The 56,320-nt window shown below is 67.0% G+C and carries 51 protein-coding genes, 1 tRNA gene and 1 pseudogene (2 of these 53 cut by a window edge); 24 read left to right on the top strand and 29 right to left on the bottom strand.

All coding sequences use genetic code 11. The annotated features are described in order from the left end of the window. The 3 genes and pseudogenes from AC5P6X_RS04280 to AC5P6X_RS04270 form a co-directional block, all read right to left on the bottom strand. Window positions 1-955 carry the 5' portion of a methyl-accepting chemotaxis protein gene (locus AC5P6X_RS04280; RefSeq protein WP_043034588.1) on the bottom strand. It extends 1,577 nt beyond the left edge of the window, so 955 of the gene's 2,532 nt are visible here — the first part of the coding sequence; its start codon is at window positions 953-955; its stop codon lies beyond the left edge, outside the window. Window positions 956-1,164: 209 nt separating this feature from the next. After that, complete coding sequence (locus AC5P6X_RS04275) at window positions 1,165-2,058, bottom strand: NAD-dependent epimerase/dehydratase family protein (RefSeq protein WP_005414561.1); 894 nt, start codon at window positions 2,056-2,058, stop codon at window positions 1,165-1,167. Window positions 2,059-2,156: 98 nt separating this feature from the next. After that, a pseudogene (locus AC5P6X_RS04270) lies at window positions 2,157-2,437 on the bottom strand (S41 family peptidase); the annotation flags it as partial. Between the two features lie 121 nt (window positions 2,438-2,558). Between AC5P6X_RS04270 and AC5P6X_RS04265 the strand changes: the two are divergent. Further along, a complete protein-coding gene (locus AC5P6X_RS04265; protein WP_024957919.1) occupies window positions 2,559-2,864 on the top strand; it encodes a KGG domain-containing protein in 306 nt (101 codons plus the stop codon). Between the two features lie 10 nt (window positions 2,865-2,874). Here AC5P6X_RS04265 and AC5P6X_RS04260 read toward each other — a convergent pair whose 3' ends face one another. Then, window positions 2,875-4,347 (bottom strand): MFS transporter, encoded by a 1,473-nt coding sequence (locus AC5P6X_RS04260; RefSeq protein ID WP_099604873.1) that lies wholly within the window; start codon window positions 4,345-4,347, stop codon window positions 2,875-2,877. 126 nt (window positions 4,348-4,473) lie between these two features. Between AC5P6X_RS04260 and AC5P6X_RS04255 the strand changes: the two genes are divergently transcribed. Continuing rightward, window positions 4,474-5,103, top strand: coding sequence for a TetR/AcrR family transcriptional regulator (locus AC5P6X_RS04255; RefSeq protein ID WP_108269984.1), 630 nt, complete (start codon window positions 4,474-4,476; stop codon window positions 5,101-5,103). A gap of 15 nt (window positions 5,104-5,118) precedes the next feature. Here AC5P6X_RS04255 and AC5P6X_RS04250 read toward each other — a convergent pair whose 3' ends face one another. Continuing rightward, window positions 5,119-5,469, bottom strand: coding sequence for a VOC family protein (locus tag AC5P6X_RS04250; RefSeq protein ID WP_005411161.1), 351 nt, complete (start codon window positions 5,467-5,469; stop codon window positions 5,119-5,121). A 156-nt stretch (window positions 5,470-5,625) separates the two neighbouring features. Continuing rightward, window positions 5,626-5,826 carry a hypothetical protein gene (locus AC5P6X_RS04245; RefSeq protein ID WP_005411162.1) on the bottom strand — a complete coding sequence of 67 codons (201 nt, stop codon included), beginning with the start codon at window positions 5,824-5,826 and terminating at the stop codon, window positions 5,626-5,628. 188 nt (window positions 5,827-6,014) lie between these two features. Between AC5P6X_RS04245 and AC5P6X_RS04240 the strand changes: the two genes are divergently transcribed. Continuing rightward, on the top strand, window positions 6,015-9,371 hold the full coding sequence (locus AC5P6X_RS04240; RefSeq protein WP_187756982.1) for an autotransporter domain-containing protein: 3,357 nt from the start codon (window positions 6,015-6,017) through the stop codon (window positions 9,369-9,371). 115 nt (window positions 9,372-9,486) lie between these two features. Here AC5P6X_RS04240 and AC5P6X_RS04235 read toward each other — a convergent pair whose 3' ends face one another. From AC5P6X_RS04235 to AC5P6X_RS04220, 4 genes are all read right to left on the bottom strand, one after another. Then, the gene (locus tag AC5P6X_RS04235; RefSeq protein WP_049450378.1) at window positions 9,487-9,849 is read right to left on the bottom strand and encodes a hypothetical protein; all 363 of its coding nucleotides are present in this window, start codon (window positions 9,847-9,849) and stop codon (window positions 9,487-9,489) included. 17 nt (window positions 9,850-9,866) lie between these two features. Then, window positions 9,867-10,247 carry a hypothetical protein gene (locus AC5P6X_RS04230; protein ID WP_049450376.1) on the bottom strand — a complete coding sequence of 127 codons (381 nt, stop codon included), beginning with the start codon at window positions 10,245-10,247 and terminating at the stop codon, window positions 9,867-9,869. Between the two features lie 66 nt (window positions 10,248-10,313). Further along, on the bottom strand, window positions 10,314-12,962 hold the full coding sequence (locus tag AC5P6X_RS04225; protein ID WP_239522818.1) for an RHS repeat domain-containing protein: 2,649 nt from the start codon (window positions 12,960-12,962) through the stop codon (window positions 10,314-10,316). 197 nt (window positions 12,963-13,159) lie between these two features. Next, the gene (locus tag AC5P6X_RS04220; RefSeq protein ID WP_005411167.1) at window positions 13,160-13,612 is read right to left on the bottom strand and encodes a PA2169 family four-helix-bundle protein; all 453 of its coding nucleotides are present in this window, start codon (window positions 13,610-13,612) and stop codon (window positions 13,160-13,162) included. Between the two features lie 554 nt (window positions 13,613-14,166). Here AC5P6X_RS04220 and AC5P6X_RS04215 point away from each other — a divergent pair. Both AC5P6X_RS04215 and AC5P6X_RS04210 read left to right on the top strand, forming a co-directional pair. After that, on the top strand, window positions 14,167-17,001 hold the full coding sequence (locus AC5P6X_RS04215; protein WP_108269988.1) for a TonB-dependent receptor: 2,835 nt from the start codon (window positions 14,167-14,169) through the stop codon (window positions 16,999-17,001). 260 nt (window positions 17,002-17,261) lie between these two features. After that, entirely contained in the window at window positions 17,262-18,290 is a 1,029-nt protein-coding gene (locus AC5P6X_RS04210) for a hypothetical protein (RefSeq protein WP_062605573.1), read from the top strand. 27 nt (window positions 18,291-18,317) lie between these two features. Here AC5P6X_RS04210 and AC5P6X_RS04205 read toward each other — a convergent pair whose 3' ends face one another. Further along, window positions 18,318-19,268, bottom strand: coding sequence for a DMT family transporter (locus tag AC5P6X_RS04205; RefSeq protein WP_329757046.1), 951 nt, complete (start codon window positions 19,266-19,268; stop codon window positions 18,318-18,320). A gap of 7 nt (window positions 19,269-19,275) precedes the next feature. Between AC5P6X_RS04205 and AC5P6X_RS04200 the strand changes: the two genes are divergently transcribed. Then, entirely contained in the window at window positions 19,276-20,079 is an 804-nt protein-coding gene (locus AC5P6X_RS04200; RefSeq protein WP_049404131.1) for an AraC family transcriptional regulator, read from the top strand. Between the two features lie 85 nt (window positions 20,080-20,164). Next, the gene (locus tag AC5P6X_RS04195) at window positions 20,165-20,806 is read left to right on the top strand and encodes a glutathione S-transferase family protein (protein WP_495215337.1); all 642 of its coding nucleotides are present in this window, start codon (window positions 20,165-20,167) and stop codon (window positions 20,804-20,806) included. Window positions 20,807-20,829: 23 nt separating this feature from the next. On the opposite strand, the gene AC5P6X_RS04190 is transcribed toward AC5P6X_RS04195, so the two are convergent. Continuing rightward, window positions 20,830-21,237 carry a hypothetical protein gene (locus AC5P6X_RS04190; RefSeq protein ID WP_005411174.1) on the bottom strand — a complete coding sequence of 136 codons (408 nt, stop codon included), beginning with the start codon at window positions 21,235-21,237 and terminating at the stop codon, window positions 20,830-20,832. A 49-nt stretch (window positions 21,238-21,286) separates the two neighbouring features. Continuing rightward, complete coding sequence (locus AC5P6X_RS04185; RefSeq protein WP_005414575.1) at window positions 21,287-21,706, bottom strand: H-NS histone family protein; 420 nt, start codon at window positions 21,704-21,706, stop codon at window positions 21,287-21,289. A gap of 118 nt (window positions 21,707-21,824) precedes the next feature. On the opposite strand from AC5P6X_RS04185, the gene AC5P6X_RS04180 reads away from it, so the two are divergent. Then, window positions 21,825-22,217, top strand: a complete 393-nt coding sequence (locus AC5P6X_RS04180) for a DoxX family protein (protein WP_099604882.1) — start codon at window positions 21,825-21,827, stop codon at window positions 22,215-22,217. Window positions 22,218-22,235: 18 nt separating this feature from the next. Here AC5P6X_RS04180 and AC5P6X_RS04175 read toward each other — a convergent pair whose 3' ends face one another. The 6 genes from AC5P6X_RS04175 to dtd form a co-directional block, all read right to left on the bottom strand. Next, on the bottom strand, window positions 22,236-24,011 hold the full coding sequence (locus tag AC5P6X_RS04175) for a serine hydrolase domain-containing protein (protein WP_241900826.1): 1,776 nt from the start codon (window positions 24,009-24,011) through the stop codon (window positions 22,236-22,238). 61 nt (window positions 24,012-24,072) lie between these two features. Continuing rightward, complete coding sequence (locus tag AC5P6X_RS04170) at window positions 24,073-24,714, bottom strand: hypothetical protein (protein WP_099604883.1); 642 nt, start codon at window positions 24,712-24,714, stop codon at window positions 24,073-24,075. Between the two features lie 90 nt (window positions 24,715-24,804). Beyond that, window positions 24,805-24,880: transfer RNA gene (locus tag AC5P6X_RS04165), tRNA-Ile, on the bottom strand. 40 nt (window positions 24,881-24,920) lie between these two features. Beyond that, the gene (locus AC5P6X_RS04160; RefSeq protein WP_227860003.1) at window positions 24,921-25,250 is read right to left on the bottom strand and encodes a hypothetical protein; all 330 of its coding nucleotides are present in this window, start codon (window positions 25,248-25,250) and stop codon (window positions 24,921-24,923) included. Window positions 25,251-25,837: 587 nt separating this feature from the next. Continuing rightward, window positions 25,838-27,691: an RNA polymerase sigma factor RpoD gene (gene rpoD, locus AC5P6X_RS04155; RefSeq protein WP_005411179.1), complete on the bottom strand. Its 1,854-nt coding sequence runs from the start codon at window positions 27,689-27,691 to the stop codon at window positions 25,838-25,840. Window positions 27,692-27,780: 89 nt separating this feature from the next. Then, a complete protein-coding gene (gene dtd / locus AC5P6X_RS04150) occupies window positions 27,781-28,221 on the bottom strand; it encodes a D-aminoacyl-tRNA deacylase (protein WP_005411180.1) in 441 nt (146 codons plus the stop codon). Window positions 28,222-28,282: 61 nt separating this feature from the next. Between dtd and AC5P6X_RS04145 the strand changes: the two genes are divergently transcribed. The 4 genes from AC5P6X_RS04145 to AC5P6X_RS04130 all read left to right on the top strand — a co-directional run bounded on the left by AC5P6X_RS04145 (window position 28,283) and on the right by AC5P6X_RS04130 (window position 32,516). Next, window positions 28,283-29,203 carry a lauroyl acyltransferase gene (locus tag AC5P6X_RS04145; RefSeq protein WP_005411181.1) on the top strand — a complete coding sequence of 307 codons (921 nt, stop codon included), beginning with the start codon at window positions 28,283-28,285 and terminating at the stop codon, window positions 29,201-29,203. A gap of 65 nt (window positions 29,204-29,268) precedes the next feature. Continuing rightward, window positions 29,269-30,405 carry a GTP cyclohydrolase II RibA gene (gene ribA, locus AC5P6X_RS04140; RefSeq protein ID WP_033834003.1) on the top strand — a complete coding sequence of 379 codons (1,137 nt, stop codon included), beginning with the start codon at window positions 29,269-29,271 and terminating at the stop codon, window positions 30,403-30,405. Window positions 30,406-30,480: 75 nt separating this feature from the next. After that, on the top strand, window positions 30,481-30,981 hold the full coding sequence (locus AC5P6X_RS04135; RefSeq protein WP_005414594.1) for a PH domain-containing protein: 501 nt from the start codon (window positions 30,481-30,483) through the stop codon (window positions 30,979-30,981). Continuing rightward, a complete protein-coding gene (locus tag AC5P6X_RS04130; protein WP_329757045.1) occupies window positions 30,978-32,516 on the top strand; it encodes a PH domain-containing protein in 1,539 nt (512 codons plus the stop codon). The genes AC5P6X_RS04135 and AC5P6X_RS04130 overlap by 4 nt, the downstream gene beginning before the upstream one ends. Before the next feature lie 114 nt (window positions 32,517-32,630). Here the strand turns inward: AC5P6X_RS04130 and AC5P6X_RS04125 are convergent, their stop codons facing one another. Then, window positions 32,631-33,689, bottom strand: coding sequence for a CDP-glycerol glycerophosphotransferase family protein (locus AC5P6X_RS04125; protein WP_099604885.1), 1,059 nt, complete (start codon window positions 33,687-33,689; stop codon window positions 32,631-32,633). Between AC5P6X_RS04125 and AC5P6X_RS04120 the strand changes: the two genes are divergently transcribed. Next, window positions 33,688-34,506 carry a glycosyltransferase family 2 protein gene (locus tag AC5P6X_RS04120; protein WP_005414597.1) on the top strand — a complete coding sequence of 273 codons (819 nt, stop codon included), beginning with the start codon at window positions 33,688-33,690 and terminating at the stop codon, window positions 34,504-34,506. The two genes, AC5P6X_RS04125 and AC5P6X_RS04120, sit on opposite strands and share 2 nt — an antisense overlap. 42 nt (window positions 34,507-34,548) lie before the next feature. Continuing rightward, window positions 34,549-35,670, top strand: a complete 1,122-nt coding sequence (locus AC5P6X_RS04115) for a glycosyltransferase family 4 protein (RefSeq protein WP_329757044.1) — start codon at window positions 34,549-34,551, stop codon at window positions 35,668-35,670. Between the two features lie 18 nt (window positions 35,671-35,688). Here AC5P6X_RS04115 and AC5P6X_RS04110 read toward each other — a convergent pair whose 3' ends face one another. The 4 genes from AC5P6X_RS04110 to def form a co-directional block, all read right to left on the bottom strand. Beyond that, on the bottom strand, window positions 35,689-37,410 hold the full coding sequence (locus AC5P6X_RS04110) for an ArnT family glycosyltransferase (RefSeq protein WP_329757043.1): 1,722 nt from the start codon (window positions 37,408-37,410) through the stop codon (window positions 35,689-35,691). Between the two features lie 24 nt (window positions 37,411-37,434). Further along, window positions 37,435-38,766 carry a 16S rRNA (cytosine(967)-C(5))-methyltransferase RsmB gene (gene rsmB, locus AC5P6X_RS04105; RefSeq protein WP_059035547.1) on the bottom strand — a complete coding sequence of 444 codons (1,332 nt, stop codon included), beginning with the start codon at window positions 38,764-38,766 and terminating at the stop codon, window positions 37,435-37,437. A gap of 3 nt (window positions 38,767-38,769) precedes the next feature. Beyond that, window positions 38,770-39,693, bottom strand: a complete 924-nt coding sequence (fmt, locus tag AC5P6X_RS04100) for a methionyl-tRNA formyltransferase (RefSeq protein ID WP_149501343.1) — start codon at window positions 39,691-39,693, stop codon at window positions 38,770-38,772. Between the two features lie 120 nt (window positions 39,694-39,813). Further along, entirely contained in the window at window positions 39,814-40,326 is a 513-nt protein-coding gene (def, locus tag AC5P6X_RS04095; protein ID WP_005411192.1) for a peptide deformylase, read from the bottom strand. Window positions 40,327-40,452: 126 nt separating this feature from the next. Here def and AC5P6X_RS04090 point away from each other — a divergent pair, with 126 nt between their 5' ends. The 9 genes from AC5P6X_RS04090 to AC5P6X_RS04050 all read left to right on the top strand — a co-directional run bounded on the left by AC5P6X_RS04090 (window position 40,453) and on the right by AC5P6X_RS04050 (window position 50,047). Next, entirely contained in the window at window positions 40,453-41,586 is a 1,134-nt protein-coding gene (locus AC5P6X_RS04090; protein ID WP_005414604.1) for a LysM peptidoglycan-binding domain-containing protein, read from the top strand. Window positions 41,587-41,752: 166 nt separating this feature from the next. Then, complete coding sequence (gene dprA / locus AC5P6X_RS04085) at window positions 41,753-42,880, top strand: DNA-processing protein DprA (protein ID WP_088435848.1); 1,128 nt, start codon at window positions 41,753-41,755, stop codon at window positions 42,878-42,880. Between the two features lie 43 nt (window positions 42,881-42,923). Beyond that, on the top strand, window positions 42,924-43,397 hold the full coding sequence (locus tag AC5P6X_RS04080) for a DUF494 family protein (RefSeq protein ID WP_005411195.1): 474 nt from the start codon (window positions 42,924-42,926) through the stop codon (window positions 43,395-43,397). A 39-nt stretch (window positions 43,398-43,436) separates the two neighbouring features. After that, on the top strand, window positions 43,437-44,195 hold the full coding sequence (locus AC5P6X_RS04075; RefSeq protein ID WP_088435849.1) for a pilin: 759 nt from the start codon (window positions 43,437-43,439) through the stop codon (window positions 44,193-44,195). Between the two features lie 49 nt (window positions 44,196-44,244). After that, the gene (locus AC5P6X_RS04070; protein WP_005411197.1) at window positions 44,245-45,177 is read left to right on the top strand and encodes an RDD family protein; all 933 of its coding nucleotides are present in this window, start codon (window positions 44,245-44,247) and stop codon (window positions 45,175-45,177) included. Between the two features lie 193 nt (window positions 45,178-45,370). Continuing rightward, window positions 45,371-47,857 carry a DNA topoisomerase I gene (locus tag AC5P6X_RS04065; RefSeq protein WP_329757042.1) on the top strand — a complete coding sequence of 829 codons (2,487 nt, stop codon included), beginning with the start codon at window positions 45,371-45,373 and terminating at the stop codon, window positions 47,855-47,857. A 97-nt stretch (window positions 47,858-47,954) separates the two neighbouring features. Further along, the gene (gene tsaC / locus AC5P6X_RS04060) at window positions 47,955-48,545 is read left to right on the top strand and encodes an L-threonylcarbamoyladenylate synthase type 1 TsaC (RefSeq protein ID WP_005411199.1); all 591 of its coding nucleotides are present in this window, start codon (window positions 47,955-47,957) and stop codon (window positions 48,543-48,545) included. A gap of 43 nt (window positions 48,546-48,588) precedes the next feature. After that, entirely contained in the window at window positions 48,589-49,278 is a 690-nt protein-coding gene (locus AC5P6X_RS04055) for a DUF4124 domain-containing protein (RefSeq protein WP_049450303.1), read from the top strand. A 22-nt stretch (window positions 49,279-49,300) separates the two neighbouring features. Continuing rightward, window positions 49,301-50,047, top strand: a complete 747-nt coding sequence (locus tag AC5P6X_RS04050; RefSeq protein WP_049450302.1) for a hypothetical protein — start codon at window positions 49,301-49,303, stop codon at window positions 50,045-50,047. 94 nt (window positions 50,048-50,141) lie between these two features. On the opposite strand, the gene AC5P6X_RS04045 is transcribed toward AC5P6X_RS04050, so the two are convergent. Further along, on the bottom strand, window positions 50,142-50,918 hold the full coding sequence (locus AC5P6X_RS04045) for an SDR family oxidoreductase (RefSeq protein WP_005411202.1): 777 nt from the start codon (window positions 50,916-50,918) through the stop codon (window positions 50,142-50,144). Between the two features lie 111 nt (window positions 50,919-51,029). Between AC5P6X_RS04045 and AC5P6X_RS04040 the strand changes: the two genes are divergently transcribed. Further along, a complete protein-coding gene (locus tag AC5P6X_RS04040; protein ID WP_005414610.1) occupies window positions 51,030-51,242 on the top strand; it encodes a hypothetical protein in 213 nt (70 codons plus the stop codon). 99 nt (window positions 51,243-51,341) lie between these two features. On the opposite strand, the gene sppA is transcribed toward AC5P6X_RS04040, so the two are convergent. The 4 genes from sppA to AC5P6X_RS04020 form a co-directional block, all read right to left on the bottom strand. Next, window positions 51,342-53,264 (bottom strand): signal peptide peptidase SppA, encoded by a 1,923-nt coding sequence (gene sppA, locus AC5P6X_RS04035; protein WP_005411204.1) that lies wholly within the window; start codon window positions 53,262-53,264, stop codon window positions 51,342-51,344. A 115-nt stretch (window positions 53,265-53,379) separates the two neighbouring features. Next, window positions 53,380-54,744, bottom strand: coding sequence for an MATE family efflux transporter (locus AC5P6X_RS04030; RefSeq protein WP_049450298.1), 1,365 nt, complete (start codon window positions 54,742-54,744; stop codon window positions 53,380-53,382). A 235-nt stretch (window positions 54,745-54,979) separates the two neighbouring features. Next, window positions 54,980-55,564 carry a DUF3106 domain-containing protein gene (locus tag AC5P6X_RS04025; RefSeq protein ID WP_049450297.1) on the bottom strand — a complete coding sequence of 195 codons (585 nt, stop codon included), beginning with the start codon at window positions 55,562-55,564 and terminating at the stop codon, window positions 54,980-54,982. Beyond that, window positions 55,557-56,320 carry the 3' portion of a hypothetical protein gene (locus AC5P6X_RS04020; protein ID WP_049450295.1) on the bottom strand. 241 nt of this gene lie beyond the right edge of the window, so the window shows 764 of its 1,005 coding nt (coding positions 242-1,005); its start codon lies beyond the right edge, outside the window; its stop codon occupies window positions 55,557-55,559. Before AC5P6X_RS04020 ends, AC5P6X_RS04025 begins: the two co-directional genes overlap by 8 nt.

The following is a 56,320-nucleotide window of genomic DNA, read 5'->3' as shown; positions in this document are numbered from 1 at the left end:
CCACGATCACCGCGTGCGGCATCACCACGCCCAGCGCGAAGCGCTGCGGGGCATTGCCCACGCGTAGCGGCACGTAGACGCGCACGTTGCCGGCTGCATCGGGCGTGAAGGCTTCGAACCGGCGGTCGGCGGCGATGTCGGCCAGCATGCTGCGGGTCAATGCGTCGGTGCGCGGCTTGCCGATCTCGGCGGCATTCGCCGAGGCCAGCACCACGCCGTTGGGCGAAAGCAGCTCGACGCGGCCTGCGCCCATCGGCGTCAGCGTCGCCAGGTGCTTCTGCAGCGCCGCCAGCGAGAAGTCGACGGTGAACACGCCGAGGAAGGTACCGTTTTCGACGATCGGCGAGCTCAACGTGCTCATCAGCACCTGCTGGCCGGCGATGTCGTAGGCATAGGGCTCGCTGACCTTGGGCAGCTTGTCGCGGCTGGGTACCACGTACCAGTCGGCCGAGCCGTCGGCGGCTTCGGTGTAGTCGGTCATGGTCGACTGCTGCGGCTTGCCGTCATGCCAGGCCCAGTAGCTCATGTAGCGGCCGCTGGCATCGTGCATCGCGGTATTGGCGAACTCGGCATCCTTGCCATCGAAGGCATCGGCCTCCCACATGGTGCTCTTGCCCAGCCACTCCGGGTGGGTGCGCAGCTGCTCGCCCAGCACGGCAGCCAGGCTGGCGCGATCGGGCACGTCGCCCCGCGCACGCTGGGCGAGCACGGCTTCGACCATGGCATCGTTGCTGGCGAACGCCGTGCCCAGGTCGGCGGCGACCTGGCGCGCTTCGGCGTTGGCCTCGCTGGTCATGGTCTGGCGCGAGGCATCGATCAGGCTGGCACTGGCCTGGCGATAGATCAGGAACGCCGTCAGGCCGAAGCACAGCAGCGCGATGACGGCGGTGCCCAGCATCAGCTTGTGGGCGATGCTGCCCGGGCGGCGGGCAGCGGCGGAACGGGAAGAAGGCATGGAGGGGTCCGCAAGGCAGTTCAGGACGACCGGCACCGGGAGGGCACCGCGCAGGCGCGCGATCCGTCGCGCAGGCCACCGGCCGCCGGGACCCGCCCGGCGCAGGAAGCGCACCGGGTTAGCGGCCGCCTGCCAACGAGGTTGAGGCGACCGGCCTACACATTCCTGAATCCACTCAGGGACGGGGGAGGGATCCGTCCCCGCGTCCCCTATTCGGCCACCCGATCCTTGATCCACTCCGCGCGTGGCAACACCTCGATGCTGCCTGCGGCGTACTGCTGCAGCACGGCGTCCGGCCCGAAACGCGGCTGCCACCCCAGCTCCCTGCGGATGCGGGCGCTGTCGTAGACACGGTCGACGCTCAGCGGCAACGGCCAGCCGCGGCGCTCGAACTCTGCCAGCAGCTGCGGTACGCGCCGGGCCAGTACATTGCGCGGCTGGGTGGCCAGTTCCAGGCAATCCTCGCGACGGAACGGGGTTGCGGCGCAGGCGATGTAGCGGGCGAAGGCCGGCCCCTCATCCAGCAGCAGCGCGGCATGGGCACTGGCCACGTCACGGGCGTCGATCCCACGATGCAACCGGAACATCGCCATCCGTTCCGGCGGTTCCGGGAAGCAGCGCCCCATCCGCAGCACGCGCACCCCGAAGTCCGGTGCGGCGGCAGCTTCAGCCAGGGCCTCGGCCTGCAGCTTGCTGCGGTGGTAGATCGTTCGCGGCAGCGGCTCGGTATCCTCATCGATCCAGCGGCATCCCCCTGCCACCACCGCGTGGCCGTACAGCGCGGTGGTACTGGTCAACACGAACCGCCGTGCGCCTGCCTCGCGCGCCGCCTGCAGCAGGTGCGCGGTCGCGTCCACGTTGATCTGCTGGAACACCGCGTCCGGTACCAGGCCGACGTGTGGCGCATGCAGGGCCGCGGTATGGATGACCGCGTCGACGCCCTGCACCGCGCGCACGACGGCTTGATGATCGGTGACATCGGCAATGATGCGCGTGGTGGCAAACGGACTGCGGTCCAGACCCACCACTTCATGGGCAGCCGCCAGCGCGCCGAAGATCGCGCGCCCGATCCGCCCGGAACTGCCGGTCAACAGAATCTTCATTGAGTCCATTCACTCGAAGCGCCCGGGAACTACCGGGATGCTTCGATTCTAGGCATGCAGCGGAACATCTGCGATAGGACGACCACGCAACTGTGCGTTCATATTGACGACTTCGGCGGAGCCAGCAGTTGACGCGCGATGGAGAGTGGATCGTCGCCGCCTGCCGCGTGGGGCGCGACACCGGTCCGTTCGCAGTTTCCACCGGTGCGCAGTCTGATCGGTTGCCGGTCCGGAACGTTTATCTGATAGCCATCGGGCAGCAGCACAGGATCATCGAACATATGTGCGGCACCGCCACTGCGGCCGCCGGCCTTGCCGCGCATCCGAGGGCCGGCAGTGAATACGCGACGAATGCGGCCGCCGGGCCGGCTGCGTGATCATCCCCGTGCGCAGGGCGCGTGAAAACCGGGGCGAAGATGGCGACCTGGACTTAGCGTGCGATGGCCAAGCATGGACGCCGTCGCCCACGAAGGCGGCGTCCACACTGCAGGAGATTTCACATGACTGAGCAGAACCCGCGCAGCTCCAACCGGGGCTTCGCCTCGATGGACCAGGACAAACAGCGCGCGATCGCCGCCAAGGGCGGGCGCGCGGCACATGCCTCCGGCAATGCGCACGAATTCAGTCCGGCCGAAGCACGTGTCGCAGGCCGCAAGGGCGGCGAAGCGATCAGCCGCGACCGCCAGCACATGGCCACGATCGGACGCGAAGGTGGACACGCACGCCACGCCAACGCGCGCCAGCAGCAACAACAGCCTCAGGCGATCGAACGCACGGCAGAGGACCCGCAACGCCAGCAGGGCTGATTGCTGCGCGTCAAGCCGATGCACGCTGCCGATGCAGCCCAAGCGCCGCAAGCAGGGCCAGCGCACCCGCCACCGCCATCGCCCAACCGAACCCGCTGGCCATCGCACTGCGGTACCAGGTCAGCACCTGCGGCGTGGCGTGCATCGAGCCCGGGTGCAGGATCAGTTCACGCGCCTGCGCAACAAGCCGCTGCTGCCCTGCGGCCTGTGCGCAGGCGGCGAACTGCTGTACGGCACGCTGGCCCATCAGGCTGCCCATCAGCGCGATGCCCAGGCTCATGCCTGCCTGGCGCAGCGCGTTCATCGTGGCTGACGCGATACCTGCGCGTTCGGCCGGTGCGTTGGCCATGATCGCCATGCCGGTCGCCGGCACCGCCAGCCCCATTCCAATGCCAAGCAGCATCAGCACGGCAGTGGCATGAGCGCGCGAAGTAGCCGGTTCGAACGTGGCCATTGCGCACAGCGCCACACCGGCCAGGACGTAGCCCAGCACCAGCGCGGCATGCAGCCCGAGGCGGGCAACCAGGCGCCCGAACAACAGCGAGACACCACCCATCAACAGGAACTGGGGAGCCAGCTGCGAGCCTGCCAGCGCGGCGCTGTGCCCCTGTGCCTGCTGGAAGAACAGCGACAGGAAGAACAGGCTCGCATAGGCGGTGAAGCCCAGCACGAACGAGGCCAGGTTGAGCATGCGGAAGCGACCGTCGGCAAACAGGTCCAGCGGCAGCAGTGGCCGTGCCACCCGCCGCTCGACGATGCCGAACAGGATCAGCCCCGCAGTTGCGGCGCCCAGCGCCAGAAGCGTCACCGGGGCCAGCAGGCCCTGCTCGCCGATCGCGATCAGGCCATAGCACAGTGCGCCCAGCGCGCCGATACTGAGCAGCTGCCCGGCCGGATCCAGCGCGGCGTGCTGCGGGTGCCGTCGCTCGGCGATGCCCCAGGCGCCAAGCACAAACGCCAGCAGCCCCAAAGGCAGGTTGATCAGGAAGATGCTGGGCCAGCCGGCCCGCTGCACCAGCGCACCGCCGAGCAACGGGCCGAGCACCAGGGCCAGCGCGCTGAAAGCGGACCAGCCACCGATCACGCGTGCACGCTGGCCCGGATCGGGAAATGCGTGACTCAGGATCGGCATCGCACTGGGAATCAACAGCGCACCTGCCACGCCCTGCACCGCGCGCCCGGCGACCAGGGTCGAAAGGTCCTTGGCGCAGGCGCACAGCAGCGAGCCCATGGTGAAGGTGGCGACGCTCAGCAACCACATTCGCCGATGACCATAGCGATCCCCCAACGGACCGGCCGACAGCATCAGCGCCGACAGTGCGATCGCATAGGCGTTGATCACCCATTGCAGGCCCGCCATGTCGGTCTGCAGCGCCTGCTGCAGGGTTGGCAGGGCCACGTTGACGATGCTGATGTCCAGCGAAGCGAGGAATGTACCGAGGTAGGCCGCCAGCACCAGGGCGGGCCGTTGGAGGCGTCTCATGCGTGGATCCGGGAGGAGGATGTGCGCGCATGCTATCGACTGACTGACCGTCGGTCAATGACCAGCGGTCAGTCAATGCGAAGGGGCAGCTAGAATGGCGTCCGTCACACCCGGATACCGCCCACCATGCAGACCCCAGCTGTCGCCAGGCCTCGCACCAAGCCCGCCGAAACCCGCCAGGAGGAACTGATGGACGCCGCGCAGGCGTTGTTCCTTTCGCAGGGTGTGGACGCCACCACCATCAGCGACATCGTCGCCGCGGCCGACGTGGCCAAGGGCACTTTCTATACCTATTTCGCCTCCCGCACCGAGATCCTGCAGGCGCTGGCGCAGCGCTACACGCGGCAGTTCATGGACGAAGTCGAGCAGGCAGTGCAGCAACACCCTGCCGGTGATGGCGCAACGCGCCTGCGCGCCTGGATCCGCGCCAACATCGAGATCTACGCGCGCACCCACGCGTTGCATGACGTGGTGTACGCCAACCATCACCACCACCAGCGGGGCAATGCCGAGCGCAATGCGATCCAGCAGCAGCTGCTGGGCATCCTCGAAGCGGGCAACGCAGCCGGACTGTGGCAGCTGCCTGCTCCACAGGTCACCGCCTCGTTGATCTATGCCGGCGTGCACGGGGCCACCGACGACCTGATCGCCACACCCGCACAGGATGCCGATGCCTTCATCGCCGCTGTGGAAGCGGATTGCCTGCGCATGGTCGGCGTTCCGGCAGCGCCGACGCGCAGCGGCAGACGCCGCTGAAGGAACGCTTCCCGCTCAGGTGTGGGCGAGAATGTTCAACAGCCGCCCGAACGGGTCGCGGACGAAGAAACGACGCACTCCCCAAGGCTCGTCGGCAGGGCCATACTCCAGCGGGATGCCGGCCGCGTGCATGCGCTCCAGCACCTGCTGCAGGTCGTCCACTTCGATCGACAGATCGGGCACCGCGGTGCCGGAACCCCCTTCGCTGGCAAAGCTCACCTGCGCCAGCGCACTGCCCTGCCCGCCATGGGTGACGATCCAGCCATGATCCATCACCACCGGCATGCCCAGCAGCCCGCCATAGAACGCTGCGGCACGCGCCGGGTCGGGCGTGGCGATGTTGGCGACAATGCGTTTGACGGCCATGTGCAGCGGCTCCGGTGCGATTTCCCATCCTCGCCGCTGCATGCATGGCCCGCAAGCGGGCTCAGGCCAGATGCCCGCATCGCCATCTGAGGCGATCGCTGGAACAGAAGAGCCCCGTCGATGACGGGGCTCCGCGTACGGCTCAAACGGCGCGACTCACACGCCCATGCACAGATCGACCACGCAGGTGTTGTACGCCTGCTGGCATTCACCGGCATCGGTGCCACTGGCCAGGCACATCTGATAAGCCCGCCAGCACGGCTGGTCGCAGGGCTCGACCGGCCCTGCCACTGCCACCGAACCGGTACACGCCAACGCGAATACCGCCACTGCGATCACCTTCCTGACAACACGCATCGCCATCACTCCTTGATAAGCCTGGTGAGCCCAGGCCGGCCCACGTTAGCGAGGACACGGGGAGACGAAGTGAAGCCCACTGTCACGCACACTTAACCTGTTCACAATTTTCCTTTCACATGCATGGGGGATGTCGCCACGGATTGGCGTTAACGGCCTTGTTGCCCGTCCACCAAGGAAGTTGCCCGATGAATCACCCGCTGCACGGCCGTTCGTCCCACTCCCGCTCCCCGCTGCACAGCCGCCTCGCGCTGGCCGTGTCCAGCTCTCTGTTGCTTGCCGCTGCCGCGCCCGCCATGGCCGGCGAGGCGCTCGACGCATGGCAGCAACAGCGCCAGCTGCAGGCGGCGTGGGCACAGCCCGCCGTCAGCGCGCCTGCAGCATCGACGGCCGCCACGCCCGCGGCAACCGGCACCGCCCTGCTCGACAATCCGGGCGATGCCGCCAGCTGGCGCAACGATGAATTCAACGCCGACTGGGGCCTGGGTGCGATGGGGGCCGACCACGCGTACGCCCGCGGCCTGACCGGCAAGGGCGTGCGCCTGGCGCTGTTCGACACCGGCTCGGCACTGGCTCACCCCGAATTCGCCGGCCGCAACACCTCCAGCATCACCATCGGCCCGAACTGTGCGTCACCGGGAACCGTCGGCGGTACCGGCGCGTGCAGCCAGACACAGGGTGATCAACCGGGTATCAACTACTACACGCTCGGCGCGGGCGTGCCTGCTTCCCTGCAGGCCAACATCATTGCCGCGGGCCGTGAATGGGGTTTCCGCTATGCCGATCACGGCACGCATGTCCTCGGAACCATTGGCGCCAACCGCAATGGCACGGGGATGCACGGCGTCGCCTTCGGTGCAGATCTGACGACCGCCCGTGTATTTGGTGACACTTACTACGAATGGAGGCGCCAGGCGAGCGGAGGCTACCTGCCTGAGGCCGTGGAACGGACGGATCCCGATGGTGCCGCAAGGCTGGACATGTACGCGCAGCTGCAGGCACAAGGCGTGCGTGCCATCAATCACAGCTGGGGCATCTCCACCCGGAACATGACCGTGGCCGCACTGGATGCCCAGTACGCACGCATCGGTGCCGGCTACGACGTATACGGAAGCATCTACAAGGACAGTGCAAACGCCCCCGCTTCGCAGTTGATCCAGGTCTGGTCGGCCGGCAATGGCAGCGGCGCCGTCGCCGGTATCACCGCGGCCCTGCCGCGCTGGAAGCCGGAGATCGAGCCCTACTGGCTGGCCGTCGCCAACGTTCGCCAGCCCAATACAGCCAATGGTGAAACCGACTACCTGATCAACGCAGGCTCGAGCATCTGTGGCGCTGCTGCCAACTGGTGCATTTCCGCACCCGGCACGGCAATCCTCAGCACCATCGTTTCCGGTGACATCCAGGGGCGGCTGGAGAAGACCGCAGACTACGTCCGTCTTCTCATCGACAGCCAGAATCCCACGTACGACTACGGCCTGAAGACCGGCACGTCCATGGCCGCCCCCCATATCACCGGCGCACTCGGCCTGTTGATGGAGCGCTTCCCCTACCTGGACAACGCCCAGGTGCGCGACGTCCTGCTGACCACCGCGCGCGACCTCGGTGCGGCAGGCGTCGACCCGATCTACGGCTGGGGCATGGTTGACCTGCGCAGGGCCATCGAGGGCTATGGCTCGCTGCGCGTGGATACCAACGTGGTGATGAACCAGAGGGCCGGCGGCCTGAAGGTGTGGGAGGGCGATGCCTGGGACGACTGGACCAATGACATCGGCGGCCCCGGCACGCTGACCAAATCCGGCATCGGTTGGCTGCGCCTGAGCGGCGACAACAGCTTCAACGGCGCGGTGCTGCGCGAAGGCACGCTGGAGTTGAACGGCAGCAACACCCTCACCTCGGCGGTCGATGTGCAAGGCGGCCGGTTCCTGCTCAACGGCAGCCTGGTCTCCACCGCACTCACCACCATCGGTGGCGTCAGCACGGTCAGCGCCAGCGGCGTTCTGAAGGACGGGAACCTGACCGTCAATGGCGGCGTGGTGTCCTTCAATGGCATGCAGACCGGCGGCACCACCACGGTCGGCAGCAACGGCCTGCTGAAGGGTATCGGCACGTTGGGCAGCACCCGAGTGGACGGCACCATCGCGCCCGGCAATTCGATCGGCACGCTGACCATCAACGGCGACTACGTGCAGGGCGCGACCGGCGTCTACGCCGCCGAACTCGCGCCTGGCGGGCGCAGCGACCAGTTGCACGTGACCGGTACCGCCACCCTCGGCGGCACGCTGGTCGCGTTGCCGGAACCAGGCATCTACTATCTCGGCGAGCAGTTCAACTTCATCCGCGCCGAAGGTGGCATCAACGGCCAGTTCGCGAAAACCGACTTCAGCGCGTTCTCGCCGTTCCTGCAGTTCAGCCTCGCCTACGGGGCCAATGGCACCCGCATCGACGTGGCACGCGGTGCCTCGCTGGCCAGCGCCGCCACCACCCCGAACCAGCGCGCGGTGGCCGCCGCGGCGGACCTGCTGGCAATCAACCAGGGCCTGCCCAAGCCGCTGACCCAGCTGTTCCCGCAGCAGGTCGGCGGCGTGCTCGACGGCCTCAGCGGCGAACTGCACGCAGCCACGCCGCTCACACTGGTGGAAGGCAGCCGCTACGTTCGCGATGCCGCGCTGTCCCGCCGTGCAGGTGCAGTCGCGCCAGGCGCCGATGCGGGCGACGCCACCGGCGCCTGGGTGCAGGCTCTGGGCGGCAACAGCAGGCTGGACGGCAACAGCAATACCGCCCGCACCGAAGCCAACAGCAACGGCCTGCTGGCCGGTATCGACCACGAGTTCTCTGGCTGGCAGGTCGGCGTGCTGGCTGGCACCGGCCGCACCGACGTCAAGCAGCAGGCGCTTCGTGCCAAGTCGAAGATCGACAACACCCACTTCGGTGCATATGCCAGTCACAACTGGGGCGGCCTCGGCCTGCGTGGCGGCGTCGCCTGGAGCAAGCACAAGGTGAAGAGCACCCGCGATGTCGACTTCGCAGGGTTCAGCGACAGCCTGAGCGCCCGCTACAACGCGCATACCCGCCAGGCCTTCATCGAAGCCGGCTACCGCTTTGGTGGCCCGGAGGCCGGGCTGGAACCCTACCTGCAGGTCGCGCGCGTGGAGGTGGACCTCAAGCCGATCAACGAGCGCGGTGGTGCAGCCGCCCTGCACGGCAAGGTGGATGACACCGGCACCACGATCGCCACCGCTGGCCTGCGCTTCGACAAGGGCCTGAAGGCATCGTTCCAGCAGGACAGCTGGCTGCACCTGCGTGGGGGCGTGGGCTACCGCCGTGCCTCGGGTGACCGCCGCCAGCTGGCCGACCTCGCATTCGCCAACAGCACCACCACCTTCGCGGTCGAAGGCGCCCCGATTGCCGACAGCGCCGTTGTGGCCGAGCTGGGGCTGTCGGCCTGGCTGACCCCGCGCCAGCAGCTGGAGCTGGGTTACAGCGGCCAGTACGGCAGTGAAAGCCGCGACCACAGCGCCAACATGCGCTGGTCGGTTCGCTTCTAGACGCGTGTTCTCCTGACGGTTTGGGGCGGCCTCAGGGCCGCCCCTTTCTTATCCACGCCCCAGGGCCATGCGCGATACCCCAGGATCATCGCGTCCTGGATCCATCCGTGGAGCGTTACGCGTGAATGAAGATCGACTGGAGCCGGGTCGCCCAGCCATTGCACCCGGTGGAGTTGAACGCCTCGAGCCGGACATTCTTCCCCGATGTCAGCGCTGCCAACGCCGCCGCGTACGCTTCCTTGGCACCCGGCCGGGACATGTCGATTGCAAAGGTATCGGTATTGCAGAAGGCCGTACTCGAAACATGCACGTACACAATTCCCGCCGGGCCGTCCATGTACGGCCGCAGCGACAGAATCGTCATCTGATCGCTGGTTGGCTCCGCCTTCAGTGGTGCAGACAGGCACAAGGCCAACGTCAAGGCCAACCCCGCTCCCAATCTCCTGCGGAAGCGCGGCGTCGCGTCATTCATCATCATGTAGTTCCCCTGTGGATTCAGACATCAGGCAGCGTCACGGCCCTCAACTGCATTACCCCGGAGGTGCAGCCGTCGACACGCAACCCGACACGCAGCTTGTTCTGCCAGGCGATGAGCAGCATCGAAACCATCTCCCTCTGCATCGGATGATCATTGAGGAGAATGAAGCGATTGCCACCCCCACAATCCGAGCCCGCTGGAAGCACACCTTGCGTCACCAGGTAGAACCCTTCCCCGCCCCAGCCCGTTGCGACGGATACGATCCGATGGCCTTCCAGATTGTAAGGCTCAGCATTTGCCGTTGAGGCCAGGCCAGTTCCCAGCACTGCCACCAGCGCCAGCAGGACCTTGCCGCCGATGGCGCCACACGGGCGCGATACAGCACGTACTCCAGCCATGTTCTTCCTTCCCCTGTCATGAACAACCGGTTGACGGCGCGCTGCGGCCGGTGCAGCCCGCTACGCTCAGCCCAGCAGCAGCTGGTACAGCAGGGGCACGATGTCACCCTGCGGACGCTGGACATGCGAGACATCGGACACCGGCGTGCAGCTCCCCGTGGCGCCACAGGCAAGCACGCGATACGCATAGCTGGTGGCAGGGCGTGCGGCAGACGTCCAGTTCGCGGCGTTGCCTTCGTAGACCGTGGTCCAGGTCACCCCGTCCACGCTTTCCTCGACGACGTAGCGGACGGCAGAGGCCACAGGCGACCACCCAACGAAGTCCTTCGCGGCCGGCGAACGCCGCATCGGCACCACTGCCTTGGCGACCAGGCTTCCGCCCAGGGTGATGTAATCGGTCCGTTTGTCCTCGCGCTCGCTCGCCTGGTAGCGGAGGACGCCGGCGTGGTCGTACATCGAGGTGATCCGTCCGAACGATGAATCTGTCTGTGTGCGGCGACCGTCAGCGTCGTAACGGTAGCTCTCGGAACCTGCCGCCGCACGCAGCCGGTTGCCGAAGTCGAAGGCGAACGGCTGTCCGTTCTTCGCCCGCAGATTGCCCTGCGCATCGTAGGCCAGGCCGACCACGGTTGACCCTCCGCAACCGTTGACCTTGACGTTGGTCAAGCGCCATGCGTTGTCATAGCAGTAGTGATGGTCACGGTCGAGAATCGTCACCCGCGTGAGGTTGTCCAACGCGTCATAGCTGTAGCTCGCCGAGCCGAACATGGGCGAGGAAGCCGAAACGAGCCGATCCAGCGCGTCATAGCCCAGATTGCGGTTGCCACGCTGGTTGCGGCCCGTGGCACCGTCAGTGATTGCCATCACATTGCCGACCGCATCGTAGTCGTAGCCGTCGCTGAGGATCCGGGTTGCGCCAAGGGTGTCCTGGCTTTCATCCGGCAACTGGCGCGCGTTCTGCACCATCGAGTGGACAATGCCGTTGCCATAGGTGAACTGACGAATCGCCCCGTTGGGGTAATAGACCACGCCAGCGGCGTAGGAGCCCGCCTGCCCGGCCTGTCCCAGTGCGTTGGGCGCATACGCGACCACGTTGCCGGAGGGATAGCGATGCGCGGACAGGTTGCCCAGTGCGTCGTAGGCATACCCCATCGCCAGCGCTTCGCCATCGGTGGGGCTCTGCACCTCACCGATGAGCAGCCCGCGACGGTTATACGCATAGCTGTTGTGCGTCTCCACCCCGGCGTTCAACGTGGTGACCTGCTTGACCAGGCCATCGGGCCAGTAGCTCCAGCGCTGGTTGCCATTGCCGTCGGGGAACTGCAGTGATGCGAGCCGGTTGCGTGCGTCATAGGAACGCACCACTCGGCGCCCGCTTGCCGCGGCAATGTCCTGGTTGCAGTTGCCTGCATCGGACAGGTCCAACCCCTGCGCGCTTCCGACCGGGTTCGATGCGGCGTCGTAGTCAAATACGGTGGCGCCGGTTTCCGGTTCGATCGTCTTGCACAACCGCTGCGCCACATCGTAGACATAGCGCCGGGTCGACGTCACCGAGCCATTGCTGGCCCTGCGGGTGATCGACGTCGGCTTGCCGAAGACGTCCCGCGGGATATCCAGCACGGCTCCCTCTGCCAGTTCGATACGTACCGGCCAGTCAAGCTTCGCGGCATCTGCACCGGTGTAGATCACGACGGTCGGGATACCCCTGGCATTGGTCGTGCGCACGCGCCGCCCCGGCAGGTACTCGGTTGTGCTGACCAGCGCGCCAATCTCGGAATCCTGGCTGACCTGGACCACCCGCCCAAGTGCGTCGTACGTCGTACGGACGCCAGTTCCGGCGTCCTGGACCGTACCGACCCCCGCGACAGGATAGGACTGGAAGGTGACCCGCCCCTCCGTGTCATAGGCGGTCACCGAGGCCCGCTGCGTGCCGGCTTCATTGCCCGCGTCGTACTCGCGCACCAGCAATGGGCGCCACAGCGCATCGTAGTAGGTGACCTTGCGCGCATTGCCGGTGCTGACCGTCTGCCGCCAATGACCGGCAGGGATGCCGTACTCGGCGCCGCCCACCTGGGCAAACTGTGTCGTGGTGGACGCCCAGTCCACCGTATCGCCGTCGGGGTAGTCGACCAGCGACATGCGCCCCATCGCGTCGTAGTCGTAACGCGTGGTGTTGCCCCGGCCATCGGTGATCCAGCGTATCCAGCCATTGTCATCCACGCCGGCAGACTGGGTCGAACCATCCGCATACTGGATGTTCCCGGGGATGCCGCGCTTCCAGCCGGACAGGCTCACGGTATTGCCACGCCGGTCCACCACGGCGCGAACGGTACCGTCGCTGTTGTAGTGAATGGTCTGCTGGAGCTGGCCGAAGGCATGGATCCGCTGGGGCTTCGCGGTGGCCGGGTCATAATCCACCTGGGACTCGGTCCGGCCCGTGTCCTGGTTGACCGACGTCCGGACCTGGCCAAGCACCCACTTCGACAGATCATCGTGATAGGTGATGACGTTGGTCTTGCTGTAGGACTGCGCCCCCGCACTTCCCACAACCGTGCCCAGCAACATCATCGCGGAAAGTGCATTGACTCGACGCATCGTCAGTGGGCCTGTTCGCAATGGATGGCGATGGGACAACCAGGACCAGGCAACGGAAAGACCGGCGAAGCGCACATCACAGCAAACCGCGCACACGCACAAAACCGGACGCGACTGCATCCGGTTGGCGATTGACGTTGATGCTGGACGAAGCCCCCTTCGTCATGCCGCGCCTGTTCCCTGGACTCGGCCAAGTATAACCATGGAAACGGGGCCGGACGCCCGGTCCTTCGCAGCCCTGCCGGGCTGCGAAGGTTCCCGGGCCATGACGCGCCTACGGGGCTCGACGGCCGCGATCGGCCGCCCGGCGCGGGACGTCAGGCGGCCTTCATGGCGTGCTTGCGTGCCCGCATGACGTTGTGGCACTCCTGCACATCCGGCAGCAGCTGGGTCACTTCCTGGCGCACCGCGGGCGGCAGATCGTTGTCCTGCAGCACATCCTTGAACGCGCCCAGCAGGCGGTCTTCGGATTCTTCCAGTTCGGCCACGTAGCCGTAGTTGGTATCACCAAACGCGGCGCGCACCTTGCCGTAGAACTGCTGCATCGAACCGACCATGGTGCCGTGCTCGGCCGGCTTGCCGCCGCTGGCGGCGACCGAACCACTCAGCGCCGCGACGATCCGCGCCTTGACCCCGGCGATACGGGTGAACAGTGCCGACAGTTCGGCATCCTTTACCTTCGTTGCGGCTTCCTCATAGAAGGACTTGCCGTCACGGGCGATCTCGATCAGGTCGTTGAGGCGATGTTCGATGGTGGACTGGGTGCTCATGGCGTCGCTCCTGTGTGCTCGAAAGTCAGTGGAGAATGGCAGCGCGTCGGCACTGCCTTCGACCTCACTATCATCGTCCTCGTGTGCCGGCCGGGTGAGTACGAATTGATGTACACATCACCATGCGGAACACGTGCTGACTTCTTCATTGCCGGCATCATTGAATGTTCACGGAAAAGACGCATGCGATGCCTGCCTCACCATGGCGCGATGACGATGATCAGGCTGATCAGCAGCGCAATTGCCAGAATCACCAGCAGCACATGCCATTGCTTCCAGCTGGGTTTCGGCTTGCCAGGCGTATTCATCGGCGGCCTCCTGTGTATGCCGGGAAAGGAGCTGCCAGACTGAAGCGAAACGACATTGCACAACGTCGACGCGACGTGCACTCCCCGTGCAGGACAGCGGCCAAAGGCGCGCGAAGATAACGCGTCCATAACGCAGTTCAAATGTGAGCGGGATGTTAGGTTCCTTTCGATTCCGGGTAACGGAATGCAGACCGGTCGTAGCGCCGCGCGCATTGCGACCACACAACGGATTTGGAGAGAGAAACAATGCACTACAAATACACTCTGCTTTCGGCAGGGATCGGCGCCGTGTTGGCTGCCGTTTTCTCGCCGGCTGCCAATGCACAGGACGACGCTGCGAAGTCTCCGAAGAACCTGGACCGCATCCAGGTGACGGGATCGGCGATACGCAGCGTGGATGTGGAAACCCAGCAGCCGGTGCTTGCCATCTCGCGCAAGATGATCGAGCAGCAGGGCTTCACCACCATCGCCGACGTCCTGCAGAACCTCACGTCGGCCGGCGCACCAGCGCTCTCGCGTTCGCGCACGCTGTCGTCCGGCGAAGACGTCGGCGGCAGCTACGCAAACATCCGCAACCTCGGCGCCACCCGCACCCTGGTGCTCGTGAACGGCAAGCGCCTGGGCGCCAGCACCAGCGGCCTGCAGGACCTGAGCCAGATTCCAATGAGCGCGGTCGAGCGCATCGACGTGCTCAAGGATGGCGCCTCGGTGCTTTACGGATCCGACGCCATCGCCGGCGTCATCAACATCATTACCCGCAAGAGCGTCGAGGGGCTGGAGCTTTCGGCGCAGCATGGCCAGTTCAGCCAGGGCGACGGCAAGGACAGCACGTTCTCGCTCGTTACCGGCGCGCGCGGCGAGCGAGGTGGCTACACCTTGGCCCTGGAATACCAGAAGGCCGACCCGGTGTTCGCCCGCGACCGCTGGTTCTCCAAGCATGGTGGTTCGGGGCCGGGTTATCCGCGCGCGGGCTGGAGCGACCTCAGCCAGAACGGCTCCTGGTGTGACCCGGCGCTTTACGACTGTGCCACCGGAAATTCCGTGTTCAAGACACTCAATCGTGGTGGCGACCCGAAGAACCCGAACGATTACCATCCGATCACGCCGGCCGAGTATTCCAACGGCAACGAGCAGATGCATGTGCAGACCGGCATCGAGCGCCGGTCGCTGTTCCTCAGCTCCGACTATGCACTGAGTGACCAGATCACCTTCACCACCGATATCGGCTACAACGAGCGCATCTCGGACCAGCAGATTGCCGGCTACCCCTACGAATCGACCAAGTTCGGGACGCCGCTGGCCGGCAACAGTGCGTTCAACCCGGTCCGCCATGACATCGCCTTCAACCGCCGCCTGTGGGAGCTTCCGCGCACGACCGAAAGCAAGCTGAAGTCGCTGCGCGTGGCACCGACGCTGTCGGGCTACTTCGAACTGGCCAGCAAAACGTTCGACTGGGAGGTGGGCGCGCTGTTCAACCGCAACGAGGTGACCAAGACCGGCCGTGGTGACATGAGCCTGATCGCCTCGCGCCAAGCGCTGGGACAGTCCTTTGTTGATGGCAACGGTGTAGCACGCTGTGGCAGCGCAGGTGCACCGATCGCCGGCTGCCTGGCCTGGAATCCGCTGCTGCCGTACGGCGTTGCTGGCGCCGGCTCGCTTGCCGACCCGGAACTGCAGCGCTTCCTGTTCCCCACGTTCACCGATACCGGCATCACCAAGACCCGAAGCTACTTCGCCAACATCTCCGGCCCGGTGCTGGAACTGCCGGCGGGCGAGCTCTCGGTGGCGATGGGCTACCAGTACCGCAAGGAAGAAGGACGCTACGTTCCCGACGCCTTTGCCCAGTCGCGCCAGAGCACTGCACTGGGGGCACAGACCACTGCAGGCGGTTACAGCCTCAATGAAGTCTTCGCCGAAGTGAATGTGCCGGTGCTGCGTGACCTTCCGTTCGCCAAGGAGCTGACCGTCAACGTTGCGGCACGCTATTCCGACTACAGCAACTTCGGCAGCACCACCAACACCAAGGCCAGCTTCGCCTGGCGCCCGGTCGAGGAGCTGATGGTGCGCGGCACCTTCGCCGAGGGCTTCCGTGCTCCCAGCATCTCCGACCTGTATGGCGGCCTGGGCACCAGCTTCGAAACCTACGTGGACCCCTGCGGCATCGGCGCCACCAACAGCGTCAACGGCAACGCGGCCTGCAACGCCGCCGGTGTTCCGCGTGGCTACGAGCAGCTGGCCCAGGGCCTGAAGCCCTGCACCAGCTACCCGTGCGCCACCCCGAACGAGTTCACCACGGGCTCGAACCCGAACCTGCGCCCGGAAGAGTCCAAGAGCAAGACCGTTGGTGTGGTCTGGAGCCCGCGCTGGGTCAACGGTCTGGACATCAACCTGGACTGGTACAGCTACAAGATCACCAACATGATCATCGAGGACAACGTCGATCGCATCCTCCGTGACTGCTACGTGCTGGGCAATGCCTCGCGCTGCGGCAGCGTCAAGCGTGCCGCTGATGGCCACATCACCAGCATGTTCTACGGCCTGACCAACCTCGGCGCGATGAAGACCGAGGGCTGGGACCTGGGCATCCGTTACCGCCTGCCGGAGTATGCGTTCGGTCGCTTCACCCTTGACCTGCAGAACAGCTACGTCTCCAAGTACGACGAGGAGAAGCAGAACTCGGCCGGTGACACCATCATGGACGGTCGTATTGGACGCCCGGGGGTGTTCCGCCTGCGGTCCAATCTCGGCGTCAACTGGCAGCTGGGCAACCTCTCGGCCCAGTACACGGTGCGCTACTACTCCGGGATGATGGAAGGCTGCATGCCAAACCGGCCCTGCACCGCGCCCGAACGCATCGCCAACGGCGAACCGGATGCCGTACGCAGGGTCGGCTCGAACGCGTTCCACGACATCCAGGTCAGCTACAGGCTGCCCTGGGATGGCACCGTGGCAGTGGGCTCGAACAATGTGTTCGACCATCGCGGCCCGATCATGTTCTCCAAGCCGGAGAGTTCCTTCCCCTACTACGGCGGCTTCGATATCGGCCGCACGGTGTACGTGAAGTACTCGCAGCGCTTCTGACCGTAGCGTCCGTGCACGTGGCCGGCGGAAGGGGAGTTCCGCCGGCCACGCCGCACACAACCTCCACCCAATCTCCACGCTACTTCGACCCAATCTCCAACATCCCCGGCAACACTGGCGCAACGGCAGCAGATGGAGCAGGCAAGCGAGGATCGCCCGCGTGGCATCCACCTCGCCCGACCTCTCCGGATTCACCACTGAATGCGATGGACCACCCCCTCCCCGCTGCGGGGATGGGGCTGGTCCAAGGGAAGCAAGCGATGACAACGGCAGTACACAGTGGCTTGACCGATCTGGTCATGGATGCGCAGCGCTACCTGCGCCGGATCCTGCCCGGCCTGGCCTCGGTGGTCGGCCCCGTGGCTGCGGCACGCTTCATCCCGCAGACCATGGCCTCGCGCTATCACATCGCCGAGCTGACCCTCTATGGTGAAACGCCGGCGATGCTGGCAGTTCCACGCGTCCCGGGCGAATCCAGCAGCCGCGTCATCCAGGATGTGAAAGTGCTGCGCTCAGCGGCAAAGGCCATGGTGCTGTATGTCTCGCCGTACCTCACCCCCACCCAGCGCAGGTTCCTGGTCGAGAACCATATCGACTTCGTGGTACCGCACAACCAGCTGTACGCCCCCAGCCTGGCGATCGAGTTCCGCGATGCGCCCGACCACGAGAAGAAGGCGATTTCGCTGCTGCCTTCGGCGCAGGCCGTGCTCATCCACGTACTCCTTTCCGGCCAGGCACGCTGGTGGTCACCGCGTGAGGTCAGCCGTGCTGCCGGATACACCTCGATGACCGCGTCGAGGCTCTCCGCTGAACTGGTCGGTCGCGGACTGGCCGAACGCTCCACCGGCGGACGCGAACGCTTCCTGAGACTCGCCGGCAGCCGCGGCGAGGTCTGGGCGAGAGCGCAGCCGTTCCTGCGCTCCCCCGTGCTGAAGGAAGTGGAGGTCTGCTGGGAACAGGTCGCCGACGTTCTGGCCCGACATGCTCAATCCGCCCCCCAGGCAGGGACGGAAGCAATGCTTGCGGTGCCGTCGAAAGACCACGGCATCACACGCGCCCTGTACATCGATGCCTGGCGGAAGCTGGGGGCACTGCCTGCAGCCGGCCCCGACTGCACGCGCAGCGGAACGTTGCAGATATGGTCGTATCCGCCTGCCTTCACCGGTAGCGGTGACCGCGTGGACCCGCTGTCGCTGTACCTGAGCCTGCAGGGCAAGCGCGGCTACGACGCCGACGCGCTGGAACAGGAGGTGGAGCAGGCGCTGTGCGGGACGACACGCCGCGGCTGAGGTCCGCGCGGGTCCGGCCCGACCGCGTCAGGACGCTTCGCCCCCACTCGCCATCGTCGCGCGCTTCGCTGCGTACTCGGCGAAGACCACACCGGATACCGCCAGCACGCCCCCTGCCAGTACCCAGCCACTGAGCGATTCGCCCAGCAGCAGCACGGCCAGTGCGGCGGTCACGATCGGCACCAGGTTGAAGAAGCCGGAGACACGCGCTGCGCCCAACCGTGACAATCCGGTCATCCAGGTCAGTGGGGCCAGGATCGACGCGCATACTGCCGCAAACCCGATGCAGCCGACCGCAGTGAGATTGTTCACCCCGGTACCGACCAGCAGCTGCGCCGGCAACAGGATCAGCGACGCGGCGGTGGCTTGCAGGAACAACGATTCCAGCACCGTCAGCGGGATCTTCCAGCGCTGCATCAGCACGTTGTAGGCGGCAAAGGCCAACGCACCGATCAGCATGATCGCATCACCGCGGTTCACGCCCTGAGCGGCCAGTCGTGCCAGGTCGCCCTGCGAGACCACCGCCGCCACCCCGACAGTGGAAATCACCGCACCGGCAATGGAGGTACCGCGCACCGTATGGCCCATGAACACGCGTGACAACGCCAATGCGAGCAGTGGAATCAATGCCTGGATCACGCCCATGTTGGTGGCCGAGGTGAAGTGCGCCGCATAGTACGCAAGGCACTGGTACATCACCCCGCCCAGGCACCCCAGCAGCAGGAAGCGGCCAAGGTTGGCACGCACGGTCTGCAGGTTGTTGCGCAGCCGCGGCAGCGCGAAGGGCAACAGGACAATGGCCGCCACCAGCCAGCGGAAGAAACCAATATCGATGGGACCGACCGCGCCCGAGGCCAGCTTGGTCACGATGGTATTCGCGCCCCACAGCAGGCAGGCAAGGATTGGGAAGAGGTAGTTCAAGAGCGTGGGTGTACGTGGGGGAATGGCCAGCGTACGCTTGGCGTATATCGAGGACATCCTGAAAATGCGTCACTCCGACCCCGGGTTGCGGCAACCGATGGAGCCCATCCCCACCTTCCGCCAGCTGCCCGGTCCGGTCTACTTCCGGCAGGGTGCGATGGAGCCCACCGACTGGGGCACGCACAGCCATCCATGGGGCCAGTTCAACTTCGTCGCACAAGGGGTGATGGAGATGAAGATCGACGGCGAGTGGATGGTGTCCCCACCCCATTACGCGATCTGGATCCCACCGGGAATGCCCCACTATTCGCGCAACCGGTCGCGGCTGGCCTATCGCTCGGCCTACCTGTCGCCGGCGTTGTCACGCCGCCTGCCCGAGCGCTGCAGTGCGCTGGAAGTCAGCCCATTGCTGCGCGAGCTGCTGCACGAGCTGGCGCGACAGGGCGTGACCGATCCGCGGACGCCGGCCCAGCGGCGCATGGCCGCCGTGGTGATCGACCAGATCCTCAATGCCGCAGTGCTGCCCAGCTTCCTGCCGATCGCCAGCAGCGATGCCCTGAAACAGGTGATGGCGTACATCGAGAAGCACCTGTCCGCAGCCGAGTCGGTCGCCGATATCGCGCAGCGGCATCATATGAGCGTACGCAAGCTGGAGCGCATGGCACGCAGCGAGCTGGGCATGTCACTCGGTGACTGGCGCGGTCGGGTGAAGTTCGTGCGTGCCACCGAAGCGTTGTGCACACGCCGGCCGATCAGCCGGATTGCCGAGGAGCTTGGCTACTCCGGCGTCAGCGCCTTCGCAGAGATGTTCAAGCGGCACGCACAGTGCACGCCGGACCAGTACCGGAAACTGCATCGGGCGGGGTGAAGAGCGCATCGAGGGATGTCGATTTCCGCCCTCGTCGTTCGTCGGAACAGAAGAGCCAGGCCTTCCCGCCTGCAGGAGCGCCGCGATGTCCCCCATCCTCACCGCCTTTGCCACCTCCCCCGACCGCGGCCAGGGCCTGGCCCGTGACATGCGCGTGCGCTGGGCGCTGGAGGAACTGGGCGTGCCCTATGACGTGCAGCTGCTGACCTTCGCCGAAATGAAGCAACCTGCCCACCTGGCGCGGAATCCCTTCGGACAGATTCCCACCTGGCAGGAGGGCGACCAGGTCCTGTTCAAATCCGGCGCGATCGTCCTGCACCTGGCCGAACAGCATGCCGGCCTGCTGCCCGTCGGTCCGGATGCACGCATGCGCGCAGTCATGTGGGTGTTCGCCGCGTTGAATACGGTGGAGCCACCCATCGTCGAGCGCTCGATGGCCTGGGTGCTGGAGCGCGAACAGCCCTGGTATGCACGGCGGTTGGTGATGCTGGACGAGCGCGTGCGAATGCGTCTCTCGCAACTGTCCGCGTGGTTGGGCGCGGCGGCGTGGCTGGACGGCGGGTTCAGCGTGGGCGACCTGATGATGGTCTCGGTACTGCTGCGCCTGAAGAGCAGCGGCCTGCTCGACGAGTACCCGCTGCTGGTGGCCTATGTGGCACGGGCGACGCAGCGTCCCGCCTATCAGCGCGCGTTTGCTGCGCAGTTGGCGGTATTCCAGAACGGGTAGTTCCACGCCATGGGTGGAAACACTCAGCGCAAGCTGCGCCGGCAGGCGGCCTGCACCAGCATCAGCTGCGCTACCAGGATCAGCATCGCGCCGCCTGACAGCAGCCACGGGTCGATGTACCACTGCGCGTTGAAACTGAAATCACCGGCGGAAATGCGCTTCCAGCCATTGAAGTGCTGCATCGCTGCAACCACGAACGCGAAGCCGCCCGCTGTGTACGACAACCAGGGCACGATGAGGCTCCCCGGCCGCGCGAACAATGTCAGCACGCCCAGCACACCGATGACAGTGCGTTGTACGCGGCAGTATGGGCAGACATAAGCCATCCCGCTCCATTCCACCGCCCAGGCCAACAGGCTGACCAGCACGGCCACGCCTGCGGCTGTGTACAGGACTTTCGGCGTGATCGTCATGCCACCCTCGTGTGCCATCCGGTGCTCCTTGGTTGAAAGACCCGGGCAGGGTAGCAGTGCTGCAGCCTCATCCCTTCTTGATGACAGTCCGCTTGCCGATGGTGCTGGTCTTGCCAGCGGTCGGCCTGGCCAAACCAGGAATCAGGAAATCGGTGGCCTTGTGGCCCATCGACACCTTGGACGCCAGCCAGCGCGGCATGCGCCCGCGACCGGTCCAGGTCAGGCGCTTGTATTCCGGGTCGCGATACTTGGGCGCGACTTTGCCGGATTTACGGCGGGTGGGTTTGCGGGCGGGCGCAGGTGTTTCCGAAGCTTCGCCACCGAAGAGTTCTTCGAGGGTGTAGCCGGCTTCGGCCGCGGCAGCCTTCAACATCCGCCGCACCGCGCTGGCCGGACGGCGGCTGGAAATGAGCTGTTTCCGCTGTTCAGCGGCAACCACCAAGGCGCCCAGCTCCCGAAGGCTGAGCGATTCAATATCGATCGTCATGATGGAAAGGTGTCCTGCGGCCGGCCAGCTGTCAAGCCGCCTTGCCCGGTACGTAGACACGGGCTTCACTGCCGGTGGGCTCCGATCGCCTTCGGCAGCCATCTCCGAGGACTTCGACGTGAGCAACTCATCGCATTCGCTCGCCTACCTGCTTGCGCGCATCCTGCTGATGGCGCTGTTCCTGGTGTCCGGCATCGGCAAGCTCGGCGACCTCAACGGTACCCAGGGCTACATGGAAGCGATGGGGGTACCCGGCATCCTGCTGTGGCCTACCGTCGCCTTTGAGATCGGCAGCGGCCTGTGCATCCTGCTGGGCTTCCAGACCCGGCTGGTATCGATCGTGCTGGCAGGCTTCAGCCTGGTCACCGCCTTCATCTTCCACCACAACGTTGCCGACCCGACCCAGCAGATCATGTTCCTGAAGAACCTGGGGCTGGCCGGTGGCTTCCTGCTGCTGGCCTGCACCGGGGCGGGGCGCTACAGCATCGATGGGCGTGGGCGGCGCGGATGAGCACGCGGCATGCCGCCATCATCCCCGGCCCACGGGCTGGACGCGCTGCAGACGCAGGTTGCGCCATGTCGGCTGGGAGCTGCGGAAATCCACCGCTTCGCCATCGCTGGTGAACAGCAGGCCTGGCTCCACTTCAGTGACCAGGCGGATGCCATCGATGTACAGCCAGCCCTGTCGCTGCTCCAGCACAACGGACATCGACGGTTTTCCCCATTGGTCGATGCGATAGCGCCCCAGCCAGGGTTGCCAATGGGGCGCGTGCGGCCCGGTGGACCCATCGATGGGATCGTTCTGGTCCAGGCTATCCTCGCCGTTCGTACATTCCAGGTGCGCCGGCAGCCTCTCCGTCGCCGCATGGTAACGGTACGTCGCAACCTCTCCATCGGTGTCCGCGGTGAACAGTTGGTCGCCGTCGATGGCCGCAAACCGTCTGCCCACAGCTTGCGCCCCACGATGCAGTTGCAGTTCACCGCTTCCGGCAACCACGATCTTCGCCTTGCCGCTGCGCCCTATCCAGTCTCCCGCCATCCGCTGCATCTGGTCCTGGTTCAACCTGATCGGCGCCAGGGACGATAGCGGCACACGCGGCTGGCGGGGCCCGAAACGCGCCGACAGCAATTGGTCGAGCAGACGCTCGCCGATGCCGTACCCCGCGGACGTCGCGCGGTTGAACATCGCGGCGAATCCAGCGTTGGCCTGCCTGCAGTAGGTGAACACGCACCCGAATCCGAAGCCTCCGCCGCGATGGTGCAGCAGCCGCACCGGTGTACTACCGTAGAGGCGTTCGCTGCGCATTACACCGAGCCCGTAGTCACCGCCCAGGCCGAAACCATGCATCTGGTCCCAGAGACGGGGCTCGAGCAGTTGCTGCGCACCGGATCGGCCGCCACCGAGCAGGAAGCCAAGATACTTCGCCATGTCGGCGGCACTGGTCCAGACGCCTCCCGACACCACCAGCGGTGTCACTGGCGGCACCTGCGCATAGCCCTCCTGGGTTCCCAGTGCCCGACCCTTGCTTGCCAGGTAGACCGACGCATCGGCCGTACTGTCGTGCATTCCCAGCGGCTCGAAGATCCGGCGTTGCAGCCATGCCGGATAGCCAATGCCCGCAACCTGCTCAAGGACATGACCGGCAAGGTCGAAGCCCAGGTTGGAATAGCGATAGCGCGTACCCACCGGAAAGCGCAGCCATGTCTGCGAGATGCTGCGGACGTGCGCATCAAAGCCCGGTGACGCCGGTTCGTAATTGTTGCCCAGCGGCGCCTCGTGCGTGAATCCCGCGCGGTTGGCAAGCAGCAGGCGCAGGGTGATGCGCTCCTGCGGGGAATGCTCGAAGCGACTGCGCACGGTGAACGACGGCAGATAGCGGGTAATGGGCGCATCCAGATCAAGGATGCCGTCCTGCACGGCCAACAGCACCGCCACCGCCGCGAAATTCTTCGAGGTGGACTGGATGCTGAACATCGTGCTGGCGTCCGCGGCCGCGCTACCCTGGCCTGATACGTGACCGAAGCCTTCAGTCCAGCGCACCTGCCCACCCTCGACCAGGCAGACGGCAGCGGCACCGATGCCGCTGCCTTGCATGGCCGAGCGGATCACGCCGCGCTCCGCTTCGATCAGGTTCCCGGTGGTGACGGTGGGCTGCGCCGCCGTGGCAACACCGGTAGGCATGAGCGTGGCCGCCGGAACAGCCGCGGCATTGGCCAGGAAGGTGCGACGACTGAGCGTACCAGGCATCAGATCACTCCACTTCGGGATGCCGCCATCTTCCCGCCAGCAGAAATGGCGGGGCATGTGTCATTCGGCACAGAGTGCGGTGATCGACGGTGCTGCGCCTTCGCCTGCCGAGCAGGCGTCAGCCCGGAGGGTCCGGCAAGCGGACTCCCTGCGCCGAAACAAAGGCGCGGGACTCGCTCCAATAGGCCTGTGGCGGTTCCCGCAACTCTGGTCGCGCCCAGTAATCGTCGCCATGCAATTCGCTCATCACATGACGCCAGCCATCACGCGGATCATGAACCTGAAATCGACCGCGATGATGGCGCGGATGATACGCGTAGTGGCCGAGCGCCTCCTGGCGCGCTTCATCCGGCGAACGACCTGTCTGATGGACCAGCGTCCATGCACGCATGTGGCGCGCATGCGCGAGCGCGCCAAGGTACTCGTCCTCATCCAGCGGTGGCACCCGCTCACCGCGGGCCAGGCACAGTGCGTCCGATTCGGCTTCATAGTCCAGCGATGGCTGCGCCAGTTCCGGGCGCCGGTGCCAATAACCTTCCCCCGCCACCTGCAGCATCGCCCAATGCCAGGGCTCGTCGTGGAAGATCAGCGCGTATTCGTAATCGCGGCCGGGGCTCTGGTCGGGATAGCGTTGGCGTGCCTGTTCAAGTGCCAGCGCCTCGGGCACCTGTCCATAGTGGACCAGGCACCAGGCAAACAGGTGCCGGCTGTCTTCGATTTCGTTGGTGAAGTCTTCCACCGGCGTATCGGTGCTGGCCATGGTCGATCCCTGTGTGCGGATCAGATGGTACCGACGCTGCAGGTCGCGCTGGGGAGCGATGAGACCTGCGACCGGTCAGGCGAGGTCGGTTGGTGGGCCCACCAGGATTCGAACCTGGAACCAAGGGATTATGAGTCCCCTGCTCTAACCGTTGAGCTATAGGCCCGGCGCAGCCTCACAGTGTAGTGGAGGCCACGCTCGATCGGCTACCCGGCAGCAGCAAGAGCCTCAGCAACACGACCCAACCGCTTCTCCGCCACTTCCGCAAACCACACCTGCCGCCGCAGGTGTGCGTGGAACAGCGCCACCGTCCTCCTGGCCTCTTCCAGCCCCTTCTGCTTGTCGCCGCCGAAGCCCGCAAGCAACCCAGCACCCGACTGCGTCAGCAACGCCAATGTTGCTCTTCGGGCGAATCCCAGTGAATCCTCGCGCTCGTCGCGCATCACATCTTCCCAATCCAGTAGCGGCGCAAACGCGCAGTCATGCGCGTCCGATTCACGCCTACCGTGCCCGGCAGCAATCTCCTTCAGCTCCATAGTCACTCTCCTACGATTCGTCGAACCTCTTCCGCCTCCTGTTGAGAGAGGCGACCGGGTGCTTCAACACGGTCGTAGGGCCGCCCGCAGCTTTCCCCTTGCAGGGTCTTGTATGGCTGCGCGCCACCCGGCCAGAAACCCTTGGGCTCACCGGAATGGCGAGAGTTGCGGCTTGACCTTGGATTGCCTGCTGTAGCGGCAGACAGTCCGCCTACGACGGTGTGTTGAGCACCTGCGGAGGACTGTGTGGAAGAGAAGGTAGTGGCTTCAATTGGCGATTGCGACACCGTCTGCGCGCAGCACTCGAAGCTGGGTACTTGGATCGTTGAGCCACTTGGACTTCGGCCGGGTGACGGTCTCCTGCGACGATGAATCGCAGCGAAGGGTTCAACAATTCTCAGGCCAGTTGCGTCACAAGGTGCGGCAAGCAACCGACACCTGTTGAGAAGATCTGCCGGATACGTCATCGCGAACAGCAGCCGAGCGTGGCTCGGCTCTGCCGAAGAGTAGGCAGAGCGTACACATTCCAAAAAGAAAAACCCCGCACCAGGCGGGGTTTCTCTCAACGCTTCAACAGCCGCTGGAAATCAATCGATATCCAGGAAGCTGCGCAGCTGCTCCGAGCGGCTCGGGTGACGCAGCTTGCGCAGGGCCTTCGCTTCGATCTGGCGGATGCGCTCGCGGGTAACGTCGAACTGCTTGCCGACCTCTTCCAGCGTGTGGTCGGTGTTCATGTCGATGCCGAAGCGCATGCGCAGCACCTTGGCTTCCCTCGGGGTGAGGCCGGCCAGCACGTCGCGCACGGTTTCAGACAGATTGATGTTGGTGGTGTTCTCGATCGGGGACTCCACGTTGGTGTCCTCGATGAAGTCGCCCAGATGGGAATCCTCGTCGTCGCCGATCGGGGTTTCCATCGAGATCGGCTCCTTGGCGATCTTCATCACCTTGCGGATCTTGTCTTCCGGCATGTCCATTTCCTTGGCCAGCTCCTCCGGCGTAGCCTCGCGGCCGTACTGCTGGAGCATCTGGCGGGAAATGCGGTTCAACTTGTTGATCGTCTCGATCATGTGCACCGGAATACGGATGGTGCGCGCCTGGTCGGCGATCGAGCGGGTGATCGCCTGGCGGATCCACCAGGTGGCATAGGTCGAGAACTTGTAACCGCGGCGGTATTCGAACTTGTCCACGGCCTTCATCAGGCCGATGTTGCCTTCCTGGATCAGGTCGAGGAACTGCAGGCCACGGTTGGTGTACTTCTTGGCGATCGAGATCACCAGGCGCAGGTTGGCCTCGACCATTTCCTTCTTGGCCTTGCGCGCCTTGGCTTCACCGTAGGCCATGGCACGGCTGATTTCCTTCAGCTCTTCCAGGTCCAGCTGGGTCAGCGTCTCGATGTCGATCGTCGCCTGCTGTTCGGCAATGATCTGGTCCTTCACTTCGCGCAGCGCCGAGGACCACTTCTGCTTGCGCTTCAGTGCGTCTTCCACCCACTCCAGGTTGGTCTGGTTGCCTTCCCAGGAACGGATGAAGTCCTTGCGCGGCATGCGGGCGGTAACGGTCGCCAGGTTCAGCACGCGGCGCTCATGGGCCTTGATCGACGCCATGGTGTCGCGCAGCTGCTTGGTCAGCACATCGGTCAGCGGCAGCGGCAGCTTCAGGGTGACGAACACCGCCGACATTTCTTCGCGCAGGCGCGGCAGGTTCTTCTTGTCGCCCTTGGTCGCGGCCTTCTTGAAGGCGTTGAAGGCATCGCTCAGCGCCTGCATGCGCGCGGCGACTTCCTCCGGATCCGGACCGGTCGGTGCGGCTTCTTCATCGCCACCGTCGACATCGTCGTCCTCGTCCTCGTCGCCTTCGGCGTCCGCATCGGCGCTGTCATCGGCAGCGACCGCCGGCGGCGCCGGCTCTTCGTCGACCAGGTCGTTGAAGCCGACGATCACTTCGGCCAGGCGCTTCTTGCCTTCCTTGTGGGCTTCGTAGTCGTTCAGCAGCGACTCGACCGAAACCGGGAACTGGCCCAGGGCCGCCTGGACCTGCGAAAGGCCTTCCTCGATGCGCTTGGCGATAGCGATTTCGCCTTCGCGGGTCAGCAGCTCGACGGTGCCCATTTCGCGCATGTACATGCGCACCGGGTCGGTGGTACGGCCACCTTCGGTGTCGAGCGCGCTCAGCGCGGCGGCAGCTTCTTCAGCCGCGGTGTCATCGACTTCGCGGTTGCCGGTGTTGCCATCGTTGAGAAGCAGGGTTTCCACATCCGGCGCAACTTCATGGACATCGATGCCCATGCCGTTGATCATGCCGATGATGTCTTCGATCTGTTCCGGGTCGACCATGTCGTCCGGCAGATGGTCATTGACTTCGGCGTAGGTCAGGTAGCCCTGTTCCAGGCCCTTGCTGATCAGTTGCTTGATTTCGGATTGGGCAGGACGTTCGTTGGCCATGTAGTGCTCGCGCCACCGGCAGGGAGAAATAGGGAACGTAGCATTATACCAGCCCGGGGCCCTGCCTGCCGGGCGGTGGTCCCGCAGGCTCAGGGCCGGAGAAGGAAGGTCACGGGACCGTCATTGACCAGGCTGACGACCATATGGGCACCAAATCGGCCCGTTTCCACCCCTGGCGCGTGATTTTCACGACAGATCTCGACAAAACGGTTGAACCCGCGTTCAGCCTCTTCCGGCGGCGCGGCCGTGGTGAAGCTCGGCCGCATGCCCGAACGGGTGTCGGCGGCCAGGGTGAACTGGCTGACCAGCAGCAGGCCGCCGCCGGTATCGCGCAGCGAGCGGTTCATCTTCCCGGCCTCGTCGGCGAATACCCGGTAGCCCAGCAGGCGCTCGGCCATCCGCCGCAACTGGGCCTCGGTATCGCCCGGCTCCATGCCGACCAGGGCCAACAGGCCAGGGCCGATCTGCCCCACGGCCTCATCGTCGACATGGACGGCGGCCTGGCTGACACGCTGGATCAGGACGAGCATCGTGGGCTTCCAATGAACAGGGCCGGCCACGATAGCAGCGCCCTTGGCTAAACTGGCGCCGATGAATCCGCAACGCAAAGCCCGGCTGGTCTACCGCGCCACCACCCTGTTCGCCCGCCTGCCGTGGCCGCTGCTGCGGGCGTTCGCGCGCGCCCTGGCGTGGGCGTGGATCGCCCTCAATGCCCGTGAGAGCCGCGTCACCCGGCGCAACCTGGAACTGGCCTACCCGGAACTGGATGGCGCCGCGCGCGACCGCCTGCACCGTGATCTGCTGCGCTCCACCGCGCTGCAGGCCATCGAAACCCTGCGGCTGTGGAGCCAGGCGCCGGCCGACAACCTGCGCCTGCACCTGAAGCAGCGCCATGGCGAGGCCCTGTACGACGCCGCCCTGGCCAGCGGCAAGGGCGTGATCGTGGCCGCGCCGCACTTCGGCAACTGGGAGCTGCTGAACCAGTGGCTGGCCTCGCGCGGGCAGATCGCCATCGTCTACAAGCCGCCGGAGGACGAGGCCAGCGATGCCTTCCTGCAGCTGGTGCGCGGCGGCCAGAACGTACAGCAGGTGCGCGCCGAAGGCCCGGCCGTGCGCCAGCTGTTCAAGGTGCTCAAGGACGGCGGCGCCACCGGCATCCTGCCCGACCAGCAGCCCAAGGCCGGCGATGGCGTGTTCGTGCCGTTCTTCGGCGTGCAGGCGCTGACCATGACCCTGGTCAACCGGCTGGCCGAGCGCACGGGTGCCACCGTGCTCTATGGCTGGTGCGAACGCATCGGGCCGGACATGGAGTTCGCCCTGCACATCGAGCCGACCGACCCGGCCGTGGCCGATCCGGACCCGCTGGTGGCGGCCACCGCCCTCAACGCCGGCATCGAACGCATCGCCCGCCGCGACCCGGCGCAGTACCAGTGGACCTACAAGCGCTATACGCTGCGGCCACCGGGCAGTAGCGAGGAAGACCCGTACGCAACTGAGGAACACCCCCACTGACGGCGGCCTGCGACCACTGGCCGCACCACGTTGAATACGACGCCGGCGCCCCCATAGAGACTGCGATGTCCGCCTCCCCCGGTCCTGCCATGCCTGCTGCTTCTTCCCTGTTCGGCGATCCGGCCGCGATCCGCTGCGAACGCGCGGTGGCCGAACTGCGCGCCGGTCGCCCGGTGCTGCTCCACGATGGCCAGGGCCAGCGCCTGGCGGTGATCGCGCTGGACAGCGCCACGACCAGCAGCTTCGCCGCCTTCGCCGCTGCCGCCCGCGAGCGCCATTACCTGTTCCTGACCGCCACCCGCGCCCGCGTGCTCGGCGTGGAGGCACCACAGGGCGCGCGCCTGCCGCTGAGCGGCGTGGCCTTCGAGGCCCTGCCCTCGCTGGGCTACCTGCGCGAACCCGGGCCGATGCCCGAAAGCTGGAGCGCCGGCGACGCCTTCGATGCCGGCGCGGTGGAGCTTGCCCGCCTGGGTCTGCTGCTGCCAGCGATGGTCGCGGTGCGCCTGGACGTCGATGACCACACTTTCGACGGTGCGGCCGAGGTGGCCCTGTGCGACCTGGCCGAAGGCGCGGCACATGCGGCCCACGACTACGAACTGGTGGCGCGTTCGCCGGTTCCGCTGCGCGACGTCGGCATGACCACCTTTGCAGTCTTCCGCGGCGGCGTGGCGCAGCGCGACCAGGTCGCGATCATCGTCGGCGAGCCGGACCTGTCGGCAGTGGTGCCGGTACGCGTGCATTCTTCGTGCCTGACCGGCGATCTGTTCGGTTCACTCAAGTGCGACTGCGGCGACCAGCTGCGGCGTGGCCTGCGCAAGCTGAAGGACCTGGGTGGTGGCGTGCTGCTGTACCTGGACCAGGAAGGCCGCGGCACCGGCATCGCCGCCAAGATGCGCGCCTATGGCTACCAGCACGACGGCCTGGATACCATCGACGCCGATGCGCAGCTGGGCTTCGGTGCCGACGAGCGGCGCTACGGCAGCGCGGTGGCGATGCTGCGTGGCCTGGGCATTTCGCGCGTGGCGCTGCTCAGCAACAACCCGACCAAGGCACAGCGCCTGCGCAATGCCGGCATCGAAGTGCTGGACTGCATTCCGGTCACCGGCGAGATCACTGCCGAGAACGAGAACTACCTGCGCACCAAGGCCGACCGTGCCGGCCACCTGCTGGATGTCGATGCGCTGATCCAGGCTGCCCAGTAACGCAGCCGACCTGCTACCGTCTGCGCGGTGCGGCCACGGCCGCTACCGCCCGCCCTGCTGCCTGACGGAGCCCGCGTGACCGACGCCACGATTCCTGCACCACCCGCCACCGACTGGCAGTCACTGCCGCAACGCGCAGCCCGCCTGGCCGCACTGGAAGGTGCCTTTGGCGGCCTGTTCGTCCCGGGCCTGCCACTGGCGGCGGCGGCGTGGTTCTTCGATCTGCCCGGTGGCCTGTGGACCGCTGCAGCCGGGCTGCTGATGGGTGTGGCTTTTGGTGCGTGGCTGGGCCGTCGACGCCTGGTCCGCACCCGTTGGCGGCTGGACGCACAGGGCCTGGGCCTGCGCCGCGACCTCATGTGGCAGCTGGAGACGCGCATTCCCCTGTCGCGAGTGCAGCATCTCGATCTGCGCCGGGGCCCGCTGGAGCGCCGTGCCGGCCTGGCCACGCTGATCGTGCACACCGCAGGCACCCGCATGAGCGCGGTGACCGTGAGCGGCCTGGACCAGGCGGACGCCGAGCGCCTGCGCGACACCCTGTCCCACCAGCTCGACCAGGACGCCGACGCCCTGTGAGCCTGCCGCCGCCCCTGCCTGCACCGCCGCCCGCCGGTACCGAGGACCACCGCCTGCACCCGTGGTCGTGGCTGTTCGTGCTGCTGATGCAGCTGCGCCACTACTTCCTGCCACTGGTCGCGCTGCTGGTGTTCGGCCAGCGCGGCGACCGCGATCCGATGTGGGCGCAGCTGATTCCGCTGACGGCAATTGCCGCCCTGGTCCTGGTGTCGGTGATGCAGTACCTCAGCTACCGCTACCGCATCGGCAGCGATGCGATCACCGTGCGCAGTGGCCTGTTGGCGCGCAACCGCCGCGAGATCCCGTTCGCCCGCATCCACAACGTGGAAGTGCGGCAGAACCCGCTGCACCGCCTGTTCGGCGTGGCCGAACTGCGCCTGGAATCGGCCGGCGGTGTGCGCCCTGAAGCGGAGATGCGGGTACTGAAGCTGGACCAGGCACTGGCGCTGGAACGGCTGGTCCGCCAGCGCGGGCAGGCGCGGCAGGCCAACGACGACGTCGATGCACCGCCCATTGCCGACGTCGACAGCGAACGCGTACTGCTGCGACTGTCCAGCTGGGAAGTGGTGCGCATGGGCCTGCTCTCCAATCGCGGTTGGGCGCTGGCGGTGGCCGCGTTCGGCGTCCTGTTCCAGACAGTGCCGCGGCCGGTGATGGACGATGCCATCCAGCGCGGCGGCCGCGAAGCCTTCGGCTATGCCAGCCACCTGCATCCCGGCGTGACCGGCGCGTTGCTGCTGGCGGCGGCGGCCCTGCTGCTGGGCTGGCTGGCGCTGCGCGTGCTGTCAGTGGTGCTGACCCTGTTGCGTTACCACGGCTTCACCCTCGTCGAGCAGGACCGCCGCCTGACGGTGTCGGCCGGGATGCTCAGCCGCACCCGCAGCAGCGTGGCACGTCGCCGCATCCAGGCCTGGACGCTGCGCGAAGGCACCCTGCAGCGCTGGTTCGGGCTGCGCCAGCTGCGCATCGACAGTGCCGCCGGTGGCCCTTCGCGTGATGAGGACCGCGCCCTGCGCGAACTGGCGCCGCTGGCAACCCGCGAGCATTGCACGCAACTGGTGCAGCACCTGCTCCCCCAGCTGCACTGGCCACCGGCGCAATGGCAGTCCATCCCGCAACGTGGCTGGTGGCGGCTGTGCCTGGGCGCGCTGCTGCTGGTGCCGCTGCTGGCCGCCGCCGCGTACTGGCGCTGGGGCACGTGGGGCCTGGTCGTGCTGGCCTGGCTGCCGGTCGCGTTGTTGGTCGCACACCGGCAGATGGCACGCATGGGCTGGTATCTGGACGAGCACTATGTGGCCGTGCGCGGCGGCTGGTGGAAACGCTGGTGGCGCTGGGCCGAGCTGGACAAGGTGCAGGGCCTGCGCCTGCAGCGTTCACCGCTGGACAAGGTGCTGGGCACCAGCAGCCTGCAACTGGACACCGCCGGTGCGCATGGCGACGTGGCACTCACCCTGCACCATCTGCCGCAGGCACAGGCACAGCAGGCGATGGATCAACTGGCGGCCGCGCTGGCGCGGCGCAAACTGCGCTGGTGATGCGGGGTCGGATTCCGGCCTGAATCAGGTAGTGCCGGCCGCTGGCCGGCAACTGCACATCCCCCAGTTTGCCGGCCAGCGGCCGGCACGACCGCGAGCAGGGTCAGCGAGGCATCATCGCTGCGAGGGGCCCCAATAGCCCAGGTCCCTTCGGATCTGCAGATCGCGCACCCAGCTGCCGAGAGGCTTGCGGCGCAGCGCACCCATTTCACCGGACAGGAAATCCTCGGTGGCCGCGATTACCCGCTCGCTGGACAGGCCGTCGCGGTACGGATGGATGGCATCGGCGTAACGCACGATTTCCGCCTGCAGCGCGGCGTCCGGATGCAGCGCGCGCTGCAGCATCGCCGGCAGCTGTGCCGGGTCGTCGAAATCAATCATGTGCGGCTTCGGCACGCGGTTGCGGAAGGTCACCACCGGCTTGTGCTGGACGATGAACTCCGAAACGATCGACGAGGTGTCCGACACCAGCACATCGGCGGCGCGCTGCGCGGCCATCACCTGCTCCGGCTCGATGAAGCGGGCATTGGCACCGGCCAGCGCGCGGTAGCGCTCGAACAGTTCCGGCGGACACTTGGGATGCAGGGTCAGCAGCCAGTAGCGCCCACCGGCAACGATATCGGCGGCGATCTGCGCATGCAGGTGCGGTGCCGCACTCAGCCGCTCGGTGAAGGTGGAACCAAACAGGATCACCGGGCGATCGCCGGCCGGCGCGCGCAGTGCGGCGCTCTCGCCACCGTCATCGCGGAACAGCGGGTCCAGCTTCGGCCAGCCGGTCTCGGCCACCGCGAAATGGCCCTGCTGGGCCGCGATCTCGCGGAACGGCGTCGTGGTGGCCGGCCCCTGCGTGCAGTACAGGTCGAACATGCCGCGCACCCGGAAGTGGCCGCGCGCGCTGTCGCGCTTTTCCACGTTGAAGCCATGGAACAGCTGCACCTTGGCCCCCGAAAGGAAGGTCGGCACCCAGTTGGCCGCGCTGAACACCGCCCGCGGGCGCATTGCCAGGGCCTGCTTCAGGCCGACGTTGGCCACCCCCGGCAGGCTGCTGCCGGCCGCGCCGCCTTCGAACCAGGCCGCAACCTCCTGCCCGGACGCGTGCAACGCCTGCGCCAACGGGGCGAGAATAGGCAGCGCATAGCGCTCCGTCGCAAACAACAGGTACCCGGCCATCATGTCCTCCACGACCGCTCCCATCGAACGGCCTCGCATCTCGGCGTGCATTATCGCGTTCAACGAGGCCGGGCGCATCGGCGACTGCCTGGCCTCGCTGGCCTTCTGCGATGAGATCGTGGTGGTGGACTCGCAGTCCACCGATGCGACCGTGGCCATCGCCGAGGCTGCCGGTGCCCGCGTGCTGCAGCGTCGGTTCGAGGGCTTCCGCAGCCAGAAGGCGTTCTGCGTCGAGCAGGCCAGCCACGACTGGGTACTGTGCCTGGATGCCGACGAGCGCATCAGCCCCGAGCTGCGTGCGGCCATCGAACAGGCCCGTGACGGCGGCTTCGCCGGCCACGCCGGCTACCGCTTCGCCCGCCTGTCTGAGTACTTTGGCAGGTTCCTGCGCCACGGCAATGCCTACCCGGACCGGGTGATGCGCCTGTTCGACCGCCGCCAGGGCGGCTGGCGCGGCAAGCGCGAGATCCACGAGGCGGCCAGCGTCGATGGCAGCGTCGGCACCCTGCGCGGCGATCTCATCCACTATCCCTATCGATCGTTGCAGCAGCAGCTGGCCAAGACCGAGAAGTATGCGCGGATGATGGCCGAGCACGAGTTCGCGCGTGGCAAGCGCGCCACGCTGGGCAAGCTGGTGCTGGCGCCGGCCTGGCGGTTCTGGCGTGGCTTCCTGTTCCGCGGCGGCTTCCGCGACGGCTGGCACGGCCTGGTCTATGCCTATGTGCGTGCCAACTACGTACGGCAGAAGACCATCATGCTGTGGATGCTGGGCAACGGCCAGGCGGTGGCCGATCCTCCAGCCCCTGTGGAACGGCCCTGAGCCGGCTGTGTCACACTTGCTGCGCGTTGCCTGAAGATCCCCATGAAAATCCTGTACACCAACTTCCACTATGGCGACGGTGGCGGCCACACCACGTACATCGTGTCCCTGGCGCGCGCCCTGCATGGCCAGCACACGCTCCATGTCGCAGCCCCCGCCGACAGCCGCCTGCTGCGCACGGTGGCCGAGGAAGGAATCGCCACCCCGCTGCCGATGGCCTTTGGCAGCGGCCTGCCGACCTTGCCACGACAACTGGCCGAACAGCATGCGCTGCGCCGGCTGGTGCGGGATGAGGGCATCGACCTGGTCCACGTCAACGGTGCTCGTGATCACCGCTTCGTGATGCAGGGACTGCTCGGCATGCGCCGCCCGCCGATCATCCTGACCAAGCACAACAGCAAGCCCACCCGTACGCTTGGCAATGTCTTCAGGGCCCGCTGGGCCACCGACCGCGTGATTGCGGTTTCGGCACACACCGGGCGTCTGCTGGAGCAGGGCCCGTACCGGCGCTGCCCGATCGATGTGGTCCGCAACGGCGTCGACCTGGACCGCTTCGCGCCGCTGCCGGCCGACGCCGGCCAGGCAATGCGGCAGCAATGGACGCAGGATCCGGATGCGCTGCTGCTGGTCAGCAACGCCGGCACCGATGACTACAAGGGCTGGATCGACCTTGCGCAGGCCATTGCCCTGCTCCCCGACGCGATCCGGCCGCACGTACACATGGCGGTCGCGGGTCACCTGCCCAACGCGCAGCAACGCGCGCAGGTGCAGGCCCTCGGTGATGTCGCCACGCAGGTCCACTTCACCGGACTGCTGGCCGATACGCGCCCACTGATCGCCGCCGGCGACGTCGGCTTCGTGCTGTCCAACGACATCGAAACAATTTCCTTCGCCTGCCGCGAAATGATGGCCAGCGCCAGGCCGATGCTGGTCAGCGACTACGCGGGGCTGCCGGAAAACATCGAGCAGGGAGTCGACGGCTGGGTCGTGCCCACCCGCAACGTAGCCGCCATCGCCGCACAGGTGCAGGCGATGTATGAACAACGCCAGGCGCTGCCGGCGATGGGCATGGCCGCCCGCCGCCATGCAGAGCGTGAGTTCGGCCTGCAGACCTTCGCCGGGGCGACCTCGGCCACCTATCACGCCGCCTTGGCCAGCACCTGAGCCACATTGCCCGAACGCTTAATCGGTAAGGCCGGGCCCCTGCAGGCGGCGCTCGTGCTCGAGTTCCGCCGCCGACGGCCGGCAGGTGCCGGCGACCGCATCGGCAGGCACAAGCCACCAGCGGCGACGATTGGAAATGCCTGCCATTTCGGCCTGCGCACGGTCAATGCAGGCCTGCATCGCATCTTCGTTCACCAGCAGCCAGCGGTGCTGCGGAACCAGCCGCTGCCAGCGCACGGCCGCCTGCAGCTGTTGATGCCAACGCGCTTCGAATCCAAAGGTGGCCGCCGCGCGATCGGCCATCAGCAGGTTCTGCTCTTTCCATGCCACCAATCCCAGCTCGGCCTGCGGACCGATGCGTGCGCTGACCTCACGCATCAGGCCACGGGCCGAGCTGGAATCGTTCAACACCGGATAACCGACCAGGCTATACAGCACCCATACCCCGGCCAGGGTAGAGACCAAGGCAACGTGCCGACGTCGGCGCCCGCACGCCCACAGGCTCAACGCCGACCAGATCGCCATCGCCAGCGCCGCCCACGCCAATGCATCGGTCGCGCCGGGCGGCAATCCGCGTCCATGGGCAAGGTTCACCTCGAAGCGCGGATCACCCAGCAACGCGAGCGCCCCGATCAGGCTCAATCCCAGTGCCAGCAACGCGGCAAACCCTCCCAGCACGCGCTGCACATCGCGCCGCTTCAGCAGCCCGGGCAGCAGCGGCGCCAGCGCCAGGCAGAACATCGGCAGCGCCGGCAGGATGTAGACATCACGCTTACCCTGGGGAATCGAGAAGAACAGCACGACCAGCAACCACCACGCCAGCGGCAGCAGGTAGCGTGGATCGCGGCGGCACAGGCGCCGCCGCCACGCCGGGATCGCCCATGGCAGCGCCAGGAACGCGGGTATCCACATCGTTGGCATGACACCGAAGAAGTACCACCACGGCTGGTGATGGTCCCAGGACTGCGTGTAGCGGCGGGCCGTCTGCCGCACCAGGATGTCGTTGATGTAGCCGCGGTACTCGTCCGATCCGGTGCCCAGCGCGGCCAGCAGCATCGGCGCCAGCCACAGCGATATCGCCAGCAGGAAGGCCAGCGGTGCCAGCCAGAAGCGGCCATCGCGTGCGTGCAGGGAAACACGGGGCCACTGCAGGGCTGCAGCGATGGCCGCCGGCACGATCATCAGCAGCGCCAGCATGCCCACGCCCTTGGTGATCACCCCGATACCGGCAAAGAACCAGCCCAGCCACCACCAGCGCCAGGCCGGGCCCAGCAGCAGGTGGCGCAGCAGGCCATAGTTGGCCAGGGTGATGAACAGCACCAGCAGCGGATCGATCTGCGCCTTCTTCGCCTGGAAGGTGAACTGCAGCGCGAACAGCAGTGCCCACCCCGCGCAGAGCCCGACCTGCCGCGTCCACAGCCGGCGCCCCAGATCGACCATGCACCACAGCGTGCCCAATGCGGCCAGCAGCGAGGGCAGCAGGAAGGCCACGCGCCAGTGGCCAACCAGGCCATACAGCGAGGCCTGCCACCACATCAGCATCGGCGGCTTGTCCGAATACAGCTCGGTACCGCGATGCGGGAACAACCAGTAACCGCTGTCGACCATCTGCCTGGCCACCAGCGCGAAGCGTGGTTCGTCAGAGGGCCACGGATCGCGGAGACCGAGCCCGGCCCCCAGCACCAGCAGGGCCACCACCACGAACAACCACGTCTGGCGCGACGCGTGGGTCTTCAGCATGGGACTCGAAACGGCAGCGGGGGGTCAGGCTGCTTTTATCAGACGCGCGTAGAAGAAACCGTCAGCATCGTTGTCACCAGGCAGTCGCTGGCGTGCCACGCCTTCGCAATCCACGCCGAACGCATCGCCCAGCGGCTGCGCCACCGCGTCCGGGTGCCACTTCAGGAACGCACGCACCTGATCGATGTTCTCGGCGCGCAGGATCGAGCAGGTGGCGTACAGCAGCACGCCGCCGGGGCGCAGCATCGACCAGCAGGCTTCCAGCAGGCGCGCCTGCACGCCCACCAGTGCATCGACGTCCTCGGCGCGACGGTGGAACATCACATCCGGCTGGCGGCGGATCACGCCCGTGGCCGAACATGGCGCATCCAGCAGGATCGCGTCGAACGGCACGCCGTCCCACCACGAACCGGGATCGCTGGCATCGGCGACCAGGGTCTGCGCATGCTCGCCCACACCGGTGCGGGTGTAAGTGTCACGTGCCCGGGCCAGACGGCGCGCGTCGATATCCAGCGCCAGCAGGCGCAGGCTCGGGTCACGCTCCAGCAGATGCGCCGATTTGCCGCCGGGTGCCGCGCAGGCATCCAGCACGCGGGCGCCGGTCGCGGGTGCCAGCGCATCGGCCGCGCATTGCGCCGACAGGTCCTGCACCGACAGTGCACCATCGCCGAAGCCCGGCAGCTGGTTCACGGCAACGGGGGTCGCCAGGCGCAACGCATCGGCGCACAGTGCAGTGGCTTCAGCGGCAATGCCGGCCTCGGCCAGCGTCGCCAGGGCCTTGTCGCGACCGCCGTGCTGGCGGTTGGCACGCAGCCACAAGGGCGCGGGTTGCAGGCTGGCGCTGAAGATCGCTTCGGCCTGCGCCGGCCAGTCGCGTTCGATCGCATCAGCCAACCATTCCGGGAAGGCGTCGCGCGCAGGCTGCTCGGGGAACCCCTCGCGCTGGGCGCGGCGCAGGATCGCGTTGACCAGGCCTGCCTGGCGCTCACGGCCCAGCGCGCGCGCCGCATCGACCGTAGCCGAAAGCGCTGCGTGCGCAGGCAGTTCGAGCACGTCCAGCTGGGCGAAACCGACCATCAGCAGCGTGCGCAGGTCGGCATCGCGCGCCGACAGCGGCTTCTGCATCCAGGCCTGCAAGGCCGCATCATAGGTGCTGCGACGGCGCAGCACAGCGAAACACAGGGCTTCCAGCAGCGCGCGGTCGCGGCTGTCGGCCAGCTTCGGCAGCGCCCAGGCCAGTTCGGCCTTCAGCGAACGGCCACGGGTGAACACCTGTGCCAGCACGCGTGCGGCCAGCATGCGCGTGGCCGCGCCCGGTGCCGCCTTGGCGACGGAGAAATCGTTCTGCTTGGACACCGCTTATGCCCCCACGCGCAGGTCGCGGCGAGCGTTGAGGTAATCGGCAGCGGTGATCGCCTTGCCGCCTTCACGCTGCAGCACGCGCAGGCGCAGCGCGCCCTGGCCACAGGCAATGTCGATGCCGTCGCGGCCGGCGGCCAGCACGGTGCCCGGCACCTGACCGTGGTCTGCCTCCAGCGCCACCGCGCCATGGATGCGCACGCGTTCGCCAGCCAGCGTTGCCTCGGCGATCGGCCACGGATTGAACGCGCGCACGGCACGCGCCAGCGCGTCGGCGTCCTGCGCCCAGTCCAGCCTGGCTTCGGCCTTGTCCAGCTTGTGCGCGTACGTCACGCCCTGTTCCGGCTGCGGTCGCGCGATCGGCTTGATGCCCGCGCGCAGCAGGCCCAGGCCATCGGACAACACCTGGGCACCAAGCTCGGCCAGCTTGTCGTGCAGCTGGCCACCGGTATCGATAGCGGCGATCGGCAGCTCCTGGTGCAGCAGCACCGGGCCGGTATCCAGGCCAGCCTCCATCTGCATCAGGCACACCCCGGTCTTCGCGTCACCAGCCTGGATCGCACGCTGGATCGGCGCAGCGCCGCGCCAGCGCGGCAGCAGCGAGGCATGCACGTTCCAGCAACCATGGGTCGGGATGGCCAGTACTGCCTTGGGCAGGATCAGGCCATAGGCCACCACCACCATCAGGTCCGGCTGCAGGTCGCGCAACTGCTGCTGGGCGACCGCGTCCTTCAGCGACTCCGGCTGGTAGACCGGAATGCCACGGGCCACGGCTTCGAGCTTGACCGGCGAAGGCGCCAGGCCACGGCCTCGGCCGGCCGGGCGATCAGGTTGGGTATAGACGGCCACGACCTCATGGTGGCGCGCAGCCGCGCGCAGCGACGACACCGCGAATTCCGGCGTACCGGCAAAGACAATCCTCATGGCTACCCCACTTGCAGGATGGATTCGTGCAGGAAAGAAAACGGCGCCGTCGGCCGGCGCCGTAGAGCCCGCGCGAGCCGCGCAGGCACGGGCCACCCGAAGGGTGGCCCGGATTGGCGATCACGCCACGTGCTTGCGCTGCTTGGCCAGCTTCTTGCGCACCATCTCGCGCTTGAGCGGCGACAGATAGTCGATGAACAGCTTGCCGTCCAGGTGATCCATCTCGTGCTGGATGCAGGTGGCCAGCACGTCACCAGCCTCCATCTGCTGTTCCTGGCCGTTGCGGTCCAGGTACTTCACGGTGATGGTGTCGGCACGGGTCACGTCGGCGAAGATGCCCGGAACCGACAGGCAGCCCTCCTGGTACACCCGGCCCCCGTCCTTGGCGACGATTTCCGGATTGATGAACACATGCGGTTCATTCTTTTCTTCGCTGACGTCGATGACCATGAAGCGCTTGTGCACGTCCACCTGGGTGGCGGCCAGGCCGATGCCCGGGGCGTCGTACATGGTCAGGAACATGTTGTCGATCAGTTCCTGGAAGGCCGGCGTGGTGACTTCGGCAGCTTCGATCAACGCGGCCTTGGTACGCAGGCGCGGATCGGGGAACTCGAGAATGGGGAGAAGGGCCATGGCTGTTTCCGGATAGGGGGCCGGCACGCCGGCATACGTCGCAGATTCTAGCTCCAACGCTTGCCTTGCGCCCCGGTTTCTGGACTATAGTGCGCGGACCTGTTGGGGAATCAGGGCTTCACACCTATGTTGCTTCGTTTTCGTACGGTCGTCGCCGCGGCGATGCTGACCGTGGCTGCCTATGCTACCGCCGTGGAAGTGAATGGCGGGCACCCGGACACCTATGTGGTCCGAAAAGGGGATACGTTGTGGGATATCGCCGCACGTTTCCTGCAGAAGCCGTGGCTGTGGCCGGAGATCTGGCAGGCCAATCCGCAGATCGCCAATCCGCACCTGATCTATCCCGGTGACGTCCTGAGCCTGGCCTACCTGGACCGGGTGACCGTGGCGGCCCGGCCCGGCCCACGCCAGGAGGCCCCGATCGACGCCATTCCGCTGGCCCAGGTCGAGCCGTTCCTGAAGCAGCTGAGCGTGGTCGACAGCATCGAGCAGCTGCCCTACGTGGCCGGCCTGGAAGAGGAACGCCTGCGTGCCACCAGCGGCCACGCCGTCTATGTGCGCCTGGCTGACGCCCAGGTAGGCCAGCGCTGGGCGGTTGTCCGCCCGACCGTGCGCTACGCCCAGCCCAAGCCGACCGAGGACCTGACCGCCAACGGCGACGTCACCCCGGGCAGCGGCAACCTGTGGCGCGCCTACAGCGCCCCCAACCACCGCCGCGGCGTGCTCGGCTATGAGCTGGCCCAGGTCGCCACCGGCACCATCACCCATGTCGCCGGAGGCAAGGTCGAGGCGTCCACCCTGGTGCTGGACAAGAACGAAGGCGGCCGCGAGGTGCGTGCCGGCGACCGCCTGGTGCCGATCGAGGCCAGGCCGTACGACCTGCAGTTCGTGCCCCATGTCCCCGCCGCAGGCGTCGAGGGCGTCGACGTACGCGTGCTGGCCGTCACCGATATGTTCACCGCCGGCGGCCCCCGCGACGTGATCGCGATCTCGGCTGGTCGCACGCAGGGCGTGGACAATGGAACCGTGTTCTCGCTGTGGCGCCCGGGCCGCCATGTGGCGCACCGCATGAAGTACCCGAACTCGTCGCGCACGGACGATTCGCTCAGCACCGGCGCCGGCCGGGTCTCGCTGCCGGACGAGTACGCGGCGCATGCCATGGTGTTCCGCACCTTCGACAATGTCAGCTACGCGCTGGTGATGCAGGGCGTGAAGCCGGTGCGCGTGGGGTACAACGCCCTGCACCCGGACGCGCGGTAGAGTCGACTGTTGGTCGACTGCTCTTCACCGCCCCCCGAAAGCGCCCGCGCTGCGCGCGGTAGTCGAGTGACAGTCGACTCTACAGGGGCGGTCTCCGGCAAAGTCTGACAGCCACATGCGAAGGCGCCCTAGGGCGCCTTTGTTGCATGCGCTCGATAGTGGGGGAATGACCAAGCAAGCTGATGAGGCGCTGCTGCGCCTGGTGATGGCAGGCGGCGCGCTGGCGCCACGGCGGACCCTGCTGCGGGCCGCGGGCAGCGCGGAGGCCGCGATCGCGCAGGGCGCCGCGACCTGGCGCGCGCACGGTTGCACGCCAGAGCAGTGCGCTGCACTGGAACACCCCGACGCCCGCGCCTGGACCGTGGCGCGGCACTGGCTGGAAGACGACGACCACCATCTGCTGTCCTTTGCCGATGCGGCCTTTCCGCCGCCCCTGCTGGACGTCCCGAACCCGCCACTGGCGCTGTTCGTGGCGGGCGATCCGAGCCTGGCCTGGCGCCCCTCGGTGGCGCTGGTCGGCAGCCGCTCGCCAACCCCGGGAGGACGCGCGCTGGCCGCGCGCTTTGCCGGCTGCTTCGTCGAGGCCGGACTGGCCGTAACCAGTGGCCTGGCGGCCGGCATCGACGCGGCCGCCCATCTGGCCACATTGGAGGCAGGCGGCTGCACCGTGGCGGTGATCGGGACCGGCCCTGATCGGGCCTATCCGGACAGCCACCAACGGTTGCAGGGGCGGATCGCCGCCGAGGGCGCGGTGCTCAGCGAGTACCTGCCCGGCACACCGGCACGCCCGGGCCACTTCCCCGCGCGCAACCGTCTGGTGGCCGGGCTGGCGCTGGCGACGGTGGTGGTCGAGGCTGCGCAACGCTCCGGCGCCCTGATCACCGCACGGCTGGCTGCCGAGGCGGGCCGTGAAGTCTGTGCCCTGCCCGGCTCGGTACTCAACCCACGCGCAGCGGGCTGCCACCGGCTGATCCGTGAAGGGGCCGCACTGGTCGAGCGCCCCGAGGAAGTGCTGGAACTGCTGGCCCCTGCCCTTCGCCAGCAGCTGCCGGGCTTGCAATCACGGCTGGGCACCCCCACTGAACAGGCACCGCCGGCGCTCCTGCCGGCGCGTTGGGCCGACGACCCTGACTACCAGTGCTTGTGGCGGGCCCTGGACCACGACCCAAGCAGTATGGATTCACTGATCACACGCTGTGGATTGACGGCGCCCCAGGTGTCCTCCATGCTGCTGGCCATGGAACTGGCGGGAATCGTGGTGTGCGTACACGGCCGCTACTGTCGAACTCCCTAGTTTCTTCACCTCCACAGCGTCGCGCGACGCAGGCCGAGGGGCAATGAAAGAGAGCATCCTGGACGTACTGCTGTACCTGTTTGAACACTATTTCAGCGAAGACGCGGACCTGATCCGTGACCGCGATTCGCTCCAGAACGGCCTGATCCAGGCCGGTTTCAGCCCAACCGAGATCAACAAGGCGTTCGACTGGCTCGACGCCCTGGCCGCGCAGCGGCCGAGCGTGGCCCAGGCACGGGTCGACGGCCCCGTGCGCGTCTACCACGGCCCCGAGCTGGACAAGCTGGACGTGGAATGCCGCGGCTTCCTGCTGTACCTGGAACAGCACGGCATCCTCGACGCCGACCAGCGCGAACTGGTGCTGGACCGGGCGATGGCCCTGGACCAGGACGAACTGGACCTGGACGACCTGAAATGGGTCGTACTGATGGTGCTGTTCAACCAGCCTGGCTCCGAAGCGGCCTATGCCTGGATGGAGACGCAGATGTTCATGGACGAGCCAGAACCCCTGCACTGACCGTACACTTGGGGGCATAGCGCATTCAGGAGCGTCCCCGTGAGCGAGTGGTTCCATGCAGAAGGCAACCGGCAGCAAGGTCCGCTGCCGGCGGAACAATTGGTCGAGCTGTTCCGCAACAACCAGATCACCCTGGACACCCTGGTGTGGCGCGACGGACTGCCGCAATGGCAGCCGTTGCGCACCGTCGTGGACGAACTCGGCCTGATCGTGCCGGCGCTGGACGCCGCCGTACCGCCGGTCGAACCCGAACCGGAACCGGAACCCGTCGCACCGCCTCCGCCGCAGCCGCCGGTACTGCCGCCGTCCACGCCCTACGCCGCCAGTGCATCGGCCACCGTCCTGCCGGCACCGAAAAAGAAGCTGTCCGGCTGTGCGCTGACCGCCATCATCGGTGGTGCCCTGTTGCTGGTACTGGTCCCGATCGTGGCCATCCTGGCCGCCATCGCGCTGCCGGCCTACAACGACTACACCGTGCGCAGCAAAGTCGCCGGCGCCGTGGCCGCGCTGCAGCCGCTGAAGGACCAGGTGCAGCATTTCGCCGATGACGAAGGCCGCTGCCCGGGTGCCAATGACGCCGGCTTCCCGGCCCCGGGCGACTTCGCCAACGCGGGCCTGTCGGCGGTGAACATCGGCCGCTTCAACAACGGTCACTGCGGCATCGAAGCAACGCTGGCGGTACCAGGCAAGGGCATCGACGGCGACCTGCTGTGGCTGGAATATGATCGCGACAGCGGCCGCTGGGAATGCAGTGGCGAAAGCAACGACAAGTACCTGCCGCCGACGTGCCGCGGCTGAGCCACGCGCACGCCAGCAACTCCAAGGATGATTCAACAGGGAACATGCAATGACTGAGTGGTACTACGCCGAAGGACAGCAACGCCAGGGCCCGCTGCCGGTCCAGGAGATCCGCCAGCGCTTCCAGCGCGGCCAGTTGAACCTGGACACCCTGGTCTGGCGCGAGGGCATGGCCCAGTGGGCTGCACTGCGCCAGGTGGTCGACGAGCTCGGCCTGCAGACGCTGGCCGATGCCAGCACTGCCACCAGCAGCGGCGGGTTCGACCTGCGCAGCGACTATGCCGCCATCGATAGCGGCACCGCACCGTTGCCCGGCACCGGCGCGCTCAGCAGCTCGCCATACAGCGCTCCAGCCGCCGTCGGCAGCGGTGGCCACGCACAACCTGTGGTGGGCGGTGAAGTGGTCTACGCAGGCTTCTGGAAGCGCGTGGCGGCCTACATGATCGACTACTTCGTGCTGGTCATCCCCGGCAGCATCATCGGGGCCATCCTCGGTGCGATCCTGGGCGCCAGCATGGGCGCGGTGGGCAGTGGCGAATCGGCCATCGAGATCGTGGCCCAGCTGGCCAGTGCCCTGATCAACCTCTGCATCGGCATGGCGTACTACACCTGGTTCCATGCCTCGAAGGGCGGCGCCACGCTGGGCAAGATGGCGGTCGGCATCAAGGTCGTCCGCGGCAACGGCGAGCGCCTGACCAAGGCCCGCGCGTTCGGTCGTTACTGGGCCATGCTGCTGAGCAGCTTCACCCTCGGCATCGGCTTCCTGATGGCGGCCTTCACCGAACGCAAGCAGGGCCTGCACGACATGATCTGCGACACTCTGGTGGTCGACCGCTGGGCCTACACCGACCAGCCCCACCTGCAGCGCCGCGAGCTGGGCACCGTCACCGTGCTGGTACTGGTGTTGACCGCGGTACTGTCGCTGGTGGGCCTGGCGCTGCTGGTGTTCGCGGTCGGCTTCATCGCCAAGATGGCCTCCTGAACGGCCATCCTCACGGCTGGCTGCTTGACACGGGCTGGCCGGGCGTGATTCCTCTAATAAGGTGAAACCTGAACGCCCGGCACATTACCGGGCGTTCAGTTTATGGATTTGCGCGTGGCCGCTTCACTAATGCGGCCATTTGCTCCACCCTAGCGGCCCCTTCCCCACGGTTCGCCCCACAGACCCTGCTGCCATGCCCAAGCACCTGCTCATCGTCGAATCGCCGGCCAAGGCCAAGACGATCAACAAATACCTCGGCAAGGACTACACCGTCCTGGCCTCGTATGGGCATGTGCGTGACCTGATTCCGAAGGAAGGCGCGGTCGACCCGGACAACGGGTTCGCCATGCACTATGACGTGATCGACAAGAACGAGAAGCACGTCGATGCGATCGCCAAGGCCGCCAAGGGCGCCGACGACATCCTGCTGGCGACCGACCCGGATCGCGAGGGTGAAGCGATCAGCTGGCATATCGCCGAGATCCTGAAGGAACGCGGGCTGGTCAAGGACAAGCCGATGCAGCGCGTGGTGTTCACCGAGATCACCCCGCGCGCCATCAAGGAAGCCATCAGCCAGCCGCGCGCGATCGCCAGCGACCTGGTCGATGCCCAGCAGGCGCGCCGCGCGCTGGATTACCTGGTCGGTTTCAACCTGTCGCCGGTGCTGTGGCGCAAGGTCCAGCGCGGCCTGTCCGCCGGCCGCGTGCAGAGCCCGGCGCTGCGCATGATCGTCGAGCGCGAGGAAGAGATCGAAGCCTTCATCGCCCGCGAGTACTGGTCGATCGCCGCCGAGTGCGCGCACCCGTCGCAGCACTTCAACGCCAAGCTGATCAAGCTGGACGGGCAGAAGTTCGAGCAGTTCACCATCACCGATGGCGACATCGCTGAAGCGGCGCGGATGCGCATCCAGCAGGCCGCGCAGGGCTCGCTGCACGTCACCGACGTGGCCAGCAAGGAGCGCAAGCGCCGCCCGGCGCCGCCGTTCACCACCTCCACCCTGCAGCAGGAAGCCTCGCGCAAGCTCGGCTTCACCACCCGCAAGACCATGCAGGTGGCGCAGAAGCTGTATGAAGGCGTGGCGATTGGTGACGAAGGCACCGTCGGCCTGATCTCGTACATGCGTACCGACTCGGTGAACCTGTCGCAGGATGCGCTGGCCGAGATCCGCGACGTGATCGCCCGTGATTACGGCATCGCCTCGCTGCCCGACCAGCCCAACACCTACCAGACCAAGTCGAAGAACGCCCAGGAAGCGCACGAAGCGGTACGCCCGACCTCGGCCCTGCGCACCCCGGCCCAGGTCGCACGCTTCCTCACCGACGACGAGCGCCGCCTGTACGAGCTGATCTGGAAGCGTGCAGTGGCCTGCCAGATGATTCCGGCCACGCTCAACACGGTCAGCGTCGACCTGTCGGCCGGCAGCGAACACGTGTTCCGCGCCAGCGGCACCACCGTGGTCGTGCCCGGCTTCCTGGCCGTGTACGAGGAAGGCAAGGACAACAAGAGTGCCGAGGACGAGGACGAAGGCCGCAAGCTGCCGGCGATGAAGCCCGGCGACCGCGTACCGCTGGAACGCATCCAAGCCGAACAGCATTTCACCCAGCCGCCACCGCGCTACACCGAAGCGGCGCTGGTGAAGGCGCTGGAAGAGTACGGCATCGGCCGTCCCTCGACCTACGCCTCGATCATCCAGACCCTGTTGTTCCGCAAGTACGTGGAAATGGAAGGGCGCAGCTTCCGCCCGTCCGATGTGGGCCGCGCGGTTTCCAAGTTCCTGTCCAGCCACTTCACCCAGTACGTGGATTACGACTTCACCGCCAAGCTTGAAGACGAGCTCGATGCCGTCTCGCGTGGCGAAGAAGACTGGATCCCGCTGATGTCGCGCTTCTGGGAACCGTTCAAGGAACTGGTCGAAGACAAGAAGGAATCGGTCGACCGCGCAGAGGCCAGTGGCGCGCGCGAGCTCGGCACCGACCCCAAGACCGGCAAGCCGGTCAGCGTGCGGCTGGGCCGTTTCGGGCCCTATGCCGCCATCGGCAGCACCGCCGAAGATGCCGAGGAGAAGCCGAAGTTCGCTTCGCTGCGCCCCGGCCAGTCGATGCACACCATTTCCCTGGAAGACGCGCTGGAGCTGTTCCTGATGCCGCGCGCACTGGGCGAGGACAACGGCGAGCCGGTCAGCGTCGGCATCGGCCGCTTCGGCCCGTTCGCCAAGCGCGGCAGCACCTATGCCTCGCTGAAGAAGGAGGACGACCCGTACACCATCGACCTGGCGCGCGCCGTGTTCCTGATCGAAGAGAAGGAAGAGATCGCGCGCAACCGGATCATCAAGGAGTTCGAGGGCAGCGACATCCAGGTGTTGAACGGCCGCTTCGGCCCGTACATCAGCGACGGCAGGATGAACGGCAAGATCCCCAAGGATCGCGAACCGGCGTCGCTGACCCTGGCTGAAGTGCAGCAGTTGATGGAAGAAACCGGCAAGCCGGTGCGCAAGGGCTTCGGTGCCAAGAAGGCCGCCGCGAAGAAAGCCCCGGCCAAGAAGGCGGCAGTGAAGAAGGAAGCCGCGCCGAAGAAGGCCGCTGCAAAGAAAGCGCCTGCCAAGAAGGCCGCGGCCAAGAAAGCAGTAAAGAAGGCCGCCGCGAAGAAGGCCCCGGCGAAGAAGGCCGCCGCAAAGAAGTAGATCCACGCCATGCGTGGATGAGGGGCAAGGTGTGCGGACCAACGGTCCGCACCTACCGTCCGCGCCGACCACCCCTTCTGCACGCAGCAGGGGGATAATGAAGGCCCACGCCGGGCCGGTCGCCGCCATGAAAGAACTCACCCTGGACTCTGCTGTCGCCACGCTCCGTGCGGGCGGCGTGATCGCCTACCCGACCGAAGCGGTCTGGGGCCTGGGCTGTGACCCTTCGCACGAGGCGGCGGTGCACATGGTGCTGCGACTGAAACAGCGCCCGATCGAAAAAGGCATGATTCTGGTCGCGGCCGATCTGGCGCAGCTGGAAGGCTGGGTGCGCCTGCAGGCCCTGCCGGACGCACGCCAGCGCGCGGTGCTGGCCAGCTGGCCCGGCGCCAACACCTGGATCCTGCCGGCCGGACCCCGTGCCCAGCCGTGGGTCACCGGGGAGCACAGCGGCATCGCCGTGCGCATCAGCGCCCACCCGCTGGTGGCCGAACTCTGCCGTGCCTGGGGAGGCCCGCTGGTCTCCACCAGCGCCAACCTGGCCGGCGAACCACCGGCGCGCCGCCGCGAAGAACTGGATCCACGCCTGCTGCGCCTGCTTGATGGCATCCTGGATGGCGAAACCGGCGGCCTGGCCCAGCCCACCCCGATCCGCGACGCGCTCAGCGGCAACGTGCTGCGCTCCTGAGCGGCCGATTGCGCTGCCCCGGACAATCGCGCACCCTGCCGTCATGAACCTGCTGCGCACCGCTTTGGGCCTGTGCCTGCTGCTGCCATCGACGGCACCGGCGGCCGAGGATGTGCGGGTCTACCGCTGCGTCGCCAGCAACGGCGCCGTGGCCCTGCAGGACAGGCCCTGCAACAGCGGCCGCCAGGAAGTCCGCGACCTGCAGCGCCCGCGCGATCCAGCGCCGCGGGTGGTGCGCAGCGATGCGGCCCCCGCACCGCCGGACGAATCTCCGGTGATGCGTGACCGCGAGGTCCGCCACGTCTACATCCAGCCGCCGCAGCCGCTGTACGAATGCGTGCGCGACGATGGCCAGCGCTATACCAGCGACAGCAACGAGGGCAATCCGCGTTGGGTGCCGTTGTGGACCAGCGTCTGGCTGCCACACGGGCATCGGGGCCCATCGTACCCGGGTCCGCGCCCGGCCATCGGCACACCGATCGGTCCGCCCGTCGGCGAGGGTGCAGGTTACCGGCCGCCCGCCGTCGGCGTAGGCGTGCAGGTCCCGGCCGGCAGCGTGCTGGTGCGCGACAGCTGCCACGCGCTGCCGCCACAGGAGGTCTGTGCGCGCCTGCGCGACCGCCGCTGGGAACTGGACCGTCGCTACAACAGCGCTTTGCAGAGCGAGCGCACCGCCATCAGCAACGAACAGCGTGGCATCGACGCGCGCCTGTCACGCGACTGCCAGCGTTGAGCGCAGCCTGTACGCTGTGAGCATGAACAGACTGATCTGGTTGCTTCTGGCGCTGCTGCCCGGAAGCGCGTTGGCCGAAGAGGGCGTGATCTACCGCTGTACCTCCAGCAGTAGTGACGTCCCTACCCTGCAGCGCACGCCGTGCCCCACCCGCAGCAAGCAGCAGGTGCTGCGCGTGCCCGGCCCGGCCAACCCGCAGCCGGCTGCCGCTGCACCTGTGGCTGCGGAACCTGCACCCGCCCCCGTCGAAACACCCGCGCCGGTGCCGGCCGGACCGGCCGTTGCCCCTGCGGCCCCAGCGAAACCACGACGCGCGGACGAAGGACGCACCATCATGGAAGCGGGAATGGTTGAACGCGAAGGTGCCAACCAGATTCTCGACAGTGCGACCCTGCGCCGTGATGCCGATGCCCGTGCCGAAGCAGGCAACGGTCCACCGAAGCCGCCGCTTCCCCCGATCTTCCAGTGCACCGACGGACAGGGCGGTGGTTATCTGCACGAGTACGAGGCATCACCTGGTCGCTGCGAACCGATGACGGTGCAGGGCCTGGGCGGGGTCACGCCGATGAACGCGGCCGGCTGCGAAGTCGTGCGCGACCGCTGCGAGGAACTTCCCGAAGCACAGCGATGCGGCAGCTGGCAGCAGCGCTTCCGCGATGCCCGCGGCCGTGAACGCTTCGCCGCACCGGAAAACCGCGATACCGCGCGCGGTGAACGCGAGCGGCTGCAGGCGGTGTTGGAGGCCAGCAACTGCCCGGTACCGGGGTGACCGCCACCCGGTAGTGCCGGCCGCTGGCCGGCAACCACAGGATCTTCAGATGATTGCAGTTGCCGGCCAGCGGCCGGCACTACCCGCTGAAAGATCAGAACCCGTAGCGCAGGAAGCCGCCATCCACCGCGATGCACTCCCCGGTGACATAGCTGGCTGCCGGCAGGCACAGGAAGCCCACCGCGGCGGCCACTTCCTCCGGCTCGCCGATACGACGCATCGGCGTGCGGTTGATCACTTCCTCGTAGTAATCCGGGTCCGACAACGGACCGGAGGTCCGCCGCGTGCGGATGTACCACGGCGCCACTGCATTGACCCGGATGCCATCCTCGGCCCACTCGACGGCCAGGTTGCGGGTCATCTGGTGCATCGCGGCCTTGCTCATGCCGTAGACCACGCCGCTGCGCACATGGGTCAGGCCGGACACGCTGCCGACGTTGACGATCGACGACGATGCGTGGCGAGCCAGCAGCGGATGCGCGTAGCGCGACAGCTCGAACGCCGAGAACAGGTTGGTCTCGAAGATCTTCCGCCATTCGTCCTCTGAATACTCCGTGGCCGCCTTGGTGACGTTGCCGCCAGCGTTGTTGACCAGGATGTGCAGGCCATCACTGTGGTCTTCCACCCAGTCCAGGATCTGCCGGCGGTCCTCGTCGTCGGAGACATCGGCGGCCAGCGCGTGCACCTGCATCTGCGGATACACATCCAGCAGCTCGTCGCGCGCGGTCTCCAGCATGTCGATATCGCGCCCGACGATCATCAGGTCCGCGCCGAAGCCGGCCAGTTCGTGCGCGATGGCCAGGCCGATACCGGCGCTGGCACCGGTGATCAGGGCGGTCTGCCCGTCCAGGCGCCACCGTTGCTGGGTCATGTTTCCTCCGGGGCCGCGCCCGCTGCATTTCGATGCGGCAAGGATACGCGCTCACGGCGGCCCTCTGCCGAGGATGCGACACTGCACGTACGCCCACTGCGGAGAGCCGCCATGCGCATCCTGACCCTGTTCTCGTCCCTGCTGGCCGGCGTGCTGCTGGTGGCCTGCCAGCGGCCGCCGACGCCGAACCCGGAGAAGCCACCGGTGCCCAAAGCGATGTCGCGTGCGATGCAGGAACCGCTGGACCGCGCCAAGGGCGCGCAGAAAGCGGTGGAAGAAGCCGCCGCACGCGAACGCAAGGCCGAGGCCGACGCGACGCAGTGACCTGTGGGGTCAGAGCCCTTTGCGGGGCAAAGGGATCCGACCCCCACCAACGAGAACGCCCGGCCAGGGCCGGGCGTTTTCATTCGTCACCGTTGCCGATCAGAACCCGCAGAAGCAGTAGGCCAGCGCCTTCACCGGCGTGCCGTTGCCCTTCTCGCGCGCCGCGTTCTCGACAAAGCGCAGCTGCGTATCCACTTCCGGCATCGTGCGCGCCAGCACCATCCGCGCCATGCCCGAGTCGGACAGCATCCAGGCGCCGGCACGGCTGCCGGCGAAACCGCTGACAAACTGCGCGAACGGCGTTGCCGCCTTCTCGATGTAGCGCACGCGATAGGCATCGGCCTTGCCCAGCTTGGCGCGGCTGGCGGCATCGGCCACGGCATCCTTCAGGCCACCGAAGGCATCGACCAGGCCACGTTCCTTGGCCTGCGCACCGCTCCACACGCGGCCACGTGCCACTTCGTCGACGGCCTCGACCGGCTTCTTGCGGGCGTCGGCGACGCGACCGGTGAAGTCGGCGTAACCCTTGTTGATCACCGACTGGATGACCTGGCCAACGGCCGGATCCATCGGGCGGGTGACATCGAACGCACCCGCGAAACGGGTGGTGCCGACACCATCGGTGTGCACGCCGATCTTGTCCAGCGCGCGGCTGAAGTTCGGCACCATGCCGAAGATGCCGATCGAACCGGTGATGGTCGACGGATCGGCATAGATGCGATCGGCATTCATGCTGATCCAGTAGCCACCGGAGGCGGCCAGGTCGCCCATCGACACCACCACCGGCTTGCCGGCGGCCTGCAGGGCCACCACTTCGCGGCGGATCTGCTCGGAGGCGAACACTTCACCGCCCGGCGAATCCACGCGCAGCACCACCGCCTTCACGTTCTCGTCGTCACGCGCGGCACGCAGCAGCGCCGAGGTCGATTCGCCACCGATGCGGCCGGCCGGGAGATCGCCGCCGCTGATTTCGCCGGCGGCCACAACCACCGCTACCTGCGGACGGTTGTCCACCGGGTTGCGGCGCGCATCGAGCTGGCCCAGGTAGGTGCCGAAGTCGACGTTGCGGAAACCACCGTCGGCATCGTCATCGGCCACGCCGCGCTCGATCATCAGATCCTCGAACTCCTCGCGGGTCTTCAGCGCGGTCACCAGCTTCTGCTGCAGGGCGAACTTGGCCAGGTCGCCACCGGCGGCGGCGATGCCTTCCGGCAGCGTGTCGATGCCGGCGGCCAGCTGTGCCGGGTCCAGGCGACGCGCCTTGGCGATGTCCGCCAGATAGCGCTGCCACACGTCGTTCATCCAGAACAGGTCGGCTTCCTTGGAGGCCGGCGAGGCCGCATCGAGCACGTACGGCTCGGCCGCGGACTTGTACTCGCCCACCTTGAACAGGTGCACGTCCACGCCCAGCTTGTCCTGCAGGCCGGTGCGGAAGTACTGGCGGTAGCGGCCCAGGCCCTCGAGCACCACCGACCCCATCGGGTCCAGGTAGACCTCGTCGGCCTGTGCGGCCAGCAGGTACTGCGACTGGCCCATGCTCTCGCTGTAGGCCACCAGCTGCTTGCCGGAGGCACGCAGGTCCTGCAGCGCGGTGGCCACTTCACGCAGCGAAGCGAAGCCGGACGGCTGCAGCTTGTCCAGCTCCAGCACCACGCGCTCGATCTTCTTGTCTTCCTTGGCCGACTCGATCACCCGCAGCAGGTCGCGCAGCTGGATCTCTTCGGCGCCGTTGTCGCCCACCGCCTTGGCCAGTGCACGGCTGACCGGGTCGGCGCTGAACTGCTCGACCAGGCGACCTTCCGGGGCGATCACCAGGGTGGTGCGATCCTGCAGTGACTTGCTGGCACCGGCACCCATGCCCGCCGCGATGACGAACATCACCAGCAGCAGGAACAGCAGGCCGAAGAACAGCAGGTTGAGGATCAACCGGCGGGTGAAGTTCATGACGTCCCACAGCCCGATGAAGAAACTGGCGACGGGGTTGCGACGCGCCGGGGGCAGCGGGGGCACGGGTTGATTCATGGAACGCTCCGGATGGCTTCTTGCCGTGGTACCAGCATAGCCGGTGCCGCGTGATGCAGCATCGGACACAAGTCAGGGGATCGCCCGCCATGGGTCGGCATGGCGGGCGCAAAGGTCAGGACAACATCGACTGGCCGATGCGCAGGCTGCTGCGGCGCAGGCGCCAGCCCATCAGGATGGCAGCGGCGGTCAGGCCAACGATCAGGCCGATCCACATGCCCTGCGGGCCCATGCCCATGCCCAGGCCGAGCCCGGCGCCGAGCGGCATGCCCAGGCCCCAGTACGCGAACATGGCGATGAACATCGGCACGCGGGTGTCTTTCAGGCCGCGCAGCGCGCCGGCCGACAGTACCTGGATGCCATCCGGGAACTGGAAGGTGGCCGCGTACAGCAGCAGCGTCGAGGCCAGGCCGGCCACCGCCAGGTCGTTGGTGTAGACACCGACGATGGCATCGTGGCCGAACAGCAGCACCGCCGCCGACAGCGTCTGCGTGCCCATGATGATCGCGTAGCCGGCCCAGGCCGCACGCCGTACGCCGAAGCCATCGCCACGGCCAACCGCATGGCCGACGCGCACGGTGGTGGCCTCGGCCACGCCCATCGGGATCATGAAGCACAGCTGCGCCACGTTGATCGCGATCTGGTGCGCGGCCGCTTCATTCGCACCCAGACGGCCGATCAGCAGCGCGGTGACGATGAACAGGCCGCCTTCCATCAGCACGGTAATGCCGATCGGCAGGCCGGTGCGCAGCAGGTCCCAGATCGCCTTCCAGCGCGGTCCTTCGAAGTGCGAGAACAGCTGCAGGTGGGCGAAGCGCTTGGTGCGCCACAGGTAGAGGGCAAACGCCGTGGCCTGCAGCCACATCATCACCGCCGAAGCGATGCCCAGGCCTTCCGCACCCAGTTCCGGGAAACCGAGCTTGCCGTTGGCCAGCACGTAGCCCATCGGCGCCAGCACCAGCAGGCCGCCGAAGCCGAGCAGCATGGTCGGCAACGTCCAGTGCATGCCTTCGCTCAGGTAACGCATGCAGAAGTACAGGGTCAGCGCGGGCCCGCCCCAGCGCACCGCGTGCAGGAACGCGGTCGCCCCCGGCACGATGTCCGGCGCGATGCCGAACGATGGCAGCAGCGGCGGCACCACCGTGAGGAAGGTGAACATGATCAGCCCCAGCCCCAGCGCCAGCCACAGTGCCTGGCGGAACAGCGGGCCGATCTCGCGCTCGCGGCCGGCGCCGTGCAGCTGCGATACCGAGGCGGTGAGCGAGATCAGGGTGCCGATCGGGATCAGCATCGGCAGCCACAACAGCGCCGTGCCGATGGTCACCGCGGCCAGGGTCGCGGTGGCGTGGTGGCCGGCAATGACGTTGTCGACGAAGGAGATCAGACCGGTGGACACATGCCCGAGCACAAGCGGCAGGGCGAGCAGACCGGTGGCGCCGACTTCCTTGCTGAAGCGCGGCGTGGAGGTTGCAGTAGACATAAGGTGCTTGACGCGAACTACGGTTGCGCGCGAAGGGCACAGGCACCGGGTTGCGGCCGGTCATCTTACGCGCGCAGCGCGCGCATTCCCATGACATGGCGTGAATGCTGGGTTCCGGCAGGCCGCGGCATCACGCGTTGTGATCGCGTTACGAACAGAAAAGGGGACGGAGGGGATTAAGTCGTTTCAAGCACGACCGTGCCGAACACGGCTTAATCCCCTCCGTCCCCTTTGCTTACTGACCCGCCTGGCGCTTGAGCCAGGCATCGCGCTCGGCGGCCGGCACGGCGAGGAACGCGCCTCGCACCGTGTCACGCTCCTGCGGTGGCGTGCGCTGCGCGACCAGGGTCAGCTGGGCCAGCTGCGCTGGGCTGAGCTGGCGCAGCACGGCCAGCGCGGCCTCGCGCTGTTCCGGTGGCACGAAGCCGAACAGGCCGTGCAGCTTGGGGAACTCCAGTCCCAGCTGCGGGCCCAGCCGCCAGCCCTCGCGGAAGGCCTGGTCCTGCGCCTGGAACTGCTCGCGCAGGCGCTGCTGCTGGTCCGCCGGCAGCGCATTGAACCGCGCCGCAGCCTGCCGGATGCGCTCCCGCTCGCTCTCCGGCAGGGCGCGCCAGGCCGCGTAGTCGGCACGGCGCTGACGCTGCTGCTGGGCGTCGAGCTGGGTGAACGCAGCGGGCGTCGTGTTTGTGGTGGCCGGAGCGGGAGCCGCCGGTGAACTGCCCGGCACTGGCGGCGGCAGCGGCACGCTCAAGGTCTGCGGCGCGGCGGACAGCGCCAACGGCAGGGCCAGCAGCAGGCTGGCGAACAGGGTCTTATTCATCGGCGGCAGCGGTTTCCAGCGTGGCGCTGGCCGGCTCGGGCCGGCTCGGCCTGGATTGCGATTCGTCCACCGGCAACGGGCCGCCGGCGGCGGTCCAGGCATACAGATCGGCATCGGCCACCAGCGGATAGTCGCGGTCGGCCAGCATCATGGCGTCGTCGGAGGCTTGGGCCGGGGTCGCATCCGGCGTGGCATTGACCTTGCTCGGCGGAAGCGCTTCCACCGTGACCGGGCCAGCTTCGCCCACTACCCCTTCCGGCAGTGGAGCGTCGCTACCGGATGAATGTCCTTGCCAGTAGCGCCAGCCCAGTGCCGCGGCCAACAGCACCGCCACCGTCACCAGCAGGATCACCGGGCCGCGCCAGCGCGGCCTGGCATTGGGACGCCGCCGCTTGCCCTGGGCGGCCGCACGATCATCGCGCTGCGGTGCGCGCCAGCTGGTCGCGGGAGCTTCATTGCTGGCGGCCGACGCAGCCGGCTGTTGCAGCTGCTGCAGGCGCTTGGCCGGCAGGTCGCGGATGCGCAGCTGCACCTGTTCGGCCAGCTGGCGCCATGCCGACGCATCGGGCTGGCCGTGCGCATCACGGGGGCAGGCATCAGCCAGCAGGTGCTGGTAGCCCGCTTCGTCCTGGTCGAGCACGCGCATGGCGATACCCTCGTCCAGACTGCCGCCCACCCGCAGCAGGAATGCCAGGCGCGGCAGCGGCCCCATCTCGCCCAGCGCGGCCAACGGCGGCAGCCACTGGCCGCCCACCG

This window comes from Stenotrophomonas sp. YJH_SMC_40, from assembly GCF_059368615.1.
Note: the sequence above shows the minus strand (reverse complement) of the source record. Positions and strands in the feature narration are given on the sequence as shown.

What these genes read in the sequence shown, in the direction of transcription:
- AC5P6X_RS04275 (WP_005414561.1), bottom strand. Translation starts at nt 2,058, where the DNA reads ATGAAGATTCTGTTGACCGGCAGTTCCGGGCGGATCGGGCGCGCGATC.
- AC5P6X_RS04265 (WP_024957919.1), top strand. Translation starts at nt 2,559, where the DNA reads ATGACTGAGCAGAACCCGCGCAGCTCCAACCGGGGCTTCGCCTCGATG.
- AC5P6X_RS04260 (WP_099604873.1), bottom strand. Translation starts at nt 4,347, where the DNA reads ATGAGACGCCTCCAACGGCCCGCCCTGGTGCTGGCGGCCTACCTCGGT.
- AC5P6X_RS04255 (WP_108269984.1), top strand. Translation starts at nt 4,474, where the DNA reads ATGCAGACCCCAGCTGTCGCCAGGCCTCGCACCAAGCCCGCCGAAACC.
- AC5P6X_RS04250 (WP_005411161.1), bottom strand. Translation starts at nt 5,469, where the DNA reads ATGGCCGTCAAACGCATTGTCGCCAACATCGCCACGCCCGACCCGGCG.
- AC5P6X_RS04245 (WP_005411162.1), bottom strand. Translation starts at nt 5,826, where the DNA reads ATGCGTGTTGTCAGGAAGGTGATCGCAGTGGCGGTATTCGCGTTGGCG.
- AC5P6X_RS04240 (WP_187756982.1), top strand. Translation starts at nt 6,015, where the DNA reads ATGAATCACCCGCTGCACGGCCGTTCGTCCCACTCCCGCTCCCCGCTG.
- AC5P6X_RS04235 (WP_049450378.1), bottom strand. Translation starts at nt 9,849, where the DNA reads ATGATGATGAATGACGCGACGCCGCGCTTCCGCAGGAGATTGGGAGCG.
- AC5P6X_RS04230 (WP_049450376.1), bottom strand. Translation starts at nt 10,247, where the DNA reads ATGGCTGGAGTACGTGCTGTATCGCGCCCGTGTGGCGCCATCGGCGGC.
- AC5P6X_RS04225 (WP_239522818.1), bottom strand. Translation starts at nt 12,962, where the DNA reads ATGCAGTCGCGTCCGGTTTTGTGCGTGTGCGCGGTTTGCTGTGATGTG.
- AC5P6X_RS04220 (WP_005411167.1), bottom strand. Translation starts at nt 13,612, where the DNA reads ATGAGCACCCAGTCCACCATCGAACATCGCCTCAACGACCTGATCGAG.
- AC5P6X_RS04215 (WP_108269988.1), top strand. Translation starts at nt 14,167, where the DNA reads ATGCACTACAAATACACTCTGCTTTCGGCAGGGATCGGCGCCGTGTTG.
- AC5P6X_RS04210 (WP_062605573.1), top strand. Translation starts at nt 17,262, where the DNA reads ATGACAACGGCAGTACACAGTGGCTTGACCGATCTGGTCATGGATGCG.
- AC5P6X_RS04205 (WP_329757046.1), bottom strand. Translation starts at nt 19,268, where the DNA reads ATGTCCTCGATATACGCCAAGCGTACGCTGGCCATTCCCCCACGTACA.
- AC5P6X_RS04200 (WP_049404131.1), top strand. Translation starts at nt 19,276, where the DNA reads ATGCGTCACTCCGACCCCGGGTTGCGGCAACCGATGGAGCCCATCCCC.
- AC5P6X_RS04195 (WP_495215337.1), top strand. Translation starts at nt 20,165, where the DNA reads ATGTCCCCCATCCTCACCGCCTTTGCCACCTCCCCCGACCGCGGCCAG.
- AC5P6X_RS04190 (WP_005411174.1), bottom strand. Translation starts at nt 21,237, where the DNA reads ATGGCACACGAGGGTGGCATGACGATCACGCCGAAAGTCCTGTACACA.
- AC5P6X_RS04185 (WP_005414575.1), bottom strand. Translation starts at nt 21,706, where the DNA reads ATGACGATCGATATTGAATCGCTCAGCCTTCGGGAGCTGGGCGCCTTG.
- AC5P6X_RS04175 (WP_241900826.1), bottom strand. Translation starts at nt 24,011, where the DNA reads ATGCCCCGCCATTTCTGCTGGCGGGAAGATGGCGGCATCCCGAAGTGG.
- AC5P6X_RS04170 (WP_099604883.1), bottom strand. Translation starts at nt 24,714, where the DNA reads ATGGCCAGCACCGATACGCCGGTGGAAGACTTCACCAACGAAATCGAA.
- AC5P6X_RS04160 (WP_227860003.1), bottom strand. Translation starts at nt 25,250, where the DNA reads ATGGAGCTGAAGGAGATTGCTGCCGGGCACGGTAGGCGTGAATCGGAC.
- rpoD (WP_005411179.1), bottom strand. Translation starts at nt 27,691, where the DNA reads ATGGCCAACGAACGTCCTGCCCAATCCGAAATCAAGCAACTGATCAGC.
- dtd (WP_005411180.1), bottom strand. Translation starts at nt 28,221, where the DNA reads ATGCTCGTCCTGATCCAGCGTGTCAGCCAGGCCGCCGTCCATGTCGAC.
- AC5P6X_RS04145 (WP_005411181.1), top strand. Translation starts at nt 28,283, where the DNA reads ATGAATCCGCAACGCAAAGCCCGGCTGGTCTACCGCGCCACCACCCTG.
- ribA (WP_033834003.1), top strand. Translation starts at nt 29,269, where the DNA reads ATGTCCGCCTCCCCCGGTCCTGCCATGCCTGCTGCTTCTTCCCTGTTC.
- AC5P6X_RS04120 (WP_005414597.1), top strand. Translation starts at nt 33,688, where the DNA reads ATGTCCTCCACGACCGCTCCCATCGAACGGCCTCGCATCTCGGCGTGC.
- AC5P6X_RS04125 (WP_099604885.1), bottom strand. Translation starts at nt 33,689, where the DNA reads ATGATGGCCGGGTACCTGTTGTTTGCGACGGAGCGCTATGCGCTGCCT.
- AC5P6X_RS04115 (WP_329757044.1), top strand. Translation starts at nt 34,549, where the DNA reads ATGAAAATCCTGTACACCAACTTCCACTATGGCGACGGTGGCGGCCAC.
- AC5P6X_RS04110 (WP_329757043.1), bottom strand. Translation starts at nt 37,410, where the DNA reads ATGCTGAAGACCCACGCGTCGCGCCAGACGTGGTTGTTCGTGGTGGTG.
- fmt (WP_149501343.1), bottom strand. Translation starts at nt 39,693, where the DNA reads ATGAGGATTGTCTTTGCCGGTACGCCGGAATTCGCGGTGTCGTCGCTG.
- def (WP_005411192.1), bottom strand. Translation starts at nt 40,326, where the DNA reads ATGGCCCTTCTCCCCATTCTCGAGTTCCCCGATCCGCGCCTGCGTACC.
- AC5P6X_RS04090 (WP_005414604.1), top strand. Translation starts at nt 40,453, where the DNA reads ATGTTGCTTCGTTTTCGTACGGTCGTCGCCGCGGCGATGCTGACCGTG.
- dprA (WP_088435848.1), top strand. Translation starts at nt 41,753, where the DNA reads ATGACCAAGCAAGCTGATGAGGCGCTGCTGCGCCTGGTGATGGCAGGC.
- AC5P6X_RS04080 (WP_005411195.1), top strand. Translation starts at nt 42,924, where the DNA reads ATGAAAGAGAGCATCCTGGACGTACTGCTGTACCTGTTTGAACACTAT.
- AC5P6X_RS04070 (WP_005411197.1), top strand. Translation starts at nt 44,245, where the DNA reads ATGACTGAGTGGTACTACGCCGAAGGACAGCAACGCCAGGGCCCGCTG.
- AC5P6X_RS04065 (WP_329757042.1), top strand. Translation starts at nt 45,371, where the DNA reads ATGCCCAAGCACCTGCTCATCGTCGAATCGCCGGCCAAGGCCAAGACG.
- tsaC (WP_005411199.1), top strand. Translation starts at nt 47,955, where the DNA reads ATGAAGGCCCACGCCGGGCCGGTCGCCGCCATGAAAGAACTCACCCTG.
- AC5P6X_RS04055 (WP_049450303.1), top strand. Translation starts at nt 48,589, where the DNA reads ATGAACCTGCTGCGCACCGCTTTGGGCCTGTGCCTGCTGCTGCCATCG.
- AC5P6X_RS04050 (WP_049450302.1), top strand. Translation starts at nt 49,301, where the DNA reads ATGAACAGACTGATCTGGTTGCTTCTGGCGCTGCTGCCCGGAAGCGCG.
- AC5P6X_RS04045 (WP_005411202.1), bottom strand. Translation starts at nt 50,918, where the DNA reads ATGACCCAGCAACGGTGGCGCCTGGACGGGCAGACCGCCCTGATCACC.
- AC5P6X_RS04040 (WP_005414610.1), top strand. Translation starts at nt 51,030, where the DNA reads ATGCGCATCCTGACCCTGTTCTCGTCCCTGCTGGCCGGCGTGCTGCTG.
- sppA (WP_005411204.1), bottom strand. Translation starts at nt 53,264, where the DNA reads ATGAATCAACCCGTGCCCCCGCTGCCCCCGGCGCGTCGCAACCCCGTC.
- AC5P6X_RS04030 (WP_049450298.1), bottom strand. Translation starts at nt 54,744, where the DNA reads ATGTCTACTGCAACCTCCACGCCGCGCTTCAGCAAGGAAGTCGGCGCC.
- AC5P6X_RS04025 (WP_049450297.1), bottom strand. Translation starts at nt 55,564, where the DNA reads ATGAATAAGACCCTGTTCGCCAGCCTGCTGCTGGCCCTGCCGTTGGCG.